Origin of the sequence: Corynebacterium sp. HMSC08A12 (assembly GCF_001807485.1) — a bacterium.
Lineage (GTDB): Bacteria > Actinomycetota > Actinomycetes > Mycobacteriales > Mycobacteriaceae > Corynebacterium > Corynebacterium evansiae.
In genome coordinates this window covers 64,224-118,395 of the sequence record NZ_KV789166.1, presented here as the reverse complement: position 1 = coordinate 118,395, position 54,172 = coordinate 64,224, and the positions used below count along the sequence as shown (strand labels likewise).

General features: G+C 57.3%; 62 protein-coding genes, 1 tRNA gene and 1 pseudogene (1 of these 64 running past the window's edge). 53 read left to right on the top strand and 11 right to left on the bottom strand.

Annotated elements, in window-relative coordinates; translation table 11 throughout:
• The 3 genes in view from HMPREF3166_RS01640 to holA are tightly spaced (at most 34 nt apart) and all read left to right on the top strand, a layout consistent with a single transcriptional unit that may run on beyond the window.
• On the top strand, nucleotides 1-535 hold the 3' portion of the coding sequence (locus HMPREF3166_RS01640; RefSeq protein WP_035005338.1) for a ComEA family DNA-binding protein. The gene continues 353 nt to the left of window position 1, outside the view; the window shows 535 of its 888 coding nt (coding positions 354-888); the start codon falls outside the window, past its left edge; its stop codon occupies nucleotides 533-535.
• The gene (locus HMPREF3166_RS01635) at nucleotides 519-2,480 is read left to right on the top strand and encodes a ComEC/Rec2 family competence protein (RefSeq protein ID WP_246816895.1); all 1,962 of its coding nucleotides are present in this window, start codon (nucleotides 519-521) and stop codon (nucleotides 2,478-2,480) included. Before HMPREF3166_RS01640 ends, HMPREF3166_RS01635 begins: the two co-directional genes overlap by 17 nt.
• Nucleotides 2,481-2,514: 34 nt before the next feature.
• Nucleotides 2,515-3,528 carry a DNA polymerase III subunit delta gene (holA, locus tag HMPREF3166_RS01630; RefSeq protein ID WP_070487373.1) on the top strand — a complete coding sequence of 338 codons (1,014 nt, stop codon included), beginning with the start codon at nucleotides 2,515-2,517 and terminating at the stop codon, nucleotides 3,526-3,528.
• Here holA and HMPREF3166_RS01625 read toward each other — a convergent pair.
• The 3 genes from HMPREF3166_RS01625 to HMPREF3166_RS01615 form a co-directional block, all read right to left on the bottom strand.
• Nucleotides 3,515-4,552: an ADP-ribosylglycohydrolase family protein gene (locus HMPREF3166_RS01625; RefSeq protein WP_035005335.1), complete on the bottom strand. Its 1,038-nt coding sequence runs from the start codon at nucleotides 4,550-4,552 to the stop codon at nucleotides 3,515-3,517. The two genes, holA and HMPREF3166_RS01625, sit on opposite strands and share 14 nt — an antisense overlap.
• A 213-nt stretch (nucleotides 4,553-4,765) precedes the next feature.
• Nucleotides 4,766-5,029 (bottom strand): 30S ribosomal protein S20, encoded by a 264-nt coding sequence (gene rpsT / locus HMPREF3166_RS01620; protein ID WP_005296442.1) that lies wholly within the window; start codon nucleotides 5,027-5,029, stop codon nucleotides 4,766-4,768.
• A gap of 250 nt (nucleotides 5,030-5,279) precedes the next feature.
• Nucleotides 5,280-5,879, bottom strand: a complete 600-nt coding sequence (locus tag HMPREF3166_RS01615; RefSeq protein WP_035005334.1) for a type II toxin-antitoxin system PemK/MazF family toxin — start codon at nucleotides 5,877-5,879, stop codon at nucleotides 5,280-5,282.
• A 116-nt stretch (nucleotides 5,880-5,995) separates the two neighbouring features.
• On the opposite strand from HMPREF3166_RS01615, the gene lepA reads away from it, so the two are divergent.
• On the top strand, nucleotides 5,996-7,846 hold the full coding sequence (gene lepA / locus HMPREF3166_RS01610; protein ID WP_070487372.1) for a translation elongation factor 4: 1,851 nt from the start codon (nucleotides 5,996-5,998) through the stop codon (nucleotides 7,844-7,846).
• A gap of 21 nt (nucleotides 7,847-7,867) precedes the next feature.
• Here the strand turns inward: lepA and HMPREF3166_RS01605 are convergent, their stop codons facing one another.
• Nucleotides 7,868-9,607 (bottom strand): FUSC family protein, encoded by a 1,740-nt coding sequence (locus HMPREF3166_RS01605; protein WP_246816894.1) that lies wholly within the window; start codon nucleotides 9,605-9,607, stop codon nucleotides 7,868-7,870.
• Between the two features lie 137 nt (nucleotides 9,608-9,744).
• On the opposite strand from HMPREF3166_RS01605, the gene HMPREF3166_RS01600 reads away from it, so the two are divergent.
• A complete protein-coding gene (locus tag HMPREF3166_RS01600) occupies nucleotides 9,745-10,275 on the top strand; it encodes a hypothetical protein (protein ID WP_246816893.1) in 531 nt (176 codons plus the stop codon).
• Nucleotides 10,276-10,310: 35 nt separating this feature from the next.
• Here the strand turns inward: HMPREF3166_RS01600 and HMPREF3166_RS01595 are convergent, their stop codons facing one another.
• The 3 genes from HMPREF3166_RS01595 to HMPREF3166_RS01585 are packed head-to-tail and all read right to left on the bottom strand — an operon-like array spanning nucleotide 10,311 to nucleotide 13,007.
• A complete protein-coding gene (locus tag HMPREF3166_RS01595; protein ID WP_070487370.1) occupies nucleotides 10,311-10,997 on the bottom strand; it encodes an LptM family lipoprotein in 687 nt (228 codons plus the stop codon).
• 57 nt (nucleotides 10,998-11,054) lie between these two features.
• Nucleotides 11,055-11,984, bottom strand: coding sequence for an NADP-dependent oxidoreductase (locus HMPREF3166_RS01590; RefSeq protein ID WP_070487369.1), 930 nt, complete (start codon nucleotides 11,982-11,984; stop codon nucleotides 11,055-11,057).
• Between the two features lie 21 nt (nucleotides 11,985-12,005).
• Nucleotides 12,006-13,007: a bile acid:sodium symporter family protein gene (locus tag HMPREF3166_RS01585; RefSeq protein WP_070487368.1), complete on the bottom strand. Its 1,002-nt coding sequence runs from the start codon at nucleotides 13,005-13,007 to the stop codon at nucleotides 12,006-12,008.
• 137 nt (nucleotides 13,008-13,144) lie between these two features.
• Between HMPREF3166_RS01585 and HMPREF3166_RS01580 the strand changes: the two genes are divergently transcribed.
• The 3 genes from HMPREF3166_RS01580 to HMPREF3166_RS01570 all read left to right on the top strand — a co-directional run bounded on the left by HMPREF3166_RS01580 (nucleotide 13,145) and on the right by HMPREF3166_RS01570 (nucleotide 15,830).
• Complete coding sequence (locus HMPREF3166_RS01580) at nucleotides 13,145-13,810, top strand: metallophosphoesterase (protein WP_034985356.1); 666 nt, start codon at nucleotides 13,145-13,147, stop codon at nucleotides 13,808-13,810.
• 139 nt (nucleotides 13,811-13,949) lie between these two features.
• Nucleotides 13,950-14,915: a serine hydrolase family protein gene (locus HMPREF3166_RS01575; protein WP_070487367.1), complete on the top strand. Its 966-nt coding sequence runs from the start codon at nucleotides 13,950-13,952 to the stop codon at nucleotides 14,913-14,915.
• Nucleotides 14,916-15,002: 87 nt separating this feature from the next.
• The gene (locus HMPREF3166_RS01570) at nucleotides 15,003-15,830 is read left to right on the top strand and encodes a hypothetical protein (RefSeq protein WP_035005326.1); all 828 of its coding nucleotides are present in this window, start codon (nucleotides 15,003-15,005) and stop codon (nucleotides 15,828-15,830) included.
• 155 nt (nucleotides 15,831-15,985) lie between these two features.
• On the opposite strand, the gene HMPREF3166_RS10420 is transcribed toward HMPREF3166_RS01570, so the two are convergent.
• The 4 genes from HMPREF3166_RS10420 to HMPREF3166_RS01555 all read right to left on the bottom strand — a co-directional run bounded on the left by HMPREF3166_RS10420 (nucleotide 15,986) and on the right by HMPREF3166_RS01555 (nucleotide 18,271).
• The gene (locus tag HMPREF3166_RS10420; RefSeq protein ID WP_371327252.1) at nucleotides 15,986-16,846 is read right to left on the bottom strand and encodes a tyrosine-type recombinase/integrase; all 861 of its coding nucleotides are present in this window, start codon (nucleotides 16,844-16,846) and stop codon (nucleotides 15,986-15,988) included.
• Nucleotides 16,847-17,131: 285 nt separating this feature from the next.
• The gene (locus HMPREF3166_RS01565) at nucleotides 17,132-17,452 is read right to left on the bottom strand and encodes a hypothetical protein (RefSeq protein WP_070487366.1); all 321 of its coding nucleotides are present in this window, start codon (nucleotides 17,450-17,452) and stop codon (nucleotides 17,132-17,134) included.
• Nucleotides 17,449-17,850 (bottom strand): ImmA/IrrE family metallo-endopeptidase, encoded by a 402-nt coding sequence (locus tag HMPREF3166_RS01560; protein ID WP_070487365.1) that lies wholly within the window; start codon nucleotides 17,848-17,850, stop codon nucleotides 17,449-17,451. Before HMPREF3166_RS01560 ends, HMPREF3166_RS01565 begins: the two co-directional genes overlap by 4 nt.
• Nucleotides 17,834-18,271 carry a calponin homology domain-containing protein gene (locus HMPREF3166_RS01555; protein WP_070487364.1) on the bottom strand — a complete coding sequence of 146 codons (438 nt, stop codon included), beginning with the start codon at nucleotides 18,269-18,271 and terminating at the stop codon, nucleotides 17,834-17,836. The genes HMPREF3166_RS01560 and HMPREF3166_RS01555 overlap by 17 nt, the downstream gene beginning before the upstream one ends.
• A gap of 234 nt (nucleotides 18,272-18,505) precedes the next feature.
• On the opposite strand from HMPREF3166_RS01555, the gene HMPREF3166_RS01550 reads away from it, so the two are divergent.
• From HMPREF3166_RS01550 to HMPREF3166_RS01355, 45 genes and pseudogenes are all read left to right on the top strand, one after another.
• Nucleotides 18,506-18,775, top strand: a complete 270-nt coding sequence (locus tag HMPREF3166_RS01550; protein WP_070487363.1) for a hypothetical protein — start codon at nucleotides 18,506-18,508, stop codon at nucleotides 18,773-18,775.
• A 186-nt stretch (nucleotides 18,776-18,961) separates the two neighbouring features.
• Complete coding sequence (locus tag HMPREF3166_RS10375; RefSeq protein WP_256365731.1) at nucleotides 18,962-19,093, top strand: hypothetical protein; 132 nt, start codon at nucleotides 18,962-18,964, stop codon at nucleotides 19,091-19,093.
• Nucleotides 19,090-19,251 carry a hypothetical protein gene (locus HMPREF3166_RS10150; protein ID WP_168160720.1) on the top strand — a complete coding sequence of 54 codons (162 nt, stop codon included), beginning with the start codon at nucleotides 19,090-19,092 and terminating at the stop codon, nucleotides 19,249-19,251. Before HMPREF3166_RS10375 ends, HMPREF3166_RS10150 begins: the two co-directional genes overlap by 4 nt.
• A complete protein-coding gene (locus HMPREF3166_RS01540) occupies nucleotides 19,248-19,430 on the top strand; it encodes a helix-turn-helix domain-containing protein (protein WP_070487361.1) in 183 nt (60 codons plus the stop codon). Before HMPREF3166_RS10150 ends, HMPREF3166_RS01540 begins: the two co-directional genes overlap by 4 nt.
• 170 nt (nucleotides 19,431-19,600) lie before the next feature.
• Nucleotides 19,601-20,494, top strand: coding sequence for a YqaJ viral recombinase family protein (locus HMPREF3166_RS01535; protein ID WP_070487360.1), 894 nt, complete (start codon nucleotides 19,601-19,603; stop codon nucleotides 20,492-20,494).
• The gene (locus tag HMPREF3166_RS01530) at nucleotides 20,487-20,969 is read left to right on the top strand and encodes a hypothetical protein (protein WP_070487359.1); all 483 of its coding nucleotides are present in this window, start codon (nucleotides 20,487-20,489) and stop codon (nucleotides 20,967-20,969) included. The genes HMPREF3166_RS01535 and HMPREF3166_RS01530 overlap by 8 nt, the downstream gene beginning before the upstream one ends.
• Nucleotides 20,966-21,316, top strand: coding sequence for a hypothetical protein (locus HMPREF3166_RS01525; protein ID WP_070487358.1), 351 nt, complete (start codon nucleotides 20,966-20,968; stop codon nucleotides 21,314-21,316). Before HMPREF3166_RS01530 ends, HMPREF3166_RS01525 begins: the two co-directional genes overlap by 4 nt.
• 394 nt (nucleotides 21,317-21,710) lie before the next feature.
• Complete coding sequence (locus HMPREF3166_RS01520) at nucleotides 21,711-22,379, top strand: helix-turn-helix domain-containing protein (RefSeq protein ID WP_070487357.1); 669 nt, start codon at nucleotides 21,711-21,713, stop codon at nucleotides 22,377-22,379.
• Nucleotides 22,380-22,411: 32 nt separating this feature from the next.
• Complete coding sequence (locus tag HMPREF3166_RS10230; RefSeq protein ID WP_210383903.1) at nucleotides 22,412-22,732, top strand: hypothetical protein; 321 nt, start codon at nucleotides 22,412-22,414, stop codon at nucleotides 22,730-22,732.
• Between the two features lie 102 nt (nucleotides 22,733-22,834).
• The gene (locus HMPREF3166_RS01510; RefSeq protein WP_070487355.1) at nucleotides 22,835-23,260 is read left to right on the top strand and encodes a single-stranded DNA-binding protein; all 426 of its coding nucleotides are present in this window, start codon (nucleotides 22,835-22,837) and stop codon (nucleotides 23,258-23,260) included.
• Between the two features lie 25 nt (nucleotides 23,261-23,285).
• On the top strand, nucleotides 23,286-23,516 hold the full coding sequence (locus tag HMPREF3166_RS01505) for a glutaredoxin family protein (RefSeq protein WP_070487354.1): 231 nt from the start codon (nucleotides 23,286-23,288) through the stop codon (nucleotides 23,514-23,516).
• A gap of 2 nt (nucleotides 23,517-23,518) precedes the next feature.
• Nucleotides 23,519-24,820: a replicative DNA helicase gene (gene dnaB / locus HMPREF3166_RS01500; RefSeq protein WP_070487353.1), complete on the top strand. Its 1,302-nt coding sequence runs from the start codon at nucleotides 23,519-23,521 to the stop codon at nucleotides 24,818-24,820.
• Between the two features lie 6 nt (nucleotides 24,821-24,826).
• Nucleotides 24,827-25,264, top strand: coding sequence for a dUTP diphosphatase (dut, locus tag HMPREF3166_RS09885; RefSeq protein WP_083293786.1), 438 nt, complete (start codon nucleotides 24,827-24,829; stop codon nucleotides 25,262-25,264).
• 226 nt (nucleotides 25,265-25,490) lie between these two features.
• Nucleotides 25,491-26,153, top strand: coding sequence for a hypothetical protein (locus tag HMPREF3166_RS01490; protein ID WP_070487351.1), 663 nt, complete (start codon nucleotides 25,491-25,493; stop codon nucleotides 26,151-26,153).
• Nucleotides 26,150-26,503: a hypothetical protein gene (locus HMPREF3166_RS01485; RefSeq protein WP_070487350.1), complete on the top strand. Its 354-nt coding sequence runs from the start codon at nucleotides 26,150-26,152 to the stop codon at nucleotides 26,501-26,503. Before HMPREF3166_RS01490 ends, HMPREF3166_RS01485 begins: the two co-directional genes overlap by 4 nt.
• Nucleotides 26,500-27,000 (top strand): hypothetical protein, encoded by a 501-nt coding sequence (locus tag HMPREF3166_RS01480; RefSeq protein ID WP_070487349.1) that lies wholly within the window; start codon nucleotides 26,500-26,502, stop codon nucleotides 26,998-27,000. The genes HMPREF3166_RS01485 and HMPREF3166_RS01480 overlap by 4 nt, the downstream gene beginning before the upstream one ends.
• Nucleotides 27,001-27,014: 14 nt before the next feature.
• Nucleotides 27,015-28,148: a hypothetical protein gene (locus HMPREF3166_RS01475; protein WP_070487348.1), complete on the top strand. Its 1,134-nt coding sequence runs from the start codon at nucleotides 27,015-27,017 to the stop codon at nucleotides 28,146-28,148.
• Nucleotides 28,148-28,483 (top strand): DUF3310 domain-containing protein, encoded by a 336-nt coding sequence (locus HMPREF3166_RS01470; protein ID WP_070487347.1) that lies wholly within the window; start codon nucleotides 28,148-28,150, stop codon nucleotides 28,481-28,483. The genes HMPREF3166_RS01475 and HMPREF3166_RS01470 overlap by 1 nt, the downstream gene beginning before the upstream one ends.
• Before the next feature lie 15 nt (nucleotides 28,484-28,498).
• A complete protein-coding gene (gene thyX, locus HMPREF3166_RS01465) occupies nucleotides 28,499-29,203 on the top strand; it encodes an FAD-dependent thymidylate synthase (RefSeq protein WP_070487346.1) in 705 nt (234 codons plus the stop codon).
• Complete coding sequence (locus HMPREF3166_RS10275; protein ID WP_246816892.1) at nucleotides 29,200-29,736, top strand: hypothetical protein; 537 nt, start codon at nucleotides 29,200-29,202, stop codon at nucleotides 29,734-29,736. The genes thyX and HMPREF3166_RS10275 overlap by 4 nt, the downstream gene beginning before the upstream one ends.
• Nucleotides 29,733-30,128, top strand: a complete 396-nt coding sequence (locus HMPREF3166_RS01455) for a RusA family crossover junction endodeoxyribonuclease (RefSeq protein WP_246816891.1) — start codon at nucleotides 29,733-29,735, stop codon at nucleotides 30,126-30,128. Before HMPREF3166_RS10275 ends, HMPREF3166_RS01455 begins: the two co-directional genes overlap by 4 nt.
• Nucleotides 30,121-30,312: a hypothetical protein gene (locus HMPREF3166_RS10140; protein WP_168160718.1), complete on the top strand. Its 192-nt coding sequence runs from the start codon at nucleotides 30,121-30,123 to the stop codon at nucleotides 30,310-30,312. The genes HMPREF3166_RS01455 and HMPREF3166_RS10140 overlap by 8 nt, the downstream gene beginning before the upstream one ends.
• 11 nt (nucleotides 30,313-30,323) lie before the next feature.
• Nucleotides 30,324-32,444, top strand: a complete 2,121-nt coding sequence (gene nrdE, locus HMPREF3166_RS01450; RefSeq protein ID WP_246816890.1) for a class 1b ribonucleoside-diphosphate reductase subunit alpha — start codon at nucleotides 30,324-30,326, stop codon at nucleotides 32,442-32,444.
• Complete coding sequence (locus tag HMPREF3166_RS01445; RefSeq protein WP_141741106.1) at nucleotides 32,392-33,135, top strand: helix-turn-helix domain-containing protein; 744 nt, start codon at nucleotides 32,392-32,394, stop codon at nucleotides 33,133-33,135. The genes nrdE and HMPREF3166_RS01445 overlap by 53 nt, the downstream gene beginning before the upstream one ends.
• A gap of 203 nt (nucleotides 33,136-33,338) precedes the next feature.
• A tRNA-Leu gene (locus tag HMPREF3166_RS01440) sits at nucleotides 33,339-33,412 on the top strand.
• Nucleotides 33,413-33,823: 411 nt separating this feature from the next.
• Nucleotides 33,824-34,267, top strand: coding sequence for a class Ib ribonucleoside-diphosphate reductase assembly flavoprotein NrdI (locus tag HMPREF3166_RS09880; RefSeq protein ID WP_083293784.1), 444 nt, complete (start codon nucleotides 33,824-33,826; stop codon nucleotides 34,265-34,267).
• Nucleotides 34,248-34,913, top strand: coding sequence for a RapZ C-terminal domain-containing protein (locus tag HMPREF3166_RS10415; RefSeq protein WP_083293783.1), 666 nt, complete (start codon nucleotides 34,248-34,250; stop codon nucleotides 34,911-34,913). The genes HMPREF3166_RS09880 and HMPREF3166_RS10415 overlap by 20 nt, the downstream gene beginning before the upstream one ends.
• Nucleotides 34,914-35,039: 126 nt before the next feature.
• Nucleotides 35,040-35,375, top strand: coding sequence for a hypothetical protein (locus HMPREF3166_RS01435; protein ID WP_141741105.1), 336 nt, complete (start codon nucleotides 35,040-35,042; stop codon nucleotides 35,373-35,375).
• Complete coding sequence (locus tag HMPREF3166_RS01430; protein WP_246816889.1) at nucleotides 35,344-36,912, top strand: terminase large subunit; 1,569 nt, start codon at nucleotides 35,344-35,346, stop codon at nucleotides 36,910-36,912. The genes HMPREF3166_RS01435 and HMPREF3166_RS01430 overlap by 32 nt, the downstream gene beginning before the upstream one ends.
• 14 nt (nucleotides 36,913-36,926) lie before the next feature.
• A complete protein-coding gene (locus HMPREF3166_RS01425) occupies nucleotides 36,927-38,258 on the top strand; it encodes a phage portal protein family protein (protein WP_070487342.1) in 1,332 nt (443 codons plus the stop codon).
• A complete protein-coding gene (locus HMPREF3166_RS01420) occupies nucleotides 38,255-39,685 on the top strand; it encodes a head maturation protease, ClpP-related (RefSeq protein ID WP_070487341.1) in 1,431 nt (476 codons plus the stop codon). The genes HMPREF3166_RS01425 and HMPREF3166_RS01420 overlap by 4 nt, the downstream gene beginning before the upstream one ends.
• Before the next feature lie 11 nt (nucleotides 39,686-39,696).
• Nucleotides 39,697-40,077 carry a hypothetical protein gene (locus HMPREF3166_RS01415; protein ID WP_070487340.1) on the top strand — a complete coding sequence of 127 codons (381 nt, stop codon included), beginning with the start codon at nucleotides 39,697-39,699 and terminating at the stop codon, nucleotides 40,075-40,077.
• A 29-nt stretch (nucleotides 40,078-40,106) separates the two neighbouring features.
• Complete coding sequence (locus HMPREF3166_RS01410) at nucleotides 40,107-41,030, top strand: phage major capsid protein (protein WP_070487339.1); 924 nt, start codon at nucleotides 40,107-40,109, stop codon at nucleotides 41,028-41,030.
• Complete coding sequence (locus tag HMPREF3166_RS01405; protein WP_141741103.1) at nucleotides 41,030-41,371, top strand: hypothetical protein; 342 nt, start codon at nucleotides 41,030-41,032, stop codon at nucleotides 41,369-41,371. The genes HMPREF3166_RS01410 and HMPREF3166_RS01405 overlap by 1 nt, the downstream gene beginning before the upstream one ends.
• Nucleotides 41,372-41,428: 57 nt before the next feature.
• Nucleotides 41,429-41,818 carry a Gp19/Gp15/Gp42 family protein gene (locus tag HMPREF3166_RS01400; protein ID WP_246816888.1) on the top strand — a complete coding sequence of 130 codons (390 nt, stop codon included), beginning with the start codon at nucleotides 41,429-41,431 and terminating at the stop codon, nucleotides 41,816-41,818.
• Nucleotides 41,819-41,919: 101 nt separating this feature from the next.
• Complete coding sequence (locus HMPREF3166_RS10070) at nucleotides 41,920-42,189, top strand: hypothetical protein (RefSeq protein WP_141741102.1); 270 nt, start codon at nucleotides 41,920-41,922, stop codon at nucleotides 42,187-42,189.
• Nucleotides 42,179-42,484 (top strand): hypothetical protein, encoded by a 306-nt coding sequence (locus tag HMPREF3166_RS10130; RefSeq protein WP_168160717.1) that lies wholly within the window; start codon nucleotides 42,179-42,181, stop codon nucleotides 42,482-42,484. Before HMPREF3166_RS10070 ends, HMPREF3166_RS10130 begins: the two co-directional genes overlap by 11 nt.
• Nucleotides 42,474-42,890 carry a hypothetical protein gene (locus HMPREF3166_RS10125; protein WP_168160716.1) on the top strand — a complete coding sequence of 139 codons (417 nt, stop codon included), beginning with the start codon at nucleotides 42,474-42,476 and terminating at the stop codon, nucleotides 42,888-42,890. Before HMPREF3166_RS10130 ends, HMPREF3166_RS10125 begins: the two co-directional genes overlap by 11 nt.
• 74 nt (nucleotides 42,891-42,964) lie before the next feature.
• Nucleotides 42,965-43,717: a hypothetical protein gene (locus tag HMPREF3166_RS01385; protein ID WP_070487334.1), complete on the top strand. Its 753-nt coding sequence runs from the start codon at nucleotides 42,965-42,967 to the stop codon at nucleotides 43,715-43,717.
• Nucleotides 43,718-43,990: 273 nt separating this feature from the next.
• Nucleotides 43,991-44,326 carry a hypothetical protein gene (locus tag HMPREF3166_RS01380; RefSeq protein WP_070487333.1) on the top strand — a complete coding sequence of 112 codons (336 nt, stop codon included), beginning with the start codon at nucleotides 43,991-43,993 and terminating at the stop codon, nucleotides 44,324-44,326.
• Complete coding sequence (locus HMPREF3166_RS01375) at nucleotides 44,326-44,943, top strand: hypothetical protein (RefSeq protein ID WP_070487332.1); 618 nt, start codon at nucleotides 44,326-44,328, stop codon at nucleotides 44,941-44,943. The genes HMPREF3166_RS01380 and HMPREF3166_RS01375 overlap by 1 nt, the downstream gene beginning before the upstream one ends.
• A 57-nt stretch (nucleotides 44,944-45,000) precedes the next feature.
• Nucleotides 45,001-51,426 (top strand): phage tail tape measure protein, encoded by a 6,426-nt coding sequence (locus HMPREF3166_RS01370; RefSeq protein WP_070487331.1) that lies wholly within the window; start codon nucleotides 45,001-45,003, stop codon nucleotides 51,424-51,426.
• Between the two features lies 1 nt (nucleotide 51,427).
• Complete coding sequence (locus HMPREF3166_RS01365; RefSeq protein ID WP_070487330.1) at nucleotides 51,428-52,162, top strand: hypothetical protein; 735 nt, start codon at nucleotides 51,428-51,430, stop codon at nucleotides 52,160-52,162.
• A 28-nt stretch (nucleotides 52,163-52,190) separates the two neighbouring features.
• On the top strand, nucleotides 52,191-53,165 hold the full coding sequence (locus HMPREF3166_RS01360; RefSeq protein ID WP_070487329.1) for a hypothetical protein: 975 nt from the start codon (nucleotides 52,191-52,193) through the stop codon (nucleotides 53,163-53,165).
• Nucleotides 53,158-54,172, top strand: a pseudogene (locus HMPREF3166_RS01355) (hypothetical protein); the annotation flags it as partial. The gene HMPREF3166_RS01360 and the pseudogene HMPREF3166_RS01355, both read left to right, overlap by 8 nt.

The window sequence follows — 54,172 nt, the reverse complement described above, 5'->3', positions numbered from 1 at the left end:
CCAGGCAATCGAGCAGGACGATAACCAGGAAGTCGTGGTGAGTGTGCAGGGGATGGTGCATCACCCCGGGCTGCTTCGGGTGCAGGCGAGCACCCGGGTGGGCGAGGCCATAGAAGCCGCAGGCGGCGGTTTGCCTAAGGCGGTCGTGTTGGGCATCAATCTGGCGGAGCCGGTCAGCGATGGCATGCAGATCGTGGTGGATGATCGTGGCTCGCGCGTGGTGTACGCCGGTGGAGCGCAAGCCGCGCCGGGTGGAGCCGGAGGCGCAGGTGCGGACGGGACGAAACCTGGTGGGGCAGGCAGCGGGTCAGCAGCGCAGGGAGGTAAAGCCGACGGCGCAGACGGCAAAGTGAACCTCAACACCGCCGACGCCGCGCAGCTGGAAACCATCAGCGGCATCGGGCCCGCCACCGCCGAGGCCATCATCGCTTGGCGAGAATCCAACGGCTCCTTCACCAGCATCGAGCAGCTCCTGGACGTCCGCGGCATTGGCCCGGCGAAGTTCGAAGCGATGCGCGATGCCGTCACTATCTAGCTCGCTAGTGTTGGGCGCGCCGGAGCCGTTCAGTCCGGAAGCCGTCACCAAAGCCCGCGGTGTTGATCTGCGACTCGTCCCCGTCGCGCTCGGCTGCTGGCTCATGGCCACCGCGATCATCCTCACCCGCAGCTTCTGGCCACTTGTCGTAGGAGGACTCATCACGCTCGCCAGCGTTGCGTGGTGGTGGCACGCCCGCCGCAGTTACGGAGCCCCGTGGCGCCGCCTCCTCGCGCGCAGCGCTGCGATTGTTGGGGCCGTCGCCAGCGCGGTGGGCCTGGGCACGTGGTGGCGGATCTTAATTATTGACGCCCAGCCGCTGCTGCAGGACCTCTCCACTACAGCGGGCAGTGTGCAGCAGCGGGTAACGGTGGCGGGCTTGCCGAAACAGGTCGCTGAGGGGACGGTGCTGGTCCCCGTGCACATCGACGGCCTGGGGGAGGTGCCGCTTTTTCTACGCCCCGACTTGGCCGGTATTGGCGCCGGTGTTGGAGGCGACGGAGTAGGCGGAGGCACAGCGAGCGCGGGCGACTTCACGGCTCTCCAACCCGGCATGAGCTTCGACATTGCTGCCACCATGCGCCCCGCCCGCGGGGCAGAGATGGTTCCCGTCACCCTGTCCGCCGCCCGAGCTCCGGAGAACATCACCGACCCGGAGGGCATATGGGGCGTCACCGCCTGGCTGCGCAGAGGCTTCCACGCGCTGTGCGCAGACCTGCCGTGGGAAGCCGGGAAGATCCTGCCCGGCATGGTGATGGGGGACGTCAGCATGCAGGATTCCACTCTGCGCAACCAGTTCACCGTCACTGGGCTAAGCCACCTCAGCGCGGTCTCGGGCTCCAATGTCGCGGTAGTCACTGGAGCCGCGTTGGTGCTGGCCACGGCCTGCCGGGCGGGGCGCCTCACCCGGCTGCTGGTGGCAGCCGGCGCCCTCGTGGCCTTCGTGCTGCTGGTCGGCCCGGAACCCAGTGTGCTGCGCGCGGCGATCATGGGCAGCGTCGGCCTGGTGGCGGTGGCTTCTGCCCGCTGGACGGACATCATCGCCTCCTTGAGCGCGGCCATTATCGCGCTGATGGTGCTTTCCCCAGGCATGGCCATTAGCTACGCCTTCGTGCTCTCGGTGGCGGCAACGGCGGGCATCGTGGTGGTGCTTCCCTGGTGGTCAAAAGCCGTGCTGGCTAGGATGCCGCTGATTCCCTGGCTGCCCGCCCACGAGCGACCCACCCAGCTGCAGGCGATGGTGGTGCGCATGGTTCTGGTGGCTATCGCAGCGGACCTGGTGACCATTCCGATCATTGTTCATATGACGGGGAAAGTCTCCCTGGTCGCGGTCGTCTGCAACCTGGCGGTGACGGCGGTGGTTCCAGTGATCACCGTACTCGGGCTCATGGCAGCACTGCTGGCGGCGATCTATCCACCGGTGACGATGCTGCTGGCCAAGCTCATTGTCGCCCCCGCGGTGCCATGCGCGGCATGGGTGCTGCAGGTGGCCCGCACGGGGTCTGGCGCGCCGATGCTCGCCACCCCGGGCGGATGGCTATGGGCGGGTATAGCCAGCGCTCTGCTGGCGGTCTTGCTGGCGAGCGTGCGCTACGCCAGCTACTGGCGCACCCTCCGCTGGGGCTGGGCCACGCTTATGTGCGGGGTGCTGATGATAGGGGTGTGGGGACGAGGGGGCGTCATAAAACTAGAAACACCAGACGCGCCCGCAGCAATCCAGACAGAGCCGGTGGACCTAGCCGGTAAGGCAGTGTTTCAAGTTCGAGACGACGACCAGGCGATGCGGCAACAGCAACAGATCGACGCAGTCGTGGCGGAGAAAGGGGGAGCGCAACAGGTGGCGGTGATCGTGACGCAGTGTGGAAAACCCCACGACAGACCCAGCTTTATGCCCAACGGGGTGCCCGTGTACTACCCGTGCAAGGACAAGGTGGAGATCCGTTAGAAGTCGCGCGCGCAGATCTGGCAAGATCGAACCCATGAACCGCCCCGAGCATCCCGCACCCATCAACCTGATCGTCGGCGGCGATGACTTCCTGGCCGAACGGCGCAGGCAGGGCATCGTCGACCAGGCGCGGGCCGCCAGCGGAGACCCGAACCTGCCGGTAGAGATGCGCAAAGCCTCTGAACTCAGCGCACCCGAACTGGCCGAACTGCTAAGCCCCAGCCTGTTCGCCGAGGACCGCATCGTGGTCGTCACCGGCGTGGAGGACACAGGCAAGGAGATCGTCGGGCTGCTGGAACAAGCCATCAAAGACCCAGCCGACGGGGTGGTGCTGATCATCGTGCACACCGGCAAAGGCCGCAACAAGAAGCTGGTGGATAGCTGGCCGAAACTCGGCGCGGTGGTATTCCAAGCCGGGGCACTGAAGGGCCGCGAACAGCTGGCCTTCATCGACCAAGAGTTCCGCAGCCAGGGCGCGCGCGTGACCCGCGAAGTGTGCGAACTGCTGCTGGACGTGGTGGGCAGCGACCTACGCCAGCTGGCCAGCGCCATCAGCCAGCTCATCGCCGACACGGACGGCCACGTAGATGCTGCAGCGGTGAAGCGCTACTACCAGGGCAAAGCGGAGGTCAGCGGCTTCGAAGTAGCCGACTACGCCATCGCCGGAAACGTCCGCGCCGCAGTGGCGCTGGCGCGCCGGGCGCTACAGCTGGGCGTGGCGCCGGTTCTGCTGGCCAGCGCGCTGAGCTCCGGGATCGCAGACATTGCAAAGGTGGCGGGCGCGGGCAACATCAACTCCCGACGGGATGCGGCGAAGTTCGGCATGGCACCGTGGAAGCTGGACAAAACGATCCGCACCGCCCGGCGTTGGACCACCCCCATGATCGCGCAGGCGGTGCAGATCACCGCGGAGCTAGACGCGGGAGTGAAGGGGCACAGCGCCGACCCCGACTTCGCGGTCGAGGACGCGGTGCGCAAAATCGCCTACGTCGCTGGCGGGCAGCCAGAGCGCAGATTGCGCAGCGGGTACAGCGCTACCGGGCGTTAAAGCCCTTCCACACGCCGCAGTGCACCGCGTCGTCGTAGCGCGACTCGAAATCGTACTCACGGGTTTCCTCCCATGCGTCCACGCCACCCTCCAGGTGGGAGCCGATCAGCGCGCCAGTCAGTGAAGCGCGAGTATTGCGGTTGCCCGGCCAGTTCACGGCCACGTGCAGGAAGTCGTGCGGGGCGTACTGATCCTGATTATCCAGGTACAGTTGCGCCAGCAGTAGGGCGGAGGCGGTGCAGGAGCCTGCGTCCCACCCACGACCCAGAATCTGCACGAACTTGCCGCTATGGCGGTACAGCTCCTCGAAGTCGCCCTGCTGCAGGAACGGGGTGAGGTGCTCGTGCACGGCGCTGACGCGCGAGATCAGCTCACTCAACGGAACGTCGGGGCCGGTCAGATCTGTGATCAAAGCCTCGTCCAGGTCCGTGAGGATGTCCAGCTTCTCCTCGTTGGTCAGCAGGCTATCGTTATCGAAGTTCTCGTCGCCGGCCAAGCCTTCTGCGACGTCGAGCAGGCGGGTGCCCTTCTTAGCAGCCAGCATGCAGGCCACCATCGCGCACGCGGCGCGGGCCACGCCCGAGTCGTGAGTCAAGATGCCCTGCAGGACGGACCAGCCCACGCCCTCATCGGCGGGAGCGAGCAAAGCACTGGCCGCCACGCGCATTACGGCACCGGAGCCGCCCGAGTGAGTAGCCACATCGTCCCAGTGCTCCGCCCCGAGCAGGCTTAGCCGCTCCAGAGACTCGGTGTTCGAAGCCCCGGGGTGGCGGTCGTAATCCCGGTCGCCGTGGTAGTTGATGAAGTGCTGGCCGATGGCCTGCATGCCCTCTTCGCGGTCCAGGTCCCCGTCGTCAATCTCCGCCATAGCGGCGCACAGGGCCAGGGTCATCTGCGTAGCGTCGCTGATCACCAGCGAATCGGGTAGCGGGGTGCGTTCGGGCTGTGGCTCGTTCAAGTACGGGTAACCCCACGCATCGCCCAGGGCGGTGCCGAGTAGGGCTGAGCGGAAGCGATCCTTCATCCCTTTGTCGAACTCCTTTGAAAAGTCATTAGCAGCGGTCAGCTGTGGCTGTATCCAGCCCTAATCTAGCTCTTAAGCTTAGGGCATAACGAAAACCCGCACCCGGGGGAGGTTGTTACTGTTGTTGCTTTGTGACGCAACGTCTCAACCTCTGTAGAAGGGTGCGGGCCTCGATTCAGGCAAGTGCCGGCTGGAGAATCTTTTGGATAAACCTTAGGCCATCTTGTTGAAGCGAGCGGCCATGCCGGACTTCTTGTTTGCCGCGTTGTTGCGGTGGATGGTGCCCTTGGTGACGGCCTTGTCGTAGAAGCGGGAAGCGACGCGCAGCTGAGCCTCAGCGGCTTCCTTGTCGCCAGCCTCAACGGCGGCGTTGAACTTGCGGGTCTCGGTGCGCAGGCGGGAACGGATAGCCTGGTTGCGCTTGCGAGCGATCTCGTTGGTGAGAACGCGCTTCTTCTGCTGCTTGATGTTTGCCATGGTGGCGTGCCTCTTCTTTCAAAAAGTCTTCGGAAAAAATCTGTTCAGGGGAGCGGGCTCCCGCCGCGGCCGCGCGGTCTCTAACACCCCACCCAAGGTCCTGTGGGATGCGGCGTGGCCTCGCAGTGCGTCTCTATAACGGCGCTGGCACTAGGGGTTAGCGCTAGTGGCTGCTACGAGCAGCACTGTGAACTCGGGAAATGTTAGCAGCAGGGGAGCAGAAAAGGCAAAAAGCTCCGGGCGGGTCTTTTTAGCCCCAGCCGTACTCCTGGCGCAGCACGTTGGCTACTCGATCGAAACGGCGGGAGGGTAGCGGGATGCCGCGGCGTTGGATGTGAGATTCCGGCACCTGCAGCACCTTATCTATACGCACCCAGCTATCGCGATCCGCGCCGGAGCTCCACGGGCCGGTTCCTATGGGAACCCAAATCGGCTGATCAGCGTACTCCTCGCGGGAGGAAATCAGCAGGGTGAGAAGCCGGTGGCTCTTGCGCCCGACCACAAGCACCGCACGCCGCTCAGGGGGCACTCCCTTCTTCGGGCGGATGTCAGCCCACACGACCTCACCAGCATCCGCCTGCCCGTCCATGTCCGGGATGTAGGTGACCGGGCGGGCGAGCTCCCGGCTGGGAGTCTTGATGGTTTCGTCCCGGTCGCCTGCCAAACCGGCGTACTCCGCCCCCATTCCCAGGTGTGCATTAAGTTCGGCAATACCGCGCTTCAGAGCCTGCCGGCGCGTGAAATGGCGGATATAAAACCGCTGGAAGAACCCCTTGATGGCCCCAATGGGATTGCGGGATTTCCCCCGTGGGGGCGTCACATCCACAACACTTCCTTCGGAACCAGCCATAGGTGACAGATTACCCGAACCACGTGCGCACAGTAATAAGGTTCGCAGCTAAACCCCGTCTGCTACTTCCGGGGCGATGCATAGTAGGGTTACGCATAAGCGAAAGAGGAGGGCAAATGGCAGCCAAGCAGAAGAATTACGCCACGGAGACGTTCACGGACCCAGAGAGGATCCGCAACTTCTGCATCATTGCCCACATCGACCACGGCAAGTCCACCCTGGCGGACCGCATTCTGCAGATGTCGGGCGTGGTCGAGGATCGCGACATGCGTGACCAGTATCTCGACAACATGGACATCGAGCGCGAACGTGGCATCACTATTAAGGCGCAGAATGTGCGCCTGCCCTGGGTGCCGAAGACCGGCGCGCACGCGGGCGAAGAACTGGTGATGCATCTGATCGATACGCCCGGCCACGTGGACTTCACCTACGAGGTTTCCCGCGCCCTCGAGGCGTGTGAGGGTTGCATCCTGCTGGTCGATGCAGCCCAGGGCATCGAGGCGCAGACGCTGGCGAACCTGTACCTGGCGATGGAAAACGACCTGGAAATCATCCCGGTGCTGAACAAGATCGACCTGCCCGCGGCAGATCCGGAGAAGTACTCCCTGGAGATCGCGCACATCATCGGCTGCGAGCCAGAGGACGTGCTGCGCGTATCCGGCAAGACGGGCGAAGGTGTGTCCGAGTTGCTGGACAGGGTCTGTGAGCTCGTGCCCGCCCCGGTCGGCGACGCCGATGCGCCGGCCCGTGCCATGATCTTCGACAGTGTCTACGACATCTACCGCGGCGTGGTGACCTACGTGCGCATGATGGACGGCAAGCTGGAATCCCGCCAGAAGATCCAGATGATGAGTACCGGCGCGACCCACGAAACCCTGGAAATCGGCGTGGTCTCCCCAGAGCCGACGAAGACCAAGGGGCTCGGTGTGGGCGAGGTTGGCTACATCATCACCGGTGTGAAGGACGTCCGCCAGTCCAAGGTGGGCGATACGATCACTTGGGCCGTCAACGGCGCGGAAACCCCGCTGAAGGGCTACCAAGAACCGACCCCGATGGTGTACTCCGGCCTGTTCCCAATCAGTGCCGACCAGTATCCGGACCTGCGCGAGGCCATCGAGAAGCTGCAGCTCAATGATGCCTCCCTGACCTTCGAGCCGGAGACGTCCGTGGCCCTGGGCTTTGGCTTCCGCTGTGGCTTCCTGGGCCTGCTGCATATGGAGATCACCCGCGCTCGCCTGGAGCGCGAGTTCGACCTAGACCTGATCTCTACTGCTCCTTCCGTGGTGTACCGCGTGGTCAAGGAGGACGGCAGCGAGGTGCTGGTGCGCAACCCTTCGGACTGGCCGGGTGGCAAGATGCGCGAGATCTACGAGCCGATCGTGAAGATGACCGTCATTGTGCCTGCGGAGTTCCTGGGTGCGACGATGGAGCTGTGCCAGTCCAAGCGCGGCCAGATGGGCGGCATGGACTACCTCTCCGAGGACCGCGTGGAGCTGCGCTACACCATGCCTCTGGGTGAGATCATCTTCGATTTCTTCGACCAGCTGAAGTCTCGCACCAAGGGCTACGCCTCCCTGAACTACGAGGAGGCCGGCGAGCAGCTGGCCGACCTGGTGAAGGTGGACATCCTGCTGCAGGGCGATCCGGTGGATGCGTTCAGCGCCATTGTCCACCGCGAGAATGCCCACTGGTATGGCAACAAGATGACGGTGAAGCTCAAGGAGCTCATCCCGCGCCAGCAGTTCGAGGTTCCGGTGCAGGCCGCCATCGGCTCCAAGATCATTGCCCGCGAGAACATCCGCGCCCTGCGCAAGGACGTTCTTTCCAAGTGCTACGGCGGCGACGTGTCGCGTAAGCGCAAGCTGCTGGAAAAGCAGAAGGAAGGCAAGAAGCGCATGAAGGCCATCGGTTCGGTTTCTGTTCCGCAGGAGGCCTTCGTCGCGGCTCTGTCTACTGACGCCGACTAGGTTTATTGACGCCGACTAGGCTCAGCCGACCTGGCGCACCGCCGCGGCCAGGCGGTTGATCTCGCTTAAGGAGAGCTCCTCGTCCGCGTGGGCGTTGCAGTAATCCAGCAGGGTATATCCGGTGAGCTGCAGCTGGTTGTGCTTGGCCCACATGCTGCGCGCATAGGGTGAGTTGTTGTTGATCATCTTCATCATGTGCTTGCGCTCGCTGAGCAGCTCGAACTGCAGATCGCGGCGCGCGTAGAGCGCGCGGTCCGGCGGGTTGATCAGCAAGGCGCCCAGCAGGGCACCCATTGCCGCTTCGCAGTGGCCTGCAAGGCGGCGGTGGTAGTGGGCGTCCGACGTAGTGCGCCAAAGCCACAAGAAGATAAACGAGCATATAACCGCAATACACACCTCGGCGAGGCGGTCGATCACCACGTCGCCGAGCGGACGGTCGAGAGAGTTGCCCATCATCAGCGCCATGGGGGTGGTGAAGATGACAGTGAACGCATAGTTCTTGACGATGAAGAACTCGGCGGCGAATTGGCAGGCAGCCAGCAAGAATAGCAGGGGGAGGCCGCCGATCTGGAAGGCATGGGCGATGGCGAACAGGCCAATGCCCAGCACGGATCCTAGGAGTCGGTGGACGCCGCGGATGGTACCGGGGATCTTCTCCGGACCCCACTGCAGGATCAGCAGGGCGGTGATCACTCCCCAGTCGGGGCGGTCCAGGCCCAACCAGATAGTGATGGCACAAGAGACCAGGCTCGCCAGCACGACCTTTTCCATGCTGAGCTCCGCATGGCTGTGGATGTTGAGCGAACGGCCGAAGCGGTACTTCACTGAAGGCTTGTGGTGTGGGATGGCGGTACGGGTGGGGTCGACCATGCCGTTGGTATCGGAGAAGTCCTCGTCCGTATCCACGTAGCCTGAGTGCGCGCTGGCGGACATAAGTTTCTGGCGGGCCTGCTGCACCTGCACCACCAGGTCACGCTGCGATTCGCGGACGACCCTGCCACCGGAGACGATGCCCGCGCCCATGAGCGTGGTCCACGCCTCGGAGAGGGAAGTGCGGGCCAGGTAGTAGTTGCCGGGGGTTGGATCTTCGGCGAAGTCCGCCACTGCGTCGTTGAGGGTGCGGATGGCGCGCTGCTCCGGGCCGCGCGGATTAAACAGGGCGGGGAACATGCCCACGATGATGGCGACGAATGCGCCGAACAAGGCCCAACCGCCGATGGCTAGCGGGTTGAGGTCGTTGCGGGCGATCATCGTGGCACCGCCGGAGACCATGACGATGAAGAAGCCGCCCGGTGGCGGCAGGCGCAGTGCGTTCTGTGCGTAGGTGAACACGCCGGAGAGGAAGGTGCAGTACACGCCGGCGATGAGTAGCCACCAATGCGAGCCGCCGGAATCCATGTGCTCCCACATCATCTTGCCCAGCCAAGCGGCGATGGTGGGGCAGGCGGCCAGCAGGACGGCGGAGAACGCCATCACCTTCAGGCGGATGCGGTACGGCAGATTGCCGCCGTAGATGACGGTGAACGCTCCTCCAGCAACTAGCAACATCGCATCGGTGTGGCCCAACGACCATGCGATAGTGCCGGGGATCAGCAACGACAGTGCGGCTCGCAGTCCACCAGCCCAGCCCGAGGCCTTTGAGTTGAAGGTACTGAACAGTTCCCACGCGCTCGGGCGTTGGGGGATGGGGAACTCCGCGGGGTTGCGCGGGGGCTTCGGGGATAGTGGGGAGGGCTGATGGTCGGGGCTGGTTTGGCTCACTGCGTCTGTATGTTTCCTCTTATGCGTCGGCGAAATAGGACGTCCATTGGGACAGTCCAAAGGGACATTCACAGTGTAGCCCTCGAAATCGAACAATGAGCTGTGGGTTGTCCGGCGCAGTGCCTACACTGAGATCCATGAGTTACAAGGACCCGCAGCGCCCGCAGGATAAGGATTATCTGGCTGGCTGGATGCCCGACGAGGATCCACATGATGGGCAGGTCGTGCGCACTTCCGATGAGCAGGATCTGGAAGCTCGTCGCATTCGGTTGTCGAAGTACCGCCCGAGCACCGCGAAGAAGATCGCGGCCTGGCTGGCATTGATCCTGGGTGCGATGATGCTGTTCGGGATCCTATCCGGCTCGATGGAGGGCGTCGAGGGTGCCTTAAGGATCTTCCTGGCGGTGCTCTACTGTCTTATGTTTGCCGGACCGGCACTGTTCTGGATGTATGCGAACAACCGCGATACCACGGCGGTTCGGCAGTGGGCTGCCACGGAGTCCGACTACCGGGAAGTGTGGGAATCCTTCGACTCGGCGACACAGTCCATCTTCGCGCGGCCTTCACTGGCAGACGAGCTGCCATTGCTACCGAAGCGCCCCTGGCTGTGGATCTGGATCGCGGAGTTCGCGGTGATCGCTACTGCCGGCGCGCTGACCCCTGCCTAGCTGCCGCCTGAACCGTGAAGGGCGCAGGGGGAGTCCTACTGGGGAGTGGCGATTGTGAGGTAGTCGACCCACTTCTTTTGCTTCAGGGCGAAGTCTGCCCCAAAGTCGTAATCGTTCGATTTGCCTACCTGACAAGTTAGAGTGCTGCCGTCCGAGCCCACGCGGCAGTCCATCGCATGAGTATCACCGGAATCGGGGTCGGTGACTGTGATGCTCGCACGGGGTAGAGCCGTCACGTTAGGGTTGCTAGACCTATAGGCGTAGGTGGGTTTCAATGCCTCTGCGTAAATCGCATCAGCGAACTCGCATGATGTTTGGAGAGGAACGCTGATCTCAGCGCCATTTGCAGTGACCCCGCAGTCATTTCGCGGGTAAGCACTTCCCCCGTTGGAATAGGGACGTTTGCGTTTGCCTCGCGTCGGCTCAGCTGCGCGGTTGTTGCTTTCTGTGGCAGAGCTGTGACCGGAACCGTGGTTTGAAGCCGGTGGGGTGGGGTTGGGGCCGGACTTCTTGGTGGACTTAGCGCGTGTGGTTTCGTCTGCCTCAGAACCCTTCTTGGAGTCGTCCTTATTAGAGTTTTCATCCTTAGCTGCCGAATTCTGCTGTGCAGAGGCGTTGGCGGCGCTGCCTGAGTCGGCGGCATCGTTGGAACCTTCAGATCCGCAGGCGCTTAAAACCATCGCGGCGACGGTGAGCAGGGCAAGGACAGACATGCGCTTCATGAAAACGTCCTTAAGTAAAGAAAAGAGTCGTATTAATGAAGAAGCCTAGCGCTTCCGCTAGTCATTCACAGTGAGAACAACCTTTCCCAGCGCGTGGCCCGACTCGACTTCCTCGTAGCCGTCGGCGGCTGCGCTGAAGGGAAGCTCCCTGCCGATCACCGGGCGCATCGCGCCCTCCGCGACCAAGCGGGCGAGCTCCGCGAAACGCTCCTGGGTGCGGATTCGAGTGATGCCACTGCCACCCAGGCGGGCGGCCAGCTGCTTGTCTGCGGCGCTGCGGATCGCGCCCTCCGGCGCAAGATGCGCCAGCCCCTCCAAGACCTCGCCGCCGACCAGATCCAGGATGCCGTCCACCGGTGGAACGGTGACGTGGGAACCGGTCTTGCCTAGCTCCGCGGAGTCCATAAACCGCGCCCCCAGGCGCTCTACCAGTACCTTCTTGCGAGCACTGGCAATGCCGATGACCTCAATGTCGAAATGCCGCGCTAACTGCAGGGCATGCGTGCCCACGCCACCGCCCGCGCCGATTACCAGCAGACGGGCGCTCTCATCCGGCCAAGTCTCCAGGTCGTGCAGTTCTGCCAAAGCGTCGTAGGCGGTCCCAGCAGCCGCGGGGAGGCAGGCCGCATCCGTGGCCTCTACACCGCTGGGGATAGCTGCGGTCGAGGTGGCGTCCAAAAGAACAAAAGAATCACTCGCAGCACCAGTGCTGGAGAAAGCCGAGCCAAAGACGCGATCACCTGGCGAAAACCCGGTGGAAGGGTCGGCCTCGATGACGATGCCAGCGGCCTCGCGGCCCATGGCCATGGGGAAAGAGACCGGGAAGGAGCCCTGGCGCTGGCCGTTCCGCACTTTAATATCGCCGGGGTTCAGGCTGATCGCCGTGGGGCGGATCAGCACGCTGCCGGGCTGCCAGGTGAGGTCGGCGACGTCGAGGAAGCGGGTGACCTCGGGGCCGCCGAAGGATTCAAAGCCGAAGATACGCATGAATCCCATGGTAGGGGTCCGCTAGTTCTTGGCGAAGCGGCGCATGAGGAAAGCGAACAGAGCGCCGGAGATGTTGTGCCACACGGCGGCGACCGCACCGGGGATGGCGGCCTCCGGAGCCCAGTACTTGCCCGACATGCCCGAGGCCAGGCCAGCGGACTGCGTGGCGACCTCGATGGCGGTGGTGCGGCACACGGCGGGGGATTCGCCGGTAGCGCGGGCGGCGAAGTAGCCCAGGATGTAGCCGATGGTGTTGTGGATGATGACGGCGACCAGGACGGTTACGCCGACGTTCATCAGGGTCTCCGAAGATTTAGCCACTGCGGGGAAGACCACGCCACCGATGGCGATGATGGACAGCCACGGCAGGACCGGCAGCAAGAACTGGACGATGCGGTCGAAGATCACACGGATGACCAGGCCGCCGATGACGGGCAGCAGCACGGTCTGGACCAGGCTCCACGCCATGGACTTGCCATCCACCGGGGTTTCCTCGCCCGCGAGCAGCAGCATGATCACCGGGGTGACGATCGGGGAGATGACCGTGGAGACGGAGGTCATGGTCACGGACAGGGCGACATCACCCTTGGCTAGGTAGGACACCACGTTAGAGGTGGTGCCGCCCGGAACGGAGCCCAGCATGAGCAAACCGATTGCCAGCATTGGGTTCAGCCCCAGCAGCTTGGCAACGGCCACTGCACCCAGCGGCATGATGACGAACTGTGCCAGCACGCCGATGAAGATCGGCATGGGGCGCTTGATGACCAGTGCGAAGTCCGGCAGCGTCAGCGTGAGGCCCATGCACAGCATGATGATGGCGATCATTGTGGAGATGTGCGCCGCCAGGGGAGTGAAGGTGTCCGGGCTGGCCAGTGCAAGGCAGGCGCCGATCAGGATGAATGCGGGGAAGGCCCACACGGCAATGGTGGCGGAGCGTTCCTCGGAGGCATTGGTGGCATTGGTGGCTTTGGTGTTTTCCGCGCCGGTTTCGGGCGCTTCGGTTTTCTTCTCTTCGGTCGTCATGTGACCAGTATATGAGATAAGAGTCTCAAAATATGAAATTTGCCGGAAGTGGCTGCCGTGAACGGGGGGGTAGGGAGATTGGTTAGAGTGGTTCTAACAGCCCCGCGCCCAAGAGTGCCTAAGAGAAGGAGTGACCAATGAATCAACCCCGCACCTGGTTCACCAGCGACCTGCATCTTGGTCACCCCTTCGTCGCTGAACTACGTGGCTACGGCACCAGCGGGGAGATCGATGCGGACGTCGAGCGGCACGACGCAACGATTCTGAGCAACCTCACCAGCGCCCTGGCTCCGGGTGACACGCTGTGGGTTCTCGGCGATATTTCCTCTGGGTGGGGTCCGCAGGAAGAACGAGCGCTGGACCTGCTGGCCGAGGCCTTTTCTGGCCTGGACGTCACCGTTCACCTGATCGCCGGCAACCACGACTCCTGCCATCCGCTGCACGCCAACAGCGCCGAGCGGCAGCGCCGCTTCCTGGAGGTTTTCGATTCCGTGCAGCCCTACCAGTGTGTGGTCCCGTGGGATCCGGACGGCGACGGAGTGGCCGATAACGAGGATCTAGCTAGGAAGGCCGATACCGAGGTTGCCTGGCTGTGCCACTTCCCGCGCCCTGGTCAGGATCACGAGGGCATGGAGTCCCGCTACGACTCTCTGCGCCTGGACGTGCCATACGTCATTCACGGCCACCTGCACTCCGCCGCACCCATCACCGGCCCGGGTCAGGTCGACGTTGGAGTGGATGCGTGGGGTCTGCACCCCGCCCCTTATGAAGAGGTTATGGAGCTTCTTTACCGCGACGCCTAGCGCTCAAAGCAGGTGCATAAGCATCTATTTATGTATATTTATGCTGTGCGTTTATCGCTCGGGGCACTTTGTTGGCCCTTTTTCTAGGTGACGCCAACTTCTCGGCGCGCAACAACATGAATAAACGGGACTTGAGGTTATGACGTTCGACTTTTCCCAGTACACCTACCGTCCGCGGCATGCGGCAAAGAGCTCACGTTCTGCCGCAAAGGGGATCGCCACCGCGGCTCTAACCGCCTCCATTGGTGTGGCAGGGTTCGCCGTCCCGGCGAATGCCGCGCCTGCCGGTCCGCCCGCCGGCTCGCAGCTTCCGCCCATGCCGCAGGTTCAGCTGCCCCCGCCGCCGCAGCTCCCGCAGTTCCCACCGTTGCCTCCGGTTCCGCAGGCTGTGGAGGATGCGCTGAACCAGCTGGGAATGTCCGCCAACCAGATCCCGGGTTCCTCCGCCCCGCAGCGCCCGGCACCGCACCGGCCCGCACCGAACAACGGCTACAAGGTGCGCACGATCCACAACGTGCCTGCGCGCACCTCCATGGCAGTGGTGACCAATAACGGCATTGCCAAGACCCCGAACGCGGATGAGTCTCGCCCGGGGCTTTCCATCGTGAAGCTGTACATGGCGGACTACGTGCTGCGCTACGGCGATCGCAGTAACTCCGATCGTTACCTGGCAGAGCGCATGATCCGCTTCTCCGACGACGGTGCCGCCTCCAAGATCTACCGCAAGTACCCGCGATCTATCAGCACCATCGCCCGGGAGTATGGCCTGCGCAACACCCGTGCAGCCGCCCACTGGGGTAACTCCTATACATCCGCGACGGATACCGCTCTATTCCTGCACAAGCTGCGTATCCGCCACCCGCGCTCCCTGGTTCTGCACTGGATGCGCACCGCCAGCCCCGTGGCGGCTGACGGCACCCGCCAGAACTGGGGAACGGTGCACCTGCCGGGTGTCAACGGCACGAAGTGGGGCTGGTCCGATTACGGTCGCCAGACTTTGGCCTCGGCCTCCTTCGGCAACGGATACACCGTGGCCTCCTTCTCCTGGGGCGGCCGTGCGGTGCAGAACGCAGATACTCGAGCGGCAGCAGGATACCTGCGATAGTCTTAAGCCTCGAAGTGCAGCGACACATAAGCAACTAAGGCACATGAAGGATTGAGCTCGGCTCCTGGCACGGAAAGTTTTTAGGTAATGGCACCACAGGACAAAAACCCTTTCAACAGCGGAGGCAACGGCGCGGACGGGCAGAACGCCGACAACCCGACCGAATACTTGGGGCAAGCCAAGTCGGAAGGGGCGAGTGCGGAGCCCCCGCAGTACCGCCGCCAGGATGATCAGAGCACGCAGGTATTCGGAGCCTCCGGTACTGGAAACTCGCAGGGCTACCAGAACACGGGCGGTCAGGGGTACGGTGCGCCCGGTTTTAACCCTCAGGGTGGCTATGGCCAGGCTGGCCAGCAGGGCTACGGTCAGCCTGGTCAGCAGGGATACGGCCAAGCTGCCTACGGCCAACAGGGTTATGGGCAGCAGGGATACGGCCAACAGGGCTATGGCCAGGCCGGTTATGGTCAGCAGGGTTACGGTCAGCAAGGGTATGGCCAGCCCGGCCAGGGATATGGTCAGGGTTACGGCCAGTCCGGCTCCAACGGGCAGGGCGGCAACGGCAACGTGGCCAAGATCGTCGTCGGCCTGCTGGTGCTTATCGCACTGGTAGTTGGCGGTGTGCTGATTTACAACCTGGTCTCCAGCGACGACGAAGGCGACGAAAAGCCCACCTCCTCGACATCCGAGACCACGGATACGACGGGGGAGAACAACGAAGAGACTTCGGGGAACCAGAACGAGGACAACCCAATGACCTCGATCCCCACCCCCTCTGGTATCACGTTGCCCTCGGACTTCCCGGACATGTCTGATTACCAGGATCAGCTCGACGACAGCCTGGAAGATTTGGAAGAGATGCTGAGCAGCATGACCGAGAGCCCCGTCGTGCCTACCGGTAGGCCCAGCTACAACTAGCCAGGCCGCGGGCGGAGCCTAGACCGCGGTGTCTAGAACGCGGAGCCTAGAACCCAGGGCTCCAGCCTCAAACAAACACAAGAAACCCCCAGGCGGACTTAAAACCTGGGGGTTTCTTGCTGACGTTTCAAGAGGAAACCGGATAATCCAGCACCCTAACCCCCTCTGACCTGCTCGTTCACTGCCCCGTTGCCTCCATCCTTACCCTCTATCCCGCAAATATCCCGCATTAGAGAATCTCCCGCACTAGCAGTCCTCGACTCGGAATCTGGCCACAGGTGCGCATACGTGCTCAGAGTGACGGTCGCCGAAGCGTGCCCCAACGCAGCCTGCACACTACGAACATCCACCCCGTGCGCAATCAGACCACTAGCATAGAAATGCCTCATAGAGTGTGCCGTGTACAGCATTCCTGTACGCCTGCGGATGGAATGGAAGATCGATGAAACGCTCCGTCGTGTCCACGGGGCGCCGTCGCCGTTCGTAAAAATAGGGTCGTTAGGATCGCCATCACATAATGGCGAGAGACGAAGCGCTAGAGGCTCCGGTAGATACACGTCACGCCTTGCCGACAACGTTTTCAACGGGGCTACGGTGCCGTCTTGTGACCGCTGTCTACGTATCCGTATCCTCCTGCGTAGAAAATCCACATCGCCCTTAGTTAGTCCGCACGCCTCACTAGACCTCATCCCCGTTGCTGCGAGCAGCATGACAAGAACGTCCGCATTCTTTCGACGCAACCCTTTGGCTGACTCTATGATTGCTTCCACGTCGCTAGGGGTGGGGATCTTGTCTGCTTCCACAGCTCCCGAAACCGGCTCCGTATGGATACGCTGCGCGGGACTGACGGATATTAGCCTGTCGAAAACAGCCTGTGAGAGTACCGTGGAGACATGCTTAAGGCATGTGCGCACAGTGATAGGGGACAGTGGTTTCCCACTCACGCTACCCGTACCGTCGGCCAGGCCATTAACCCATGTTTGTATATGTGATCTACGGATAGTCTGGATCGGCATATCGGCCAGTACGCCGAGGTTGCTTTTCGTGTATGCACGGACGTTTGCCGTGTCTGTACGTGTTGCAGCCTCCTGCCACTCGCCGAATAGTGCGCCCAGCGTGACTGTCCCTTCGGTGGGGTCGATCCATTGTCCACGCGCCATATCCCGCTGTTTTTCTGACAGCCAGATTTTCGCGGCTTTCTGAGTATCGAAGGTTTTTGACCGTTCCTTCCCCGCTGGGTCGCGATATCTGGCCACCCACCTGGTTTTACCCGTACGACTGACGCGCTTCTGTATCGCCACCTAGTTCACTTCAACCTTCGCTTTATCAGCACTCTCTGGGAAAATGTTGCAGGAGTACTGGCCGCCTGGGATCTTTTGGTCTTTCGCGGAGTAGTGCCAGTGAACATCGTCGCCCACTCGAATCTGACGAGCTGCACTTAGGTCGACATCGGCCATATCGTCGCGGGTGATTCCGGCGCGTTTAGCTACTTGCTTTTGGCATAGCATTGCTGCCATGTGGCCGTCCATACCGTTGATTTTCTCCTCGTTCGTTTCTGTGGAGCTGCCACAGGCTACGAGAACGAGGGTAAGGGGGATGATTGCTGCTAGTTTGCGGTTCATGCTGCTAGTCCTTTCAGGATTTTGGGGTGTAGTTGTAGGTAGGTTTTCAGTAGGTGCGGGGTGACTTCGAGGTCTGCTGCGAGACTCCGGTAGTCGTGTCCGTGCCAGGGCGCTAGGTGTAGTAGTTGTTGGGGGTCTATGAGTAGGTTTGCTGCGTACTCGTCTGCCCTGCGCTCTTGTTTCTCGTCGAAATGTTTGTGTCCGTTCCTCCTGTCTCTGTAGTGGGCGTGGCCTAGTTCGTGCGCCAGAACGCTCTTGTAGTCCCATACGGCCATTCCTCGGCGAGTACTGATGGTTTTGTATTGGTCTAGGTATATGCCGGGGATTCCGTGGTCGTGGTGGGTGAGCGTTATACCCATGTCGTGTGCTTTTTGGTGTAGGTCATGGATCGAGGTCATCTGGGGTGCCTCCTATCTCGTCGTGGGGGTATGCGACTGCGCCTAGCTCGTCGTAGTCAATGCCGTGGTCTGTGGTGGCTTGAGTGTAGGGGAGGTGGTGGACATTGTCGGTCGTAGTGTTCGATTCTTGCTTGTTCTGCTTCGCTTTTACGGCCAGCTTGTCGGCTAGGTAGTGAATTGTGCTGACAATTCGGTCTGTGTCTTCTGGCTCGGTTTCATCTTCCGGCTTGATCACTCCGGTTTCTCTTAGTGCTGATATGACAGGGATTTCATAGTGGCGGGAGATTTCGATGATGTGGTCAGTGGTTAGGCCACGTTTCACCTTCTTGGAGAAGTTCGATGGATCTTCTCCTAGGTCTAGAGCTATCGCGTGGATTGTTTTTCCGGTGCGAGCTTCGATCCATTCTTTGTGGTCTGTCATGCTTTGTATGGTACTTGACTACCAGTATTTTTCAACCCTAAATCCCCAGTTCATACCCTTTGTCGGGGGTGGCAAGCGGGGGTGTTTTTGTAATTCCATGGTTGTTAGCTACCAAACGGTAGGGTAACTTTCTACCTAGCGGTTCGGAAAGAGTGAACACGGATCGCTCGCCACCTGAGGTTTGGAAAAGCAACCGAAGCAGGGGTGTTAGCCAGAGACGAAGGGGTTTTCTTCATGTCTAATGACGTTTTCGAGCTGAAGGTTTCCGCCAGAAAGTTCTGTAAGCGCAACCGCATTGACATCAACGAGCACCGCCTTATGCGGATCGTTCGCAAGGTCATCAAGCGCGCGGAGCACGAGCAGCGACGATTAGAGCGCATGGAGATCACAACCCCGGACGGGTATAGCTTCATCGATTATCGTGACCCGACCGGCGAGTCAGCCGTGCGGAACATCATGCGGGAAATCCTCACGCCACGGGCTAACACCTCCAAGGTGGCGTAGAACCAAGCGCCCTACGGGGTTCTTTACCTGTTGGAGGGTTATGTCATGAGCGAAATTTACGAGTGCTTCCGAAATCGTCCGGAAGTACCACCACAAAAGCGGAGCGGGGTATGCGAGATGTTGGAGACCACTACAAACATGGCGCTGGAACTTGGGGTGGAGAGTTTTAAGGAGCATGCGCGCACGATGATCATTAACTCGATCGAGGACATGTACAAGCAGGGGATGAGGTACCGCGACCAGGTGAACGCCGCCTATATGGCGCAGCTACTTATGCGACTGGGGGCAGACGGTGCGGTTGAGCGGGTGGCTGCATGAGCGACTCGATGAGCAACACCCTCTATGACGCGCTGCGCGAAGCGGAGATTGCTTTCTCTACTGCAACTATGCATGACGAGCAGTATTTCGCGGCAGAGGCCTGGCTGACTATCGCAGACCTACTACAAGAGCGAGGGGAGCTTGATCTGCTGCTATGAAAAAGTTTTACACAGTAAATGAAGTCGCGGAGATTTTCGCACTCCCGCGATCCACGGTTTACGACCTTGTCCGCTCCGGTCGCATCGACTACCTCGCACCTACCCGGCTGGGTGGTTCCATCCGCTTCCTTAAGTCTGCTGTTGATAAGCACATTAGCGGGTTGGAGGTGGCGGCATGAGGCACGACGATACGCGCCCGATGGAGCGGATTGAGAGGCCGAATTTTGAGCAGCTTGAAGCGTATAGCTACAGGCATATTCCGGAGCGCAGGAATGTCGCAGGTTGGCTCTTAGCCCTATCGGTAATTGTCCTAATCGTCCTGATCGCATCTTATATCTGGTGGTAGAGCATGGCTGTAGAGAAACTAAGTTATGACACTAAAGAAGAATGGCTTGAAGCTCGCAAAGGCTACGTAACAGCCACCGAGGTGGCGAAGCTCGCGCGCGGAAGCTCCAAGGTTTGGGACGAGCTGCGAGACCAGAAAGCTGGCCTAATCGATGCTCCCGACATTTCGCATCTGCCAGCAGTCATCCACGGCAATGAACGTGAGATCGACATAGCGGAGTGGGTGGCAAGCCTTGACGGGGCAGAGAGGCTGCAACATAACCGGGCTTTGTACGCGCGTGATGGTAAGTATGCTGCCACCCCGGATATGGTCACCGCTGACCTAACCGTGGTTGGCGAGATCAAGACCATCAGCGAGAAGCGACTAGCCAGCCTAACGCAGTGGCCTACTCCCGCTTACTACGACCAGATTCAGTGGCAACTTTTCGTAACTGGTGCGGAGATGTGCATTTTCGCATGGGAACCATACCTAAGCGAGAACGGCGAAATCACTCCTTGGGTGCCGGATCGTGGCAACAAACTTGTCATGCGTGACGAGAAGCGCATTAGCGAATTGAAGGACATTGCGGATCGTTTCCTTTCTGGGGAAAACTCTCAGGATATTCCGGATAATGTTCAGGTTCTTTTCTCTGAATTGCGTGACATTCTTAAACGCGAAGAGGAAATTAAGCCACTTTTGGATCGAAAAGCGGAAATTGAGAATGAATTGCGTGAGCTTGCGAATGGGGAGCATGCAGCGTGGGATTCTGGCGATTTGCGTGTAAGCATTTCCGCCCCCGGTGTTTCTAAGCGTTTCGATAAGAAGAAACTGTTTGCAGACAATCCGGACATTAATGAGTCAGATTATGTAACTGAATCCAAAACTAAAGCGAGAGTGAGGGTTACTTTCAATGGCTAAGTTTAACCTCAATGATTATGAAACCGTCGATGAGCGCATTCAGCGTTTCCGACGAGATAACCCTAATTCCCGGATCGAAACGGAGATTATTGATTACCAGGGCGATATTGGGGCGACACGTTGGCTAGTGCAGGCGCGTGTGTACAAGGACTCTGATAGCCCTGTCATGGGTATCGGCCATGCTTTCGAGGTAGATGGCACAGGCATGGCGAACAACACTTCCGCCTGCGAGAACGCGGAAACATCCGCGGTTGGTCGAGCGCTAGCACAGGCAGGTTATTCCGGCTCTAAGCGCACTACGCGCGAGGAGATGGCAAAGGTGCTCATTCCTGAACTGCGCGAGCGTATCGCAAAGGCAACAACAAAGGATGAGACACGCAATATCTGGAATGAAGCCAACAGGAATGGCGTACTTGCCGAAGTTAAACAAGCCATTCTCGACCGCAATGAACAAATCGCTAATGGTGGACAGTGACGGTTCTTAACCCTGTAGAAATCGAAAGTAAAATCCTCGGAATTACGAACAGAATTTCTAAAGGAATTTCAGTATTCACTGAACGCTATGACAAATTCATGGCAGCGGATCGTGATTACGACCTTTCTTTCGCCCGCGCCTATTTAGGGGCGGAGGGGAGCATTGAGGACAAAAAGAAACGCGCAATAGTAAGCACTCATGATTTACGTACTGCGCGTGATGTTGCCGAGGTTGAATTTAAGCAAGCGGATAAATTGTTGCGCGCACTGGAGTTGGAGCTGCGCGCTTTGCAGTCTATCGGCGCTTCTGTGCGTCAGCAGTACAGCGTAGCGGGAAGAGGTGAATGATGTTAGTCCTGCAAATCATTTTGTTAATTGTGAGCGTGTTTATTTTGTTGGAGGTTGTCGATGACAACTCGCCGCATTTCCGAGAGTGAATATCTAGCGGTTGTCAGACGCGCGGAGAGCGGAGTAAGCCATCCAGCTTGCGAGGTGATGATTCCCGGCGCATGCACAGGCTCAATGCAAGAGTGGCACCACAGGAAGCTCAGGTCGCAGGGTGGCGGACATGAGGTTGTGAACGGGCTTGGCGTGTGCGCTGGTTGCCATAGGGCGATCCACGCTGACCCTAGTCGAGCTTACGAGCACGGGTGGCTGGTGCGTGGGTATCACGAGCCTGCGGATATGCCCGTGTTTAGGCGTGGGGAGTGGGTGTTTCTGACGATGGAAGGAGGTGTAGAGCATGGCAGTGATTCGGAGAATGGGGAGGATCGAGGATGATTTCACAATGATCCCTAATGCTTTTGCCCGCGATGACAGCATTTCCGCGAGGGCGAAGGCGGTTTACCTGTATGTGGCATCGCATGATAGCGGATGGAGCCTGAACTCCCGGAGCTTGGCGACTGTGCTGGGCATGAGCCAAAACACCATCAATAAAGCGCTGCGCGAACTTGAGGATTTAGGGTGGCTAAGGCGAACTCAGGAACTAGTTGACGGGAGCAAGTTTTCGTCGATGGTTTATGAGGTTTTTACCGTGCCTCAAAATTTGCGTCACGCGACTCAAAATGTGGTGACTCAAAATGTGGTGACTGAAAATTTGAGTCACATTAAGAAGACTAATTCCTTTAAGAAGACTAATACTACTAAGAATACTAATACCCGCGCGCGTGAAATCGATCCGAACTGGAAGCCAGATGATCTACAGATGAAGAGGCTTCGGGATCGCTATCCCCAGCACGCGCTCGAAGATGAGCTTAAGAAGTTCATCGACTGGTACCAGAAGAAGGGGATCGAGCGCAAAGACTGGTATCGGTCTTTCGATAACTGGTTGAAGAAGGCTAAGCCTGAACGTCCGAAGTTTTCTACGGTCGATATCCCAGACCCGTATGGATTGGAGAATGCGCCATTCTGAGAGTGGAGACTGTCCAACGTCTGCTGGATGATATGAAGATCCTTTTCCCTCGCTTGTCTGTGCCTCAGAAGCCGGAGGCTCGTCAACGTATGGTGACGCTTTGGCATAGGGCGCTTGATACGGGCGCTTATCCGGAGCATGTGTTCCATGAGGCGCTGGATGTTTTGGCGAGGGATGCAACTGCAAATGATTCCCCGCCTACGCCTGGTGATCTTCTCAGAGCTTGCCGTAAGGCGATTGAGCGTATTGAGCGTGATCCTGTGCGTAGGGAGAAGCTTTATGAGTGGCGATTGCGTCGACGTGACGAGTTGATTGCTCGGGATCGTCAGAATGCCGCCAAAAACGAACCGTAACGCCGTTTTAAGGCGAGAACTATATCCCCGTGGGCATTTGCCTAGCGGGGTTTTTTCATGCCCGCAAAACGCGGGTTTCGACACAATCAAGGAGAACGCCATATGGCACTAGCACAAATCACCATCGACAACGGCACCGTCATTGCCGACCCAGAACTTAAGTACCTCAACAACGGCACCGCAGTAGTGAACCTTCGAGTCGCAACGAACCGCCGCCGAAAGAACGAGCAAACCGGCCAATGGGAAAACGCTAAGACGCACTACGCAAACCTGGTCGCCTTCGACGCTTTCGCCGAGAACATCGCAGCAGCCTTCAACAAGGGCGACAAGATCAACGCCACCGGCGAGGTTGAAACCCAATCCTGGGAAAAGGACGGGCAGAAGCGCAACAAAGACTCCATCGCTATTCAGAGCATTTCTGTACCTGTGCAGCGCTTCGCCAGCGACAACAGCAGCCCGGGTGGACAGTCGCCGCAGCCCGCGTGGGGTAGTGCGCAGCAAAACCTCGATGACGAGCCACCATTCTAAAAACGCAACCCGAAAGGAGAAAGAAATGATTCGAGTGCTCACTAAGCCAGCATGCGGAGCATGTATACAAACGAAAAACTGGCTAGACCGCAACAGCATCGCCTACACCGAAACGACAATCACCCCAGAGCTTGCCGAATGGGCGCGCGAAAATGGGCACTGGCAAGCCCCCATTGTCGTGTTCGGCGAGGAAAGCTTTTCAGGCTACTCGCCAACGGAACTCGAAAAACTCAAGAATAGAATCACGGAGGGCTAGAAATGACCGTTGACCAGCAAACAGAAAAAGCAGTGCTCGGCGCAATGCTGGTCAACAACAAGGTAATCCCCGAGGTCGCTACCCGCGTTAGGGAAACTGATTTTTTCGTCCCCCGCTATCAACAGGTGTTCTCCATCATCCTCGAAAAATTCAATGAGGGTGAGGAGGTAGACCCGCTGGTCGTTTCGTCGGAGTTCATACGCTCTGGTCAAGATCCTAAGTTCATTATGGATTTGACTAGTGCAGCTCCTACTGTGCATAACGCGCCGCGTCATGCTGAGATCGTGGCGGAGAACGCGGCACGACGCAGGCTAGGGGATATCGGCACGCGACTTAAGCAGCTTTCCGAGTCTGGTGAATCGCCACAAGACATTATCGGAGAGGCTCAAAACTCACTAGATACTGTCATGGCCTCCAAGGGCGCTGAGGTGGTGAAGCTCGGCTCCGTCACTGACCTGGTGATGGACGAGGTTGTCCGCATGCAGGATGGCGAGGTTACCCCTGGTGTGAAAACTGGATTCGCCGATATTGACCACATCACTAACGGGCTAAGCGGTGGACAGATGGTGATTATCGCTGCACGGCCTGGTGTCGGTAAGTCGACTCTCGCTGTTGACTTTATGCGTCATGCGTCGATTAAGAACAATATTCCCACGCTCATTTTTAGTTTGGAAATGAGTAAAGAGGAATTAGGTTTGCGAATCATTAGTGCTGAAGCTGAAGTTTTAACCGGCGATTTAAAGCGCGGGCGCGTATCCGATGAAGATATGGAGAAAGTCAGGGTAGCTGATGAGCGTTTCCAGAACGCACCCTTGTACATTTCCGATTCCGCTGAAATGACAATGGTCGATATTCAAGCGCAATCGAAACTCATGGTTGCGAAGCATGGAATCAAAATGATTGTTGTCGACTATTTGCAGCTGCTCACGTCGGGTACTCGCACGGAATCGCGTCAGCAGGAGGTTTCTGAGTTTTCCCGCAAACTGAAGCTGATGGCGAAGGCTCTTGATGTGCCTGTCATTGCTATTTCGCAGTTGAATCGTGGCGTGGAGCACCGTGGCGAGGATGCGCTGCCGAAGGCTTCCGACCTGCGTGAGTCTGGTTCGTTGGAGCAGGATGCGGACATCATCATGTTGATTCATAGGCCGGGGTTGCAGAATCCCGACCATGAGCATGCGGATCGCGCTGAGGTGATTATCGCTAAGCACCGTGGGGGTAGCACGGGGACTGTTGTTTTGTCGAGCAGGTTGTTTTATTCGAAGTTTGTTGATTATGAGGGCAGGATGAGCCTTGCTTTCAGGTAGGGAATTATGTCTGGTTTGAAGAGTATTTACATTAACGCGGAGCCTGGATTAAAGCCGGTCTATATTCATAGTGCTGATGCGGGTGCGGATTGCCGATCCGCTATTGATGTCAAGATTCCAGCTGGCAAGTCAGTGTTGGTTCCCCTTGGTTTTCGTATTGCTATCCCTGAGGGGTATGTGGGGCTTTTGCATTCTCGGAGTGGAATGAGCCTAGCGAATCGCATTGAGGTAGCTAACGGTGTGGGGGTTATTGACTCTGGTTATACGGGTGAGGTTAATGCTCATTTGGTGAATAATTCCGATGAGGGTTTTCTGATTCTTAAGGGCGACCGTGTGGCGCAGCTGCTCATTCAGAAGGTGGAGAAGCCACTATTTAAGTTTGTCGATTCATTGCCTAGAACAGATCGCTCCAATGGTGGTTTTGGATCGACAGGAAGGAAGTAGTTTTGGCGACTATTGATGATCTGAAGCGTATTAATAGTGCTCCGCGCACTGTCGAGGAATGGTTGGGTCGGTTCAATGAGGAGGATCGGCAGGTGGTTGTGGAGGCGATTATTAGCGGTAAAACCTCCGACCTGTATCCGCTTCTTAATACGTTGGAAACTAATCCTTTTACTTTTCGGAAAAGCACGATTAATCATATTCGGCGACTTTTGTTAGAGAGGCAATGATGATGAATAAAAGCAGGAAGATCCTTGATTTGGAGAATCAGATTGACAAGCTAAAGAATGAGCTTGAGGCGACTAAGGCTGAGATACGGAGAAGTAAGCCTCGGAGTCGACTTCTAGGAAGGTGGGCAAAGCACCTCAACTATGGTGATGTCCTGGTGGTGACGGATAGACCTGACGATGATGGAGATGTCTACGTCATCGCCCCTAAAGTTGGCGCTAATGTCCCAGAGTTTCCTGTATGTGTGAGCCTCGCTGATTTGACTTTTTGTGAGGAAAGTAACCTCCCTGAAATGGCTGATACTGGAAGCATTTGGTTTGCGGACGTGGATGATAGCGAGACCTCTGCAAGGCGGATTGCTGTAACGAAAGCTGGCCGGGATTGCTGGCGTAGTCGTCCCGTTGGGGTGGATGCTGTATCGGAGTGGCGTGACGAGGATGTAACGCTTATCTCACCTTTGGTCACGGCCAAGCCGTGGGATGTGAAGACTGCGAGCACGGAGGAAGAGTATTTTTGCCTCCCTGAAGGGAGCGTCGTGGCTGCACCTGGTGCGCATCCGTGGACTCTTTATCAGCGTATTTGGATGAACGGGGAAGAACGGAAGTGGGATAGGGAGTTGGCTGGGGTTAGTCGACAGGTTTTGCGTTGGGGGTGGGGAGAATGAGCACGGTCAGTGAAGCTACGGAGGTAATTGCCAGCATCATTGGGGATGATCCGCTCGCGGGAGTGGCGGCAGACATGCTAGAGGAGCGAGGGCTACTCTACTCCGAACTGCCCGAACCATCGAAAACAGGTAACACATATAGCACCTGGTTCACCGGCCACGCCGTCGCTATCGAGGGCGTCATAGACGATAGCGGAGTCGTGACCCACCTTCACAGTCGAGGTGCCATCTATGTGGCGACGCACGAGGGTAATGTACTGTCCCTCGACTACGACGAAGCCCGCCGCGTAGCCCTCGCACTCCTCGCCGCCGTAGAAGAAGCCGAAACCATGAAGGAGGGCACTCTATGACTAGTCGGCAGGAGCGCCTGGAAGAACTACAGCAACAGGCCAAAGAACTCGCGGAGCAGATCAAACAACTACAAGACCAGCTCAACAACACACAACCCACCACCGGATTACTAGGCCGATGGGCGACCAACCGTGACGGCAAGCGGGTACTCATCACCACAGACAGGCCAGTAGATGGCTGGATCGAAACCACATACGTCAAACCCGACGGCGCCACGTGCGAAAAGGCGGAGCAGTTCGACAGTCTCGCATTCCCGGAGCAAACCACCCGCCCACAAGACGTGCCCGAAGGTCAAGCGTGGATTGTGGACGTACACAACGGGGCCGCCAGGCAGCGCACCCAAGCGCTCAAAATCGACGAGAACCTATGGGTGGCAGACGCGGATCTGATAGGCGACGATTACGAATGGATAGACAGCGACGTCACTCTCATTACCCCGCTCATCCCCGCCCGCCCATATATATATCCATACGTACAGCAGGCAGGGCGACCCTAGTGAAAGGGGACTAAATGACAAGTATTTCAGACCTTAAAAACCTCCCCACACCACCACCAACCGGCTACCAACCCGGCATCGAATGGGACGGCCACACCGGACACGTAACCGTAGCAACAACCGGACAACAACCAGACAAAAGCACCGTCGACGGGGTAATCGACTCATCCCCCTACCTGGATTCCTCCGAGATTCAGGTGGACTGGGCAGCCAAACCCCGCGTAAGCATTCACCATGACGCGGACGGGAATGTGGTGCAGGCGTGGTACAAGCTACCCCTGGTGAAGCGAATCGACCGCAGCTTCGAGATAGACGAACTGCTGGAAGGCATCTACGCCAAACCAGCAGTTTTCAACAAAACCGGCAACCGTTGGCGCACAATCATGCTATCCGACCAGCACATTGGCAAGAGCAAGCAAGACGGAGGCGGGGCAGACGTTCTCATCGAACGGTGGAAACGCAGCGTGACTAACGCACTAGCAGATGGGCCGTTCGAGGGCATCAACCTTGTTTTCGGCGGGGACACCATCGAAGGTTACGTATCGCAGGGTGGGAAGAATATCGCTGGTTGCGACATGACGCTTTCGGAGCAGATTCGTGTTGCGTCGCATCTGGTGATTGAAACTATTCAGCAGTGCATCCAGGCGGCTAATCATGTGGTTGTGGCGACTGTGCCAGGCAATCATGGTGAAACTACCCGTGTTTCGAATGTTTCCATGACTGATTCTCATGATATTCAGGTTGTGAGCGCAGCTCAGCAGGCTATTGAATTGGCTGGGCTGGGCGAGACTGTGGATTTCTACTACCCGCAGGAAGGCACTGGTGACGTGACCTATGCGGCGGGTGATACGACCTTCACCGTCGTGCATGGGCATCGTTTCTCGGGTGGCGCTGTGAAGGGTGCTGAGACCTGGTGGTCTGGTCAGATCACCAACGACCGGCCAGCAGCGGCATCGGACGTTCTGCTGTTCGGTCATTTCCACGGTTTCCGCGCATGGTCGTATACGGCGCGCAGGTGGATCCTTAGCGCTCCCGCTTTGGAAACTCAATCAACGTGGGTTGCTAATAGCTTCGGCGGCTCGTCAACCCCCGGCGCGCTGGTGTTCGATATTCGTGATGGTAAGCCAGTGAATATTGGAGTGATGTGATGGATAGCGTGAATCATCCTAGTCATTATCAGTCTGATTCAGGCCTCGAAGCGATTGACGTTATCGAGGCTTTTTTCATGCGCAATTACTTTCTTGGAAATGTTTTTAAATACATTGCGCGGGCGGGAAAGAAGGGTAACCGGCTGGAAGATTTAAAGAAGGCGGAATGGTATTTACATCGGGAAATTCGCAGGCTATCAGGCGAAGATAAGAAAGTGAACGTTGAGATTGATGGAGTCATTAAGCCAGTTGGCAACTTAAGGCCAACTGTTGGGGAAGTTAATTTCTTCAGAAAAAAGTATGGACTTCCGCTAATTGAGACCGAAGACGAATAACAGTGAGGAATGCATATGGTGAACATTGTTGAGCCTAAAGTTGAGCTGATCGCGCACACCACATTGGCGAATGATGGGCGATCTCCAGTTATCGAAAACTACATGAGCCTAGACAGTGAGGGGAGTGACCCGCAGCAACTTGTGGAGTTCGCGGGGCGAGTCTGCTACCAGTCTTTCCATAAGCCGAACACTAAGACAGCGCGAAACAAGGACTATCTGAACCGCACGCTACACGACCAAGGGCATTGGTCGATTGCGGAGCATGCTACGGCAACGTTCTACATCATAGGGGTGTCCCGCGCTTTCACCCATGAGCTGATCCGTCACCGCCACCTGTCATATTCGCAGCTTTCACAGCGTTTCGTCGACGGTGAATACGGCAACATTGTCATGCCACCTGCCGTGCGAGATGATGATGACCTTTGCCACGCTCTAGAGCTTGTGGCCGAAGAGTGCGCCCATGGGTATGGCACTGTGGCAAATATTCTGCAAAACGAGCTTGGCTTGCCTGTCAAGCAGGCGCGAGAGGCTGCCCGCGCAACACTCCCCAACATGACTGAGACCCGCATTGTCGTAACCGGCAACCTGCGCGCGTGGCACGAAGTTATCCAACGGCGCACTCAGCCTGACGCGGACGCAGAGTTTCAGGAAGTCGCAGGCATGATCCGCAACCACCTGCGAGACATCGCACCAGCCATTTTTAACCAAGGAGACCAGTGACCGCATCAATCAAACAGTTCAAGCAGAACATTGCCGATGTTCTGCCAGTGGCAAAAAGAAGTCAGAAGGAGAACATTCCAACAATCAGCCACATCCGCATCTTCAACGACGGCGAGCGTACCATCATGCAAGCCACGGATCGTTTCATCATCATCAACAGTGTTGTCGAGGAAGATGTAGACGGTGGAGAATTCAACATGTTCGTCACCCCTGAAACTCTCGCATCCATCAAATCCCACACCAGCGGAAACGTTGAAATCAGCGATGACCACATCACCATCAACGGCATCGAATATCCCGAAGCAGGTGAAGTCGACTGGCCTGTCGTTGACAAGCTCATCAAAGAAGCATGGGATGACGATAGCTATCACACCCCAACCGACAACACCCCATGCGCCTACCGCGTGGATCTGCTGAAGCACATCAAAGACGTGGAAATCATCCCACGATTCAACAATCCAGCGGCACCAACACGGTTCAAAGCGGGAGCACGAGCATATGGTGTGATCCAACCAAAGCGGGTAAAACCTTGATCAAAATTGTCGGCACACCCGCTGCGCAAGGATCTAAAACAGCATACAACCGGGGTGGAAGGTGCGTACTAGTTGAAACCAGCAAGAAGCTGAAACCCTGGCGGGAACAAGTCGCCAAACAAGCAGCAACCTACTACCAACAACCGCTTGGTGGGGCAGTAAGCCTCACAGCGGTTTTTATTATGCCCAGAACCAAAGCAATGGGCACAAAACCAGCACCACACATGGTGCAGAAACCAGACCTGGACAAGCTCCTCAGGGCACTCAACGACGGGCTAACAGGAATCGCCTTCCACGACGATTCACAGGTGGTGGAGATTAAAGCCACGAAACGTCGCGCAGAACCGGGGGAGGAAATCGGGGTGGAGGTGGACGTAGCGCCAATTGGATGACTACGAACTTTGTGACGCTATTCGAGCAATGACTAGCCCTGGCTTGCCCGTAACTCTGCACACCATCAAGGCAGGTGTTCTCACAGAGGATAAGAGCCGTGTTGAACCATTTGTGCGGGGAATGGTTGCTAATGGTGAATTAGCGGAATTACCTAAAGGGAAATTCCAGAAAATACAGCAATAGGAGAAAACCGATTGAAGCAAACCTATCGTGACATCAACAGCGAAGTTAACCTGCTTAACGACGAAGGTAAGCTGCAACTAGGCCGCGACCACGAGGCGGCTCGCCAATACTTCCTCGAATGGGTTAACCCCCACACCGTCTTCTTTCACAGCCTCAAAGAGAAGGCTGACTATCTAGTCGAAAACAACCTTTGGGATCGAACGGCTGTAGAAACATTCCCATTCGAACAATTCAAGGCACTATTCCAACGCGCATACGACAAAAAGTTCCGCTTTCAATCATTCATGGGCGCATTTAAGTTCTACTCCCAATACGCCCTGAAAGACGAGGACGGGGAGCACTACTATGAGCGGTATGAAGACCGCGTGGTCATGTGCGCAATTGACCTATCTGGCGGAGACTATGACCTAGCGCGCGATTTGGTGGACTGCATTATCGGAGGCTATTTCCAACCGGCAACACCGACGTTCCTCAATGCGGGGCGAGCACGCGGAGGCGAACGTGTTAGTTGCTTCCTTCTCCGCGTGGAGGACAACATGGAATCCATCGGCAAAGCCATCACATCCTCGCTACAACTCTCCAAGCGCGGGGGAGGCGTAGGCCTGAACCTAACGAACCTACGCGAGCAAGGCGCACCAATCCAGGACGTGCCGAACGTTTCCAGCGGAGTTATCCCAGTGATGAAGATTCTGGAAGACTCGTTCTCCTACGCAAACCAATTGGGGCAACGCCAGGGCGCAGGCGCTGTATACCTCAATGCGCACCACCCAGACATCATGCGATTCCTCGACACTAAGCGAGAAAACGCAGATGAGAAGATGCGCATCAAAACCCTATCCCTTGGCGTAGTCATCCCAGATGTGACGTTCGAACTAGCTAAGCGGAATGCGGACATGTACCTGTTTAGCCCCTATGACGTAGAGAAGGTGGAAGGCAAGCCATTCGCCGACCTGTCTGTCACCGAGCACTACAACGAATGGGTGGACGATGACCGTATCCGCAAGTCGAAGGTGAACGCGCGCCAATTCTTCCAAACACTATCGGAGCTACAGTTCGAATCGGGTTACCCGTATTGCCTGTTCGAGGATACGGCCAACGCTGATCACACGATGTCGCATGCTGGGCGAGTTCAGCAATCTAATTTGTGCTCGGAAATTTTGCAGCTGCAAACCCCCTCCGAATACGCGGAAGACGGCAGCTACACGAAGATTGGCGCAGATATTAGCTGCAACCTGGGCAGCCTCAATATCAAGCGCATGCTAGACCTCGACAACGCAGCTTTCGGCGATGTGGTGGATACGGCGGTTAAGGCGCTAACGAATGTGTCACTGACCACAAGCATGGATAGTGTCCCAAGCGTCAAGGCGGGTAATGAACGCTCGCGCGCTATTGGCCTAGGGCAGATGAACCTGCATGGGGCACTAGCGCACCACGGGATCGAATACGGAAGCGACGAGGCGCTACACCTACTGGATACCTACATGGCGAAGGTTACTTACCACGCCATGCTCGCAAGTATGCAGCTCGCACAGACGCATGGGGAGCATGCATATTTCGACGGCAGCGAATACGCCACCGGGGAATGGTACAAGCGGAAGATCGCACCGTGGTTCGACAAGCAGCCAAACCTCACGATCCTCGGGGAGCTAACAGCACCGACAGAGGAAGAGTGGCACAGTCTGCAACTTGAAATCTACAAGCACGGAATGGCTAACGCCTACCTGCAAGCCATCCCCCCAACAGGTTCCATTAGCTACATCAACCACTCGACAGCCTCAATCCACCCCATCGTGGCACCAATCGAAATCAGGAAGGAAGGGAAGCTAGGACGTGTCTACTACCCCGCACCCCACCTAACAGAAGACAACATCCACCTGTTCAAGGATGCGTATCAGATTGGTGCTAACAAGCTGATTGATACATATGCGGTTGCAACCTATTGGGTAGACCAAGGTAGCTCTTGCACACTGTTCTTCCCTGACACTGCGACCACTCGTGATATTGACCGTGCGCGCATCTACGCATGGCGCAACGGGATTAAAACAATCTACTACGTGCGCATCAAGCAAAAGGCGCTAGATGGAACTGGTGTACAGACCGCAGCAGATTACTGCGAAGCATGCCAGCTCTAGGGGAGGTGAGGACATCGACGCGCAGCAACTAACAGAACACATCAAACAAACCCCCACCTACATCCGCAGACACCGTGGACGCATGATCCCAGGAGGAATCGGATACTCCGACACCCCCACATTCGGAGGCTTCGGATCGAAATCCCCATGCAGTGATCACGCTATGGAACTGGCTGACATGGAGGCAGCATTCCTCGGCAATCTTGCCTACTACTGCATACGGATAGGGACAGTGCCGCCGGTCAGCCTTCAACCGTTCTGGTTCGTCAACGGCACATGCCTAGGCCTGCGAGCTTTAGGGCACGATGAGGACGAGATCAACATATGGGGAGAACACACGGGGTACGACTACCTAGCTCCCCTGTACCCGGTCGTTGACCACCTCGTTCGATACGTGCCGTTCATCCTCGGAACTGAGGGGGTAGAGGAGTTGCTTGAAGCGGGGCAGGAGACCCGCTGGTACTCAAAGAAAATGTTCCCAGAGGAAGAAGACGATTGGATCGATGAGCCAACAGCAATGGAATTGGTAGGCAGAACAGTTCAGACACTAAGGGAGTGGCGACGCTCGGGAACAGTTCGATTCATTAAAGATAAACAATCGATCCTATACAAAAAGGACGATCTCCAATTAATGGCAGAAATCCGAGAGGGGAACAGAATGAGAAACCATTTGATGAGAGAACCAATTTAACGAACTTTCGCGCAATGCTATGATTCAATAGTAAACATTTAAAGCAAACTATAAATGTTTACTCGGGGGCAAAAAAGGGAAACACAGCACAACAGTAATTAATAATCGGCTGCTCATTCCCCAACCATTCCCCAACGTTTTCTCCAGCTCGCCGACAAGGCCAGTAGGACTGGTCTTCCGCACACCGGATAGGCGGGCACCAAGCCTAGATAGCCCAACAGGTAGAGGCACCGGATTTAGGTTCCGGACAGTGAGAGTTCGAATCCCTCTCTAGGCACACAGCTACGACTCCGGCCACCAACGTTGGAAGCAGGGGGAAGGCCACCCCTCCGGACGAGCTACCACGGGAACAATCCCCTGCCATATGGCACGATCCCCGTGAGAACTAAAAGTGTCGAAACGCAGGCAAGGCTGACGAGGAAACACTCATATCGCGCCGACCAGGTGCTGGCGACTGGCGACGTGAGTAAGTAAACACCAGCGAACTAGCGACCCCAGCAGAAGCCGCACTACAGGTGCGGGGGTTGCATTCCACACCAAAGACCCGGTCGTGTGATACGGAAAGCGACCTGTAGCGAGCAAGTACGAGGGCAAGTGGTTGGGCGCTGACTGGAAGCGCGCACACAGTGCGAGGTTCAACCCCTCACAGCCACACAACAATCAAAGCAAACAAAGAGGGAGGGCAGGCATGAACCAACCAACCCCCCACATCTACTACTACACCCACCCCACCACACAAGGCACCCACAACCTAACCACCCACCTCAACTACCCGGCAACAAACATCGCAAACGCCGAACCACCCCAACACCCCTACATCCTCATCACCCCCACCTACACAGGCAACCCCAACAAAGGCGGCTACCTACCAAGCCAACTACGACACTGGCTAAACAACAAAAACGCACAACAAAACCTCGTCGGCATCATCGGCACCGGCGACATCAACTGGGGAAAAGAATTCTGCGCAGCAGCAGACGAACTAAGCGCACAACACGGCGCACCCGTCCTCTACCGCGTAGACCGATGGGGAAACACCAACGACCACAACAACATCAACAACGGGATACGCACACACTGGCGAACACTCCTAAGAATGCAAGAGGCACGCAATGCGAATCATAAGCTTTAGCCTCAAAACACGAGTAAGACCACAAGCCCAACTCACAATCGACACACGACGCATCCCAAACCCATACGCAATACCCAAACTACGACCACTCAACGGCACAAACCCACAAGTACAAAACTGGCTACTCGAACAACCAGGCGTACAAACCTTCATCAACAAAGCCGAAACCCGAATACGGAAACAACAACCAACAGTCGTAGCCATCGGATGTACAGCAGGACAACACCGATCCGTAGCCATCGCCGAAATCCTCGCACAACGACTAAACGCGGAAGTTGAACACAAAAACCTCAAAACCCCCAACAAAAAACCAACCACCACACAAAAAGGACTCGGCCACATACACCAAACACAACGCCGAAGACTCCTCTACAACCACAAAAACGGAACACCCTGCTGGTGGTGCGGACAACCCATGTACAAAAACAAAAACCAAAACTGGGACAAACGAAGCCTCGAAGCAGACCACAGCAAAAGCAGACGAGACCACGGAACAAACCAACTAGCCGACAGACTCCTACACGCCACATGCAACGCACAACGAGGCGCAGGAGACAAAGACAACCAACGACCAGCACTAGGAACCACCCCACCACCCAAACCAAAACCCACCACCACCCGCTTCACATGGACAGACAAAAAGTAAGGCACCCCTAAAAATCTTGAACGGGTAGCAACCTTGACCCCACCCGCTCGACATGGCCATCAGGATTTTATTCAGGGTGCCGAAAGTTATGCATATTTTATGCACAGAATTGAGGTGTTTCCCCAGGTGAGTGACGAACTGGATGAATATTTGTCGCCGGGTGCGTTAGCTTTGCTGCGTTCTCTGACGGCTGAGGAGAATTCTGAGTCTACGCAGGCTCTTGTGGTCGAGGCTGCGCGCGCTAAGTCTCGTTTGGACAGGCTTTCGGCCATTACGTCGGGGGATGAGGACGTGTGGTGCCGTATTTTCACGGGCGATGGTGAGGTTGTGTTGAAGTTGGACACTGCTGTTAGTGAGCAGAGGCAGTTGTCGACGGTGTTTAGGCAGTTGCTGGGCGAGATTCAGAGGAGGCAGGCACATTATGTCTCTGATGACGAAGAGGACGGCTTCGCTGGTCTCTGATGGCGAGGATTTTAACGCAGCTTTTCGGGAGATTATCGATAGAGAGTTCCCTTCGCTTGAGGGGAGGCAGTCTCCTCAGGTCATGGTGTTCCATGATGGTGGCGATTTTTCTCATGGCGAGCGGGCGGTTGAGTTGGCGCGTCGTTTTGGTGTGACGTTGATGCCGTGGCAGCGGGAGCAGGTTATGCAGTCCCTCGCTACGGATGCTGATGGTCGTTGGTTGCATTCGGATATTGTCTTGTTGTGTCCGCGTCAGAACGGCAAGTCTCTGATTTTGGAAGTGATTATCCTTTATCGGCTGTTTGTTCTGAATCATCAGGTGGTTTTTTCTGCCCATCAGTGGCGAACGGCGAAGTCGATCCGTAATCGTATTTGGCGGCGCATTAAGTCGAAGCCGTGGGCGGAGCGCAGGCTAGTGCGCAATACTGCTTCAGCGGGTGAGGCGGAGATGGAAACCCGCGAGGGCGGGAAACTTCAGTTTTCGACCCGCTCTAATGACATGGGGCGTGGTTTTGACCAGATTGATTTGCTGCTTCTTGATGAGGCGTACAACCTGGAATCTGGTGAGCTTGATGCGGTTGCGCCTACGCAGTTGGCTGCGGAAGATCCGCAAACGTTTTACACGTCTTCTGCTGTGAATTCTGAGAAGCATGCGAAGGGGGAGGAGCTTTCCCGTATCCGCGAGCGCGCATTGGGGGAGGATAACGAGAATGTTTTCTTCTCGGAGTTCTGCGCGCCTGATGGGATGGATATCGACGATCCTTTGACGTGGCGGCTCGCTAATCCGTCGTATGGGATTGTCGCTACGGAGAAGAAGGTTCGGTCTGTCCGCTCGAAGCTGACTGATACTGGCTTCGAGGTTGAGATGCTTGGCTGGGGTAGGTGGTTTACCCAGATGGAGGATTTCGACGAGACGATCATTAGCTTGGATGTGTGGGAAGCGCTGCGTAGCGATAACCCGCCTGTGAGTGGTGATAGCTGTATCGGTATTGATACCACGCCTGATGGTGAGAGCGTGGGCATGGTTGCGGCGCAGCAGGCCTCCGGGGCGATCTTCGTTACGTGCGCTCCTGTGGAGCATTTCGACCGCGATTCTGTCGTTGAGTCTGTCCGCGCGAATGTTGAAGCAAACGATCCTGTCGCGGTTGTCCTTGACCCTAGTGGTCCTGCGTCGACAATCGTTGACCCGCTAGAGAAGATGGGTGTTACCCCGGAGGTTCTTGGCGGGGGTAAGGTCTCGCAGGCTTATGAGCTGCTGTTGCGCCTGATTGATGAGGGGAAGATCATTCATGACGGTTCGGAGCGTTTGACGGCTGCGTGGGCTGTCGCGCAGGAACGTAGTAGTGCCGGGCGTTATCGTTCGTTTGAACGGTTCGTGGGGGACGTGTCCACACTGGTTGCTATGAGCTTCGCTGTGTGGGGGTTGCAGGAGTTTGGAATCCCGGAGGAGGCTCCGGATGTTGAGAAGAAGGTTCGCTATACGGGGCGGGCGAAGGCGATTAAGAAGCCTAGGCCTGCTGCGGCGTTAGCGTTTTAAGAGGGGGTGTGTTGATGAGTAATGTTCGTGAGATTGGTCGCGCGCGTGTGGTGACTAACCGCGCGCTGCGCGAGGATAACGCGGAGTTGGCTTTCCCTAGGTCTGCTTCGGTTTTTGCGAAGATGGCGCGTGAGGATGCGCAGGTTCGCAGTGTGTTGCAGGCGATTACGCTCCCGATTATTCGCGCGTCGTGGTGGCTTGACCCGAATGGCGCTGATCCGGAGATTGTGGCGCATGTCGCTGAGGATTTGCGGCTACAGGTTTTAGGTGATGATCCTAAGAAGCCTTTGGCGCGTCGTGCTGGTCGTGTGTCGTGGGATCTTCACTTGCGCCAGGCGTTGCGGTCGTTGCAGTTTGGCCACATGTTTTTCGAGCAGGTCTACGAGGTCGGCGAGGATGGACGGGAGCATTTACGTAAGCTTGCCCCGCGGTGGCCGGGTACCGTGTCGAAGATCAACGTGGCTGACGATGGCGGGCTAGAGAGTATTGAGCAATCTAGCGCCGGTATTGACGGTAGGCGCGTTATCCCCGTGTCTGCTCTTGTGGCTTATGCGCATGATGACATTGGTGGCGAGTGGATCGGCCAGTCTGTCCTGAGGTCTGCTTATAAGCACTGGGTGCTACGCGATCAGTTGATGCGACTTGAGCTTGACGTGCTAGATCGTAACGGCATGGGCGTTCCGGTGTATGAGGGTACGGAGCTGACTAACGATCCTGATGGAGATTTGGATCGTGGTGAGGAGATTGCCAGGTCGTTGCGTTCTGGTGCTGCTGCCGGTGCGGCTGTTCCGGCTAAGGCGAAGCTATCACTTCTAGGCGTATCGGGACAGTTGGTTAGCCCGCGTGAGGCGATTGTTCACCATGAGTCGATGATCGCTAAGGCCGTTTTGGCGCACTTCATGAACCTCGAAGGCCAGGGTGGCTCTTACGCTTTGGCTGATGTGCAGTCGAGCTTCTTTGTGCAGTCGTTGCAGACCACTGCGGAGTGGATTGCCGATGTTGCCACGCAGCACATTGTGGAAGACCTGGTCAGTATCGCGTATCCGGAGTATGACGGCATGTGCCCGCGTATCGTGTGCGATCCGATTGCCTCCAAGAAGGAGCTGTCTGCGCAAGACCTAGCCACGTTGAAGCGTGATGGCGTGCTCCTGGCCGATCCTGAGCTTGAGGAGCATGTCCGTCGCGTCTATAGCCTTCCAGCCAAGCAGAAGCTTGTGGATGCTCTGGTGGCGAAGAAGTATCGGATTGATATGGAGGAGAAGCTGGGAGTGTCGCTGCAAGATACCGAACCGTCGGAGACACCAGCTTCTTCCAACGAGTCGCTAAACGAGGGGGTTAGCGAATGAACGAGATTCTAATTTATGGCGATATTGGCTTCGAGGTTGAGCCTGCCGCGATTGTCGCACAGCTCAAAGAGTGCGATGGCGCTGTAGACGTGCGTATCGATTCCTACGGGGGCGACGTGTACGCGGGTATCAGCATTATGAATGCTCTGCGCCGGTATCAGGATGTGGTGACGGTGCATGTTGATGGTATGGCCGCGTCTGCTGCGTCATATATCGCAGTGGGGGGAGCTGACCGGCTGGTCATGTCGCCTAATAGCTCCATGATGATTCATGGTGCGTGGACTAATGGTTCTGGTAATGCTGCGGAGTTTACTGAGATTGCTGCGAACCTGGTGCAGATTACTGACAATATCGCGGGTATCTACGCGGAGAAGTCTGGCAAGGATAAGGAATTCTGGCTGGATGTTATGCAGAAGGATACTACGTACACGGCTGAGCAGGCTGTGGAGATTGGTCTTGCTGATGAGGTGGCGGAGTCGAGGAAGTCGGCGCGTGCCCATCAGAAGCAGCTTGTGATGGCCTCTAAGCGATCCCGTTTTGAGGAAGCTGCGCCTGCTACTGGCGTCCCGGAGATCGCTGCCCGCTCTACGGCACCACCAGTGCGCGTAGAGGATACAGATCCAATGCCCAGTGAAGGGCGAAAGGAAGAAAGAATGAATATTCTGAACGAGCTTGCCCAGGAGCTGGGCACTGAGCCGGACAAGGTACGCGATGCCCTGTCCGGCTTTTTCAATGAGACTGTAGCTATCAGTGGCGAGGTGGATGTTTCCTACCCTGCTGATGTTCAGATCGTGCCAACTGAGAAGGTTGCCGTGGAACCTATTTTCGGCGATGGTGCTGAGGGTGCTGCTGGCCTGACTTTCGAGATGGGCGAGGTAGCTGAGGGGTACACGGCTGAGGTTGATGAAACCACTGGTGTAGTAACTGTCACTGCCCCTTCCGGCGCTGAAGTGGATTCGACTGCTGATTTCGCTGTCAATGTCAATGGCAGCGCTATCCCGCTGTCTGTGACCGTGCGCGCACTGTCTACCGAGGATGAGCCAACCGAGGAGGCTGCTCCTGCCGAGCCTGTAGCCCCTGAGAGTGCGGATGCGGTCACCCTGGATATGGAGACCTACAACGAGCTTAAGGCTGCTGCGCAGCATGGCTGGAAGGCTATGGAGTCCGAGAAGGAATCCAAGCTTGTCGGCGAGGTCGACAACTGGATTCAGGAGGGTCGCATTTCTGCTGGCCTGCGGGCTAAGGCTGTCGCTGCGATTAAGCGCGACGCTGACGCTGCCCGCGATATTTACGGCAGTAACCCGAAGAACACTATCCCGCGCGTGGCTGTTGGTTCGGCTAAGGCTCCTGACCTTTCCAAGGATGCGACTGTCCCGAGCCTGGCCGATCTAAAGAAGCTGGCGGCTGACCGCCGCACTAACAAGTAAGGAGACTCTATATGTCTAACCCAACTTTTGTACAGGGTGCTATCACTTTCCCGGCTGCGGAGAAGCTGGAGAAGTTCCGTCTGGTCACTATTGACGATAAGGGCGCTGTGAAGCATGCGGGCGCTGAGGGCGCGGTTTTCGGCGCTGTGACGGAGAAGGCTGACCCGAAGAATCACGCTCTGCCGACGAACATTGCCGTCCACTATGGCGTGTGCGCAGTGAAGGTCACTGTTGATGGCGACGCTAAGGCGATTAAGGCTGGCGCGCCGGTGTATGCCGCTGCTGACGGCAAGGTGGCCGCTTCCGGCACTGTGAAGGTCGGCGTGGCTGCTCGTAATGGCGAGGGCGACCGTGTGCTTACTGTCCTGACTGGCCTTCCGGCGAGCGCTTAACCCCGGACTACTTTTGATTAGGAGATAATGTGACTACTATTAATTCTGCTTTTGATCAGTTCTCCGGCCTGACTGTCGATGAGCTGATGGCTAATCCGACGATCCTTCCGGAGGTTTTCCGCGAGTCTTTCGAAGGTCAGGAAGCGTATCGTCTGTTTTTCCGCGATATGACGGTCAATTCTAATGTGATTGGCTATCACGAGGCGCAGGCTAACTTCCTTGAGGATGACCCGGAGGGCATTGCCGAGTTTGGTGAGATTCCGGTTTCCGATCCGACTGGTGGCGAGCTGAAGACTCTGTCCATTGGCAAGTCTGGTATCGGTATCCGTGTGTCCTGGGAGCAGCGCAATGACAATGACATTGAGGCTGTGAAGCGCGAGATGGTTGCGCGTCAGAACACTCTGCTGCGTCGTGATGGTAAGGATGCGCTTGCTGCGCTTGAGGCTGCGGATGTTCAGTCTCTACAGGCTACTGCTGCCTGGAACCAGGGTGGTAAGCCTGCTGGTGATGTTCTGGATGCGATTGAGCTTATCCAGGGCGCGGAGGACGTGAACGGCAACTACTTCGAGTATCAGCCGGATGTTCTGTGGATTAACCCGATGACCCTGACCGCGCTGAAGCGTAACGAAGAGGTTCAGAAGCTATACATCGGCGACATGGCTCACGCGCACCCGCTGTTTGAGGGCATTGCCCAGGAGCCTACCATGTTCGGCACTCTGAAGGTTGTGCGTGACTTCACTGTCCCGAAGGACACTGCCTACATTGGCGTTGAGGGCGTTTCCGGTTTCATGGCTCAGCGCGAGCCTCGTATGGTGACTGACTGGTACGAGGAGCGAGGCAACTCCGGTATCGGTGGCTCTAACATGTCCTACCGTTCCGATGCGGTTCATCGTCGTGGTTTCGCTATCGATGCGCCGAAGTCCGTTGTGAAGCTGACGGGGCTGATGTCCTAATGCCACGAGTCGAGCTTGCTGTTGGCGCTCGGCTTCCGGGGTATCCCCTCCGACCGGCTGGCTATGTGATGGAGGTTGACGAGGAAACCTACCGTGAGTTTAATGCTCGTGGTTTTTTCGTCGATCCTGCTGCCGTCCCGGTGGAGTCCGAGCCAGAAGAAACTGTAGAGGCGGAGCCTGTAGAGGCAGAGCCTGTAGAGGCAGAGCCTGTGGACGAGAAGCCCACGGTGGAACGTCCCAAGAATGCTGCCAACCTAAAGGTGTGGCAGGAGTATGCGAAAACCCAGGGCATTGACCCGAAGGGTCTGTCTAAGCGGGAGATTATCGCAGCAACACGATAGGGGGCGCTGATGTTTACCGTCACTGTTGATGATGTGGTTAGCAGGTTGCCTATCGATGTGACTGACGAACAGCGAAAGTTTATCGAAGTTCGGATCGAAGATTCTATTGATCTGATCCGCGAGGCTTTCATGCGACGCGGTCGCAATTTCGACAAGGAAGCAGCCTACAACACATGGCTCCCATTGGCCGCTAAGCGCATTGTGCGGGAGATGGTCGCAGGCGCTGTGATTATTGGACCGCATGCTGGTGCGCGCTCCGTGTCCTCGACTACTGGACCACAGTCCGATTCCGTAACTTATACGGATTCTGGGCAGTGGGTGAAGTTCTCCGGTGTTGATCTGACTGATCTTATGCTCTTTGAGCTGGGGTTGGTTCCGAGGGGCGCTAGGGGGGCGTTTCCGCAGCCTTTGCGCTGGCCGGAGGCTATTCGCAGGGGGTGGCGCTAGTGTTTGTGCGCCCTGATCAGGCTGGTGAGACTATCCATATTAGGGGTGCGCTTGTGGGGCGTGACCGTAGGGGGAGGCCTCAGTATGGGGAGGGGCGCGATGTGGAACATTGTGTCGTGTCTCCTGCGGGCGATCAGGTGGTGAAGGGGAGCGATTTTGTGCATGGCGACATGCACAGGTTGCAGATCATTGCGCCTGGCGGTACTGCCGTTGCGGATGGCGATGTGGTTGTTGTACGGGGGGAGTCCTACGTTGTGCAGCAATTGCTGTCGTTTGATTACGGTGTTGGCCGTCGTCCTGCGGTTGGCTGGCATAAGCCTAAAACCGTGTTCGTTGTGGAGCGGGGGGAGGTGAGTGGCGATGTCGCTTAACATGAATGCTCTGTATGAGCAAATGTCTAAGCAACCTCATGTCCGGAAGGCTGTCCATCAGCGAGCGGAGAAGCTGCGCGACTACATGGAGATGCGCTGGCCGAAGGTGAACAGGGTGAGCGATAATCAACGCTCTCGACTGCGCGAAGCTCCCGAGCACACTATCCTCATTTCTGATTTTAATTCCAGCGTGGATGGTCGCCCTATGTCTGTGGTGACAGTGCGGCACCCTGGTGCCATTGAACGGCAAGCCCGAACAGGTTTTGTGACGCGGGCGGTGAAGGATGTCTCATAGCGTTGGCTTCACTCCCGATCCTGTGCGGGTGGTGTTTAGGCATGTGTCTCGGTTTTTCTCGGAGGAAGACCAGGACATTATGCACCTACATAATCTGCCTGATGGCTACAACTGCCACCATGACGGTTTAGCGATTGTGGTGACGGAAGATGCGCAGCAGGTGGATGATACTGGGCATGCCCGTGATCTTGTGAGGGTGAGCGTGTATGCGCCGGATTTGGAATTGGTGCGGCGTGTTGGCAGGAATATTTACACATCGTTAACGCAGGGGGTGAGCGGGATCGGCTTGGGGATTAGCCGGTCTCGCTCTTCGTTTTTCGGTTCCGCTCCGTCGTATCAGCCTACGGGTTTCGTATCCACGATGAGCCTGTCCGTCGGTATGGGCAGGATTTTTGCAAATATCTAACAAGTTCTAACAAATCTAACGCCAGTGGCCAGGGTGGCTGCTGGCTTTTCTATTGAATCCTTTTAGGGGGAAATATGTCTCAGAAGCGAGCAGTCGGCCTTAATGTCAAGGTGCTGGAAGACCGCGAGGTTCTTTTCTGCTTTGATGAGTCTAAGGCGCACGTCGATACTAAGACGGGTACTTTCGTCGGTCCTTGGCACTCTGCTGGTGTTGAGCCTGCTGATTCTACCCATGGTGAGACCCGTGAGGTGACCAGCAATAAGACCAATCTGACGGGTGGTCAGGCGGCTACCTCGTTCACTGCTGGTGCTGTGACCGGCACTGTTGACCTGATTCCGGGTACGGCGGTGCTACGCCATATCGAGTGGCCGGATACTACGGAGAAGGAGGGTGTGCTGTACCTGGCGCACACCTCTCAGGTTGCGAAGGCGATTGTCGCCCGCGTGTACAAGTACCAGTCGGGCGTTGTGGAGATCAAGGTGTCCCGCGAGCCTGCCCTGCTGTCCGTGCAGGAGCGCACCTACGGTACTGACCCGCAGCCGCGTTCTCTCGCTATTGACTACGAGAATGGCGATGACGAGCTGATGTTTGAGCAGCGTTTCTACAAGGTCGACGAGGATGGTTCCGTGCGCGAGGTTAAGCCGAAGATTTTCAAGAACGTTGATGATCTGCAGAAGCAGGTTGACGCAGGCACCGCGTTCACCCCGGACGGCTCCGCTTCCGGCCTGACTGGCTATGTGCCGGTGAAGGACGAGGACGAGGACGGCGTAACCCTGCATGAGATCAAGGACTCTGAGGAGGCTACCGGCTCGGCGGGGGAACAGTAACCCCGCCAGAGGAGGACGGCACTGAGCCGGACTCTGGCGGGGAGAACACTCCTAGCGAGCCTGCTCCGAGCGAGCCGGGTGAAGCTGAGGATACTCCTTCTGGTGAGGTAAGCCAGTAAACATTTCCCGATGTTTCGGGTGGCGGGCAATGGTTTCTAAAGGGGGTTCGATTCCCCCTGTCCGCGCTGGGCGGGGTTGCGATTTTTGGTTCGGGGTCGCAGCTCTCGCCCTTTGTTTTTCGAGCCACGAACCACACTGTAAGGAGAACCTAACATGGCTACTGCAAAGGCAAGCGCTAAGAACACTGTAGAGATTGTGGACAAGGAAGAGAAGAAGGATCCGACTTTCTCTAATGGCATTTACACCGAATACGGTGTTGAGCTGGGTAACGGCGCGACTGTAGATATTGAAGTGATCGTTGATAAGCGGAAGCTGCCAGCTTCCTACGGTCTGCTGCTGGCTGAGGGGAATGGCCCGGCCATTATTATGGCTACCCTCACGACTCGTACTCGTCGTTTTCTGGATTGGGCGGGCGCTACCCTAGATGACATTGAGGATGTTCTGCCTGGCGTGATTAACCGTGGTCAGGAATTCTCCGAGGATAGCTAGTGGGCACCCTGGCGGTTCTTGCTGACTCGCCGGGGGCATGGGTCGATTTTGATTTCGACGGTACGCGGGTGCGGGCGCGCAGAGACCCTATGTGGATTGGCGCGGATCGTCTGGCGGATATTTTGGAGCACCCTCAGTATATTCGGCGTGTTTTTGATGCTGATTCGCAGATGAGGCTTACTTTGGGCGATCCGTTTGGGGCTAAGCTTCCGCGACTTTTAGATGAATATTTGGGGCAGGTTGGCCTGTCTTTGAAACGTCTGGGGGTACTGCTACATGCGCTCGCCCATGTGGAGGATTTAGAGGTAGATCTGCTGCGCATGGGTCTTGATGTGCGCGATTGGCTAGATCCTGAGGGTTGCTTGTCTTCCCGTCGCGTGGCGTTGATCGTGGAGGATTTGCTGGATCGCCCGGAGTCTCGTATTGGTGCTGCGCATATGGGTATTTTGCCCGCTGATAAGGCGGCTATTGTGGCCGCGCAGTACGTGTCGAACCAGTCCGAAGGGGAGAATCTGCACATGTTTTTGTGGTCTCCGGAAGACCTGGAAAAGCATGCGGAAAAGGCGCGTGAGGAAGAGGCTAAGCGTCAGCGTATCGCCGCGCGTAGTCAGCATTAAGGTTTTTATTTTAGGGGGATTTCCGTGGCTGATGTAGGTTTTGTTTCAGTTCCTGTCATGCCTGTTTTCAAGGGCATGTCTAAGGCTTTCGCGGAGCGTCTGGAGAAGCCCGCGAGGGAAGCGGGCAAGCGCGCTGGTAAATCGATTACTAGCGAGCTGGATAGCGCTGTATCGAATCTTGAGCGACAGGTTAAGGCGTCGGAGTCGAAGCTGGCGAAGTTCGCTAAGGCTTCTGAGGCTGCGACGGCTAAGCAGGAGCAGAAGAAGCAAGACCTGAAGGCCGTCACGCTGGAGCTGCAGGCTGCGGAGGAGAAGTACCAGAAGGCTGTGGCCTCCGGTAACTCTGGTACCGCTGAGCTGGCGAAGGTCGAGAAGGCTAAGGGGAAAGTCCTGAAGGCCACGACTGACCTGGCTACGGCTGAGGGTGACGCTAAGGCTGCTGCGAAGAAGTACGAAGATCAGCAGAAAGACCTGTCGGATACTTCCGGCAAGCTGAAGAAGGCTCAGGAAGACGCGGCTAAGGGGATCGACAAGACCACTGACGCGCTGGGCGATGGGGACGAGAAGGCGAAATCCTTCAAGGACTCCATCATGAAGATTGGTGTCGGCGTTGGCGCTGCGATTGGTGCGCTAGGTGGCCTGGGTAAGGCTGCCTATGACCTGGGAGCGTCGTTTGATGAAGCCTACGACACTATCCGTGTGGGCACTGGCGCGTCTGGTGAGGCGCTGGACGGCCTGGAGCAGTCCCTGCGGAATGTGGCTGAAAACTCCATTGGCGTTGGCGGGGATATTGCGGAGATCGGCACGACCCTGGCTGACCTGAACACCCGCCTGGGCGTGACGGGCGAGCCTCTGGAGCGCCTGACCACCCAGTTCCAGCAGCTACAGGGCATGGGTATCGACGCAGATATTAATGCAGTCACGGGCGCGCTGCAGCAGTTCGGTATTGAGGGGGAGGCTGCCCCTGCTGCGATGGATGATCTGTTCCGTATTTCACAGGCGACTGGCCAGTCTATCACTGAGATCACCGACAACCTGTCGAAGTCCGGCCCTGCATTGCAGCAGTTCGGTTTCGACCTGAATGAGTCCGCTGGTCTGCTGGGTGCTTTGGATAAGGCTGGTCTGGACTCGGAGAAGACCCTGGGGTCTATGACTAAGGCGCTTTCGACGTTCGCTGCGGAGGGTAAAGACCCGCAGGAGGCGCTGTGGGGCACTGTCCAGCAGATCGATGATCTAACTAGGGCTGGTAAGGATGCTGAGGCTATCGACCTGGCTAACAGTATTTTCGGTGCGCGTGGTGGCGCTGGGTTTGTGGCTGCGGTGCAGTCCGGCAAGTTTGAGTATGACGATTTCATGGACTCGATTGGTGCGTCTGGTGACACTATTGGCGGTGTTGCGGAGGAGACCGCCGACTTTGCGGAGAAGTGGGATCAGCTCAAGCTGAAGGCGATGCTGGCGCTGGAGCCTGTAGCGACAGCCGTTTTCAACATGCTTGTCCCTGCCATGGAGTTCGCGTCTGACGCTATGTCTACCCTGTCCTCTTGGGTTACTGACAAGCTCGTCCCGGCGTTTAAGGACTTCGGGGAGTGGCTGCAGAAGAATGAGGCGTGGATTAAGCCGTTGGCTGCAGTTGTCGGCACCCTGGCTGCCGCGTATGGGTTGCTGGCTATCCAGGCGAAGCTCGCGGCTGCGGCGCAGACGGTCATGGCTGCCGGTGGCCTGCTGAAGTGGTTCACCAAGCTGACAGGTGTCACTAAGGCACAGACCGCAGCACAGGCCGCGTTAAACCTGGTGATGAACGCTAACCCGATTTTCCTTATTGTGACGGCTATTGCTGCGGTAGTGGCAGGCCTGGCCGTCTTTTTCACTAAGACGGAAAAGGGGCGCGAGATTTGGCAATCCCTGATGGATGCTTTTTCCACTGCGTGGCAGTGGCTGAAAGACACTTTCGCACCAGTTTTTGATTGGATTGGTGAAAAGGCTTCTCAGGCGTGGCAGCTTATTCAGATTGGCTGGGATAATCTGACTAACGCTATTTCTAATGCGTGGACATCTTATATTCAGCCTGTTTTCCGAGCTTTCTCTGATGCTGCAACCTGGTTGTGGGAGACTATTCTGCAACCCGTTTTTGGCTTTATTTCCGATGCATTTACGGCTACTGCGGGGACTATTTTCTCGCAGTGGGAGACCGTCATCAAGGTAGCGTGGGATGCCCTATCTGCCGCTGCTACTTGGCTGTGGGAGAATGTCCTGCAGCCGACGTTTAAGCTGATCGGAGAATCTTTCCAGGCTATGGGTGATGGAATCGCCTGGACGTGGGAAAACGTCATCAAGCCCGTTTGGGATGCCATTTCTGCTGCGGCTACTTGGCTGTGGGAGAATGCACTCAAGCCAGTATTCAATTGGATTGCCGACCAATTCGGACAAACAGGCGGGCGTATTTCGACTATTTACAATTCGATTATCCGCCCTGTTTTTGAGACTTTCGGTAATTTCGTGAAGTGGGTTTGGGATAAACTCATTTCCCCCACTTTCGGGAATATCAAGCGCGGCGTTTCGCTCGTGGGTGACGCTTTCAAATTTGCTTGGGAGCGCGTCATCAAGCCCGCGTGGGATAACCTGGGTAAAGGCATCCAGTGGGTAGCGGATAATCTGGTCAAGCCAACTTTCAAGGGATTGCGCGACGGGCTAGATACCCTGAAAGATTGGTTTTCTAAAACCGTCGACGCTATTGGCAAAATCTGGGATGGCCTGAAGGAGGCCGCCGCTAAGCCGGTGCGTTTTGTGGTCAATACGGTCTGGAATAACGGCATATTGAAGGCCGTTAACGCCGTGACGAAATTCATCCCTGGCCTAAAGGCTCCCGACCCGGTGAAGATCAACTTCAACACTGGTGGTGTCCTTCCTGGATATACCCCTGGGCGCGATCCATATACCTTTGTGGAGCCTCGCACGGGTATGCGGATTGGCCTGTCCGGTGGTGAAGCGATCCTGCGACCTGAGGCGACTAAGGCGCTGGGTAAGGATTGGGTTGACCGTATCAACGCTGCTGCCCGTCAGGGCGGCAAAAATGGTGTGGAAAACCAGCTGCGCCGGAGCCATTTCGCCACTGGCGGCGTGCTTGACCTAGGCAATTTCGCCAAGGGTGGATTCACTAACCTTGCTGGCGCACTGTCTGCTGTGCAGCGGTCGCACGGTGAGTTCGTGGGGCACTTTTTCCCCGGGGTTTTCAACCTGACCTCTGCGTCTCGTAGCGAGCCTGGTTCGTACCATGATTACAGCGCACAGAAGGCTACTGACTGGCAGAATCCGGCGACGTATAAGACGCAGCGACCGTCTAGTGAGTCTAAGGCGCTGGCGCGGGCGATCTACAAGGTTTTCCCTTCGTCTGCGGAGTTGATCCACTGGCCGCTTGATGGTTGGCAGAACCTGAAGCACGGCAACCCGATTAATTTTGGTGCTGGCACTAATGCTGGTCACCAGAACCACGTTCACTGGGCTACCCATAGCCCGGTGAAGTTTGATGCGTCGAAGTCGCTGGCTGACATTGGCGTTGGTTTTGCTGGCGCTATGGGGTCTGCCGTTAGCTCCGCTACCAGCGTTTTCAGTCTCGTGAAGCAGGCGTGGGATGCCGTTATCAATAAGATCGCTAAGTTTGATGGCGAGGGTAACGGCTCTTGGTTCTCTGATGTGCCTGGCGCGTTCCTGAAGACCGCTTCCCAGAGGATATGGGATTTCATCGCTGAGAAGGCGAAGAAGTTCGGCTCGTCTCTGATGGGTGGTGGCGGCGGTGGCGCTCGTCCTGCGTCTCAGTGGGCGGATGCTGCTCGTGAGGCTCTGCGTCGTGCTGGCTATGGCGAGGAGTACCTCGATATCATGCTGAAGCAGATTGATATCGAGTCCTCGGGTAACCCGCGTGCGGTGAACAACTGGGATTCTAACGCTGCGAAGGGGACTCCGTCTGGTGGTCTTTTGCAGGTGATTGAGCCTACGTATCGTGGTGTTCGTGCTGCGAATCCGCAGGCGTTTGAGGGGTTGCCGGATGATCGTTTTGATCCGGTAACGAACCTGACGGCTGGTGTTTTGTGGACGAGGCAGCGTTACGGTGGTCCTGGTGCTGTGTGGCCTACTCGTGCCGGTTATGCCTCTGGCGGTATCGTCGATTTGGCCAACTTGATGAGCGCGAAATTGTATGACCGTGGTGGTTGGTTGAAGCATGGTGAGGTGGCGGTCAATAAGTCCGGTAAACCTGAGCCGGTTTTGACTAACCAGCAGTGGGGCGTGCTGTCGCGCGGTTTTGTGGAGCTGGGCAAGCTTGTTCCTGCTATCAAGGATTGGGCGATGGTGCAGGCCAAGCAGATCGACGCTTTCGAGAAGCACATGGCTAAGGTCGCCGATCCCTCCACTCGTGAAGGTGTTACGGCGCGTGCGCTGGCGGGGCAGTTTGGTGAGATTGCGGGCATGCTCGGTGGCGAGAATGTCCAGAAGGTCACCGAAAAGCTCCTATCTGCCGAGAAGGGGTTGTTGGATGCGCGTGAGGCGCAGTCCTCCCGTCTGGCGGGTATCGCCGAAAAGGAAAAGGCGCTGGCGGAGGCGCGGAAGGCGCTAAGCGGCGTGAAGTCCGATAAGGGCGACAGCGCGAAGGCGATCAAGGAGGCCAAGAAGGAATCCAGTGAGAAGATCAAGGAGGCTGAGAAGGCGCTGGCTGACGCCCGTAAGGACGGCAAGCCAGATAAGATCGCTAAGGCTGAGAAAAACCTAGCGAAGATCCGCAAGGATACGCAGAAGAAGCAGTCTGAGGCGGAGAAGAAGCGCTCCGAGGATGTGAAGAAGTCTACGGAGGATGTGGCGAAGGCGGAGGCGGAGCTGGCGCAGGCTCGCATGGAGTCTGTGCGTAATCTGGACATGCCGCTTCACGATCTACTGCCGGGGCTTGATGATTCTTTCCGTAGCGCTGCGAAGCTCGCGTCTGATAACGGCCTGGGTGGCGTGGCGCACCAGCTGTCTGGTATGGCTGCGCTGACTGGACCTGCTGGTATTTCTGCGGGTATGGCTATCGAGTACCTGAAAACTGGCATTGACCTGGTCAAATTCTTTGTGGATATGATTAAGGCGCTGGTGGAGCGGATCTACAAGGTGCAGTTGGCCTCTAGGCAGGCTGTGGCGGATTCGTGGGAGGCTATCGCCGCCTACTCGAAGCTGGTTGTGGAGCTGCAGCATAACGCGGCGAAGCTACAGCAGGAGTTGGTGCGGAGTGCGAATGCGCAGCGTGACGCGGAGTTTAATCTGCGTGTGGCGCAGCAGGATCGTCTGGTCGCGGCTGCCGAGGGCGAGCTTGCCGTGGCGCGCGCCCGTATGGAGCTGGACGAGGAGATCCGCAAGGGCGCTGTCGAAGCGCAGCTGAAGCTGATGGGGTTGCATGAGGATTGGGATACGTACCTGTCCTGGGCGGCTTTGGAGGCTCAGGGTGTGCTCGAGCAGTGGTCTGATACTGCGATTAGTGCGCTGTTCCGTTATGAGCAGGCGCGTGCGCAGGCTCTCCGTGGGGAGTTGCAGGCGCGTGTGGAGCAGATCCAGGCTGAGGCTGCCCTGGCTAAGGCTACCCGCGAGAATGCTCGCAACCAGCAAGACCTGTTGGTCGCTCAGGAGCGCCTGATCCGCATGTCCGCGAAGGTCGCAGGCGTTGACCTGGTTGAGGCGCAGGGCGGCGCGCAGGCATCGAAGCTACTGGTTGAGCTGTTCGAGGCCGATAAGGCGCTCAAGAAGAATGTTCTGGGGCGCTGGGGCTACCAGATGGGCGCTCAGGGGTCTTTCGCTAATGAATATCGCGGCCAGTTGGCGCGTCGTGAGACGTTGCAGAAGGCCTTGGATGCTGTCCTGGCTGAGTCTGGCATCAAGCTGGATGATGTGGACATGCAGAAGCTGTTCTCGCAGATGGGTGCGGTTGCGTGGCGTGAGGGCGACCCGATGGACGTTATCCGCTCGCAGCTGCCCCGCCTGGTGGAGGCGGAGACCGCGCTTAAGGTCAATGAGTCGCTGAAGCCGATCTATGAGGCTAAGGATTCGATTCGTGATCAGGCTCGTGAGGTTGAGGATTTCCGATCCGAGATCGACCTATACGAGAAGATCACCCCGCTCGAGGAGACAATCAAGGGTCTCGAATATGCGGTGAAATCGCTTGACCATTCCGCGGACGCTTTCGCTAAGGGTAATGAGAAGATCCGTGGTGATTATTTGCGTGCGGCTAAGGCTAATGCTGATGCTGCGGGCAAGTTTGGTGTGGATTGGAAGCTTGATCCGAAGTATTCGGGTGTGCGTGAGCAGGTTAAGGCTGAGTACACGATCCATATGAGTGGGGAGAATGTGTACACGGCTGATGAGGTTGATGAGCTGTTGAAGCGTGTGACTAGCGGTTCGAATGTTCGTGTTCGGACGGTTGTGTCTGCGTCTGATGTTGCTGTTCGTCGGAAGGAGTTGATCTAGCGTGCTAGATGTGTTTTTGCGAACGAGTCTGGGGGATCGGTTTAGGTTGACTGGCACCCCGGCAACCTCGCCGGTTCTGTCCCCGTATGCGGCGCTGGAAACACTCCGAGCTAACGTTTCGCGCTCTGATCTGGCTGTCCCTGGTGGTGCTGGTGTGCTGCCGGGCAGGGATCGGTTTGGGGCGATCCAGACTGAGCTTGAGTTTTATTTGCAGGCGGAGACTGGTGCCGAGTTGGCGGAGGTGTATGCGCGTCTGCGTCGTGGCTGGTCTCAGGCGACGTGGGATAACCCCTGCATGATTGAGATTGAGGGCGACCACCCGCTGAGCACTCTCACCTTTGATTTGGTTGTTGATGGTGTGTTGCCTGGTGTGCCGGTGGATATGTCCCGACGCACTCAGGAGACACTTAAGGTTCCGGTGGTGTGTCGTGATGGTTTGGCGCGTACTGATGTGCAGACCGGGCGGGGAAGCGTCACTGTGACGAATGCCGGGGATACCCTCATATACCCCCGGATTGTCTATGAGGGCAATGGCGGGCGGGTTACTAGCCCGTCTGGCGCTGTTTTCACGCTACCTGGAGTGAAGGAGCGCACGACGGTTGATCTTAAGCCGTTGAAGTTGCGTCTTGATGGTGCGGTCTCTGAGGGTGTGCCACCTGGTGAATCTGGAACGTGGAAGTTGCCTGCTGGTGCTCGTTTGGAGTGGTGGTTGATGGTGGCCGACCCATGGGCATAGAACAACAAGATAGGGGAGGGAATGGCGTATGACGGATTGGGATAAGTGGCGCAAAACTGTTGATTATGTGGTGGCGACGCAGGGGCGCTGGTATGGGATCGGAGACGCTGACGGTAACCCGCTGTTCACGCTCCCTGCCCCTATCGACTCCCAGACTCCTGATCAGTGGATGGAGTCGGCAGACCTCGCGCTGTCGTTCCCTGCGCGTGATGAGGATGGTGCGGTTACGCGGGTTGCCGAGCTGCTGGTAACGGATTCGATCCGTGATTTCGACCCGTCCGGTCGCCTGCCCGTGGCCGAGGGAGACTACATGCTACTAGCAGCGTTCCCCGGTGTGGATGGTGTGGTTCGTCGTGGTGGGACTATCACGCATTGCACGGCTGACGATCCAGATAGCGCCGGTGTGCCTTCCACGGTGACGGTTCATGCGCTGAGTGTGATGGATGTGTGGCATACGGTGCCTGCTGCGTCGTGGCCATCCGCGTGGTGGGCAGCGCGCCCCTACGAGGCTAAGACGGATCTGTCTGGTATTCCGTTCAAGACTCCGCGTAAGTGGGCGAAGATTGAGCTATCTACTAAAACCTATTTCACGTGGAAGAACGGGCAGGCCGGGTTCGTGATTCGCAGGTTGGCGCAGGAGTCGCTAGACGCGGCGATGATGTCCCAATCCGACCCTGACGGCACCCGCTGGGTCGACGATCCCTACCACGTTGTTGAAGTGCCGGAGGTTGATAACTCGCCGGTGATCTCGCTGGAGGCGCGGGATGGTTTCCTGTGGGAGACGGTGGCTGCGCAGGCGAAGAACGCTGGTGTGATTTTGGGTGCTCGTGTGTGGTGGCCTGGGGATCCTCCGGTGCGGTGTTGGAATCAGGCGAAATCGACGATGAGGCCGGATGAGGTGGATATTTCTCCGTCGCAGGGTAAGTCGAAACGCACCCTGGGCTATAGGTCTTTTCCTCATGCGATGGTTGTGCTGACGGTGAAGGAGGTCACAGATGCGTAGGCCGTATTTGATTGCGGAGTCGCCGCAGGTGACCGTGCTGCGGTCGCTGGCATCAACCGCTTTCGGCAAGGTCAACGTGACGCTGCCGGATGGTGTGGAGATGGATGGTATTTTCACTCCGTCTGCGCCGGGGAATGAGTTGGGTTATGTCGCAGCGCTGGACTCGAAGAGGCGTGTTGGTGGTATGTTTCGGCGGTTCGTGCGTGCCGATGTGAGCATTACGGCTAAGGGAGCGCCTGCCCCTGCGTCTGATGTGGAGCAGGTTCTCGACGAGGCTGCCAAGCGCACGAGTGGCGAGTTTTTCCTAGAGTCAGACATTACCCTGGCGGGTTTGGGCGACTGGGTTCCCCTGCAGGATTTTCATGTTGGCGATCTGGTCGACGTGGAGATTTGGGGGATGGTTGTGCCTATGCGTGTGACGCGGATTGAGCCGATTGTTTCTGATCATTCGGTTGTGGATTGGCGTGTGCATGTGGGTGGTCAGTTGGTGTCTGATGAGGATGCGCTACTTGCTGCTAATGCGACGATTCATCGGGTGTTGGTGGAGGATCGGCGTGATTTGGCGGGGTTGTCGGAGCGTGTGGTGGCGGCGCAGGCTACGGCGGATGCTGCTGGTGAGTCTGCTCGTGTGGCTGATGGTAAGGCTGTAGCTGCTGACTCTAAGGCGAAGGCTGCTGGTGATGCTGCGAAAGAGGCTGATTCTAAGGCTGTGGCTGCGCAGGCGACGGCTGATGACGCTGACGGCAAGGCTAAGAAACTTGCCGAAGCCCTATCTGGTGGTGGCGCGACGATCCCTACTGTGATGGCTGACCTGCAGAGGTTGAATCGGCAGTTGCAGGCGAATGGCGAGGGCGGCGCTGCTGACCAGGGGCTAATCCCGGCGTATATTGCGGCGAATACGAAACGCTGGGAGCTGCAGGCGGAGTTAGACCGGCAGCAGGACGCGCTGGCCGAGGCTAACCGGAAGGTTTCCGATGCTAACACTAAGGCGATTGAGACGGAGAAGG

What these genes read in the sequence shown, in the direction of transcription:
- HMPREF3166_RS01535 (WP_070487360.1), top strand. Translation starts at nt 19,601, where the DNA reads ATGGCTGTAGAGAAACTAAGTTATGACACTAAAGAAGAATGGCTTGAA.
- HMPREF3166_RS01370 (WP_070487331.1), top strand. Translation starts at nt 45,001, where the DNA reads ATGCCTGTTTTCAAGGGCATGTCTAAGGCTTTCGCGGAGCGTCTGGAG.
- HMPREF3166_RS01555 (WP_070487364.1), bottom strand. Translation starts at nt 18,271, where the DNA reads ATGACAGACCACAAAGAATGGATCGAAGCTCGCACCGGAAAAACAATC.
- HMPREF3166_RS01475 (WP_070487348.1), top strand. Translation starts at nt 27,015, where the DNA reads ATGACAAGTATTTCAGACCTTAAAAACCTCCCCACACCACCACCAACC.
- HMPREF3166_RS10420 (WP_371327252.1), bottom strand. Translation starts at nt 16,846, where the DNA reads ATGCCGATCCAGACTATCCGTAGATCACATATACAAACATGGGTTAAT.
- rpsT (WP_005296442.1), bottom strand. Translation starts at nt 5,029, where the DNA reads ATGGCAAACATCAAGCAGCAGAAGAAGCGCGTTCTCACCAACGAGATC.
- HMPREF3166_RS01575 (WP_070487367.1), top strand. Translation starts at nt 13,950, where the DNA reads ATGACGTTCGACTTTTCCCAGTACACCTACCGTCCGCGGCATGCGGCA.
- dnaB (WP_070487353.1), top strand. Translation starts at nt 23,519, where the DNA reads ATGACCGTTGACCAGCAAACAGAAAAAGCAGTGCTCGGCGCAATGCTG.
- HMPREF3166_RS01510 (WP_070487355.1), top strand. Translation starts at nt 22,835, where the DNA reads ATGGCACTAGCACAAATCACCATCGACAACGGCACCGTCATTGCCGAC.
- HMPREF3166_RS10125 (WP_168160716.1), top strand. Translation starts at nt 42,474, where the DNA reads ATGTCTCATAGCGTTGGCTTCACTCCCGATCCTGTGCGGGTGGTGTTT.
- HMPREF3166_RS01635 (WP_246816895.1), top strand. Translation starts at nt 519, where the DNA reads ATGCCGTCACTATCTAGCTCGCTAGTGTTGGGCGCGCCGGAGCCGTTC.
- HMPREF3166_RS01570 (WP_035005326.1), top strand. Translation starts at nt 15,003, where the DNA reads ATGGCACCACAGGACAAAAACCCTTTCAACAGCGGAGGCAACGGCGCG.
- HMPREF3166_RS01485 (WP_070487350.1), top strand. Translation starts at nt 26,150, where the DNA reads ATGAGCACGGTCAGTGAAGCTACGGAGGTAATTGCCAGCATCATTGGG.
- HMPREF3166_RS10130 (WP_168160717.1), top strand. Translation starts at nt 42,179, where the DNA reads ATGTCGCTTAACATGAATGCTCTGTATGAGCAAATGTCTAAGCAACCT.
- HMPREF3166_RS01530 (WP_070487359.1), top strand. Translation starts at nt 20,487, where the DNA reads ATGGCTAAGTTTAACCTCAATGATTATGAAACCGTCGATGAGCGCATT.
- HMPREF3166_RS01470 (WP_070487347.1), top strand. Translation starts at nt 28,148, where the DNA reads ATGGATAGCGTGAATCATCCTAGTCATTATCAGTCTGATTCAGGCCTC.
- HMPREF3166_RS01625 (WP_035005335.1), bottom strand. Translation starts at nt 4,552, where the DNA reads ATGAAGGATCGCTTCCGCTCAGCCCTACTCGGCACCGCCCTGGGCGAT.
- dut (WP_083293786.1), top strand. Translation starts at nt 24,827, where the DNA reads ATGTCTGGTTTGAAGAGTATTTACATTAACGCGGAGCCTGGATTAAAG.
- HMPREF3166_RS01615 (WP_035005334.1), bottom strand. Translation starts at nt 5,879, where the DNA reads ATGGCTGGTTCCGAAGGAAGTGTTGTGGATGTGACGCCCCCACGGGGG.
- HMPREF3166_RS01595 (WP_070487370.1), bottom strand. Translation starts at nt 10,997, where the DNA reads ATGAAGCGCATGTCTGTCCTTGCCCTGCTCACCGTCGCCGCGATGGTT.
- HMPREF3166_RS10415 (WP_083293783.1), top strand. Translation starts at nt 34,248, where the DNA reads ATGCGAATCATAAGCTTTAGCCTCAAAACACGAGTAAGACCACAAGCC.
- HMPREF3166_RS01560 (WP_070487365.1), bottom strand. Translation starts at nt 17,850, where the DNA reads ATGACCTCGATCCATGACCTACACCAAAAAGCACACGACATGGGTATA.
- HMPREF3166_RS01420 (WP_070487341.1), top strand. Translation starts at nt 38,255, where the DNA reads ATGAACGAGATTCTAATTTATGGCGATATTGGCTTCGAGGTTGAGCCT.
- HMPREF3166_RS01565 (WP_070487366.1), bottom strand. Translation starts at nt 17,452, where the DNA reads ATGAACCGCAAACTAGCAGCAATCATCCCCCTTACCCTCGTTCTCGTA.
- HMPREF3166_RS01360 (WP_070487329.1), top strand. Translation starts at nt 52,191, where the DNA reads ATGACGGATTGGGATAAGTGGCGCAAAACTGTTGATTATGTGGTGGCG.
- HMPREF3166_RS01600 (WP_246816893.1), top strand. Translation starts at nt 9,745, where the DNA reads ATGAGTTACAAGGACCCGCAGCGCCCGCAGGATAAGGATTATCTGGCT.
- HMPREF3166_RS01445 (WP_141741106.1), top strand. Translation starts at nt 32,392, where the DNA reads ATGGAACTGGTGTACAGACCGCAGCAGATTACTGCGAAGCATGCCAGC.
- HMPREF3166_RS01585 (WP_070487368.1), bottom strand. Translation starts at nt 13,007, where the DNA reads ATGACGACCGAAGAGAAGAAAACCGAAGCGCCCGAAACCGGCGCGGAA.
- HMPREF3166_RS01505 (WP_070487354.1), top strand. Translation starts at nt 23,286, where the DNA reads ATGATTCGAGTGCTCACTAAGCCAGCATGCGGAGCATGTATACAAACG.
- HMPREF3166_RS01425 (WP_070487342.1), top strand. Translation starts at nt 36,927, where the DNA reads ATGAGTAATGTTCGTGAGATTGGTCGCGCGCGTGTGGTGACTAACCGC.
- HMPREF3166_RS01385 (WP_070487334.1), top strand. Translation starts at nt 42,965, where the DNA reads ATGTCTCAGAAGCGAGCAGTCGGCCTTAATGTCAAGGTGCTGGAAGAC.
- HMPREF3166_RS01415 (WP_070487340.1), top strand. Translation starts at nt 39,697, where the DNA reads ATGTCTAACCCAACTTTTGTACAGGGTGCTATCACTTTCCCGGCTGCG.
- HMPREF3166_RS01580 (WP_034985356.1), top strand. Translation starts at nt 13,145, where the DNA reads ATGAATCAACCCCGCACCTGGTTCACCAGCGACCTGCATCTTGGTCAC.
- HMPREF3166_RS01490 (WP_070487351.1), top strand. Translation starts at nt 25,491, where the DNA reads ATGATGAATAAAAGCAGGAAGATCCTTGATTTGGAGAATCAGATTGAC.
- HMPREF3166_RS09880 (WP_083293784.1), top strand. Translation starts at nt 33,824, where the DNA reads ATGAACCAACCAACCCCCCACATCTACTACTACACCCACCCCACCACA.
- HMPREF3166_RS10150 (WP_168160720.1), top strand. Translation starts at nt 19,090, where the DNA reads ATGAGCGACTCGATGAGCAACACCCTCTATGACGCGCTGCGCGAAGCG.
- holA (WP_070487373.1), top strand. Translation starts at nt 2,515, where the DNA reads ATGAACCGCCCCGAGCATCCCGCACCCATCAACCTGATCGTCGGCGGC.
- HMPREF3166_RS10230 (WP_210383903.1), top strand. Translation starts at nt 22,412, where the DNA reads ATGAAGATCCTTTTCCCTCGCTTGTCTGTGCCTCAGAAGCCGGAGGCT.
- HMPREF3166_RS01520 (WP_070487357.1), top strand. Translation starts at nt 21,711, where the DNA reads ATGGCAGTGATTCGGAGAATGGGGAGGATCGAGGATGATTTCACAATG.
- lepA (WP_070487372.1), top strand. Translation starts at nt 5,996, where the DNA reads ATGGCAGCCAAGCAGAAGAATTACGCCACGGAGACGTTCACGGACCCA.
- HMPREF3166_RS01405 (WP_141741103.1), top strand. Translation starts at nt 41,030, where the DNA reads ATGCCACGAGTCGAGCTTGCTGTTGGCGCTCGGCTTCCGGGGTATCCC.
- HMPREF3166_RS01430 (WP_246816889.1), top strand. Translation starts at nt 35,344, where the DNA reads ATGACGAAGAGGACGGCTTCGCTGGTCTCTGATGGCGAGGATTTTAAC.
- HMPREF3166_RS01550 (WP_070487363.1), top strand. Translation starts at nt 18,506, where the DNA reads ATGTCTAATGACGTTTTCGAGCTGAAGGTTTCCGCCAGAAAGTTCTGT.
- HMPREF3166_RS01380 (WP_070487333.1), top strand. Translation starts at nt 43,991, where the DNA reads ATGGCTACTGCAAAGGCAAGCGCTAAGAACACTGTAGAGATTGTGGAC.
- HMPREF3166_RS01540 (WP_070487361.1), top strand. Translation starts at nt 19,248, where the DNA reads ATGAAAAAGTTTTACACAGTAAATGAAGTCGCGGAGATTTTCGCACTC.
- thyX (WP_070487346.1), top strand. Translation starts at nt 28,499, where the DNA reads ATGGTGAACATTGTTGAGCCTAAAGTTGAGCTGATCGCGCACACCACA.
- HMPREF3166_RS01480 (WP_070487349.1), top strand. Translation starts at nt 26,500, where the DNA reads ATGACTAGTCGGCAGGAGCGCCTGGAAGAACTACAGCAACAGGCCAAA.
- HMPREF3166_RS01590 (WP_070487369.1), bottom strand. Translation starts at nt 11,984, where the DNA reads ATGCGTATCTTCGGCTTTGAATCCTTCGGCGGCCCCGAGGTCACCCGC.
- HMPREF3166_RS10375 (WP_256365731.1), top strand. Translation starts at nt 18,962, where the DNA reads ATGATCATTAACTCGATCGAGGACATGTACAAGCAGGGGATGAGGTAC.